General features: G+C 68.7%; 51 protein-coding genes (2 of these 51 cut by a window edge). 31 read left to right on the forward strand and 20 right to left on the reverse strand.

Features of this window, described 5'->3' with window-relative positions; all coding sequences use genetic code 11:
• Positions 1-430, forward strand: partial view of a class II histone deacetylase gene (locus tag ACYJSS_RS19710; protein WP_236209822.1) — the final stretch only. It extends 680 nt beyond the left edge of the window; the window shows 430 of its 1,110 coding nt (coding positions 681-1,110); its start codon lies beyond the left edge, outside the window; its stop codon occupies positions 428-430.
• A 15-nt stretch (positions 431-445) separates the two neighbouring features.
• Here the strand turns inward: ACYJSS_RS19710 and feaR are convergent, their stop codons facing one another.
• The gene (feaR, locus tag ACYJSS_RS19715; protein WP_111264299.1) at positions 446-1,399 is read right to left on the reverse strand and encodes a transcriptional regulator FeaR; all 954 of its coding nucleotides are present in this window, start codon (positions 1,397-1,399) and stop codon (positions 446-448) included.
• Positions 1,400-1,838: 439 nt separating this feature from the next.
• The gene (locus ACYJSS_RS19720) at positions 1,839-2,012 is read right to left on the reverse strand and encodes a hypothetical protein (protein WP_158545635.1); all 174 of its coding nucleotides are present in this window, start codon (positions 2,010-2,012) and stop codon (positions 1,839-1,841) included.
• Positions 2,013-2,146: 134 nt separating this feature from the next.
• Here ACYJSS_RS19720 and ACYJSS_RS19725 point away from each other — a divergent pair, with 134 nt between their 5' ends.
• Positions 2,147-3,115: an ATPase gene (locus tag ACYJSS_RS19725; protein WP_236205596.1), complete on the forward strand. Its 969-nt coding sequence runs from the start codon at positions 2,147-2,149 to the stop codon at positions 3,113-3,115.
• A 6-nt stretch (positions 3,116-3,121) separates the two neighbouring features.
• Here the strand turns inward: ACYJSS_RS19725 and ACYJSS_RS19730 are convergent, their stop codons facing one another.
• Both ACYJSS_RS19730 and ACYJSS_RS19735 read right to left on the reverse strand, forming a co-directional pair.
• Complete coding sequence (locus ACYJSS_RS19730) at positions 3,122-3,703, reverse strand: DUF3156 family protein (protein WP_236205595.1); 582 nt, start codon at positions 3,701-3,703, stop codon at positions 3,122-3,124.
• Complete coding sequence (locus ACYJSS_RS19735) at positions 3,684-5,183, reverse strand: APC family permease (RefSeq protein WP_236205594.1); 1,500 nt, start codon at positions 5,181-5,183, stop codon at positions 3,684-3,686. Before ACYJSS_RS19735 ends, ACYJSS_RS19730 begins: the two co-directional genes overlap by 20 nt.
• Before the next feature lie 966 nt (positions 5,184-6,149).
• Between ACYJSS_RS19735 and ACYJSS_RS19740 the strand changes: the two genes are divergently transcribed.
• Positions 6,150-7,646, forward strand: a complete 1,497-nt coding sequence (locus tag ACYJSS_RS19740; protein WP_236205593.1) for an aldehyde dehydrogenase family protein — start codon at positions 6,150-6,152, stop codon at positions 7,644-7,646.
• Positions 7,647-7,695: 49 nt separating this feature from the next.
• Here the strand turns inward: ACYJSS_RS19740 and ACYJSS_RS19745 are convergent, their stop codons facing one another.
• From ACYJSS_RS19745 to ACYJSS_RS19765, 5 genes are all read right to left on the reverse strand, one after another.
• Entirely contained in the window at positions 7,696-9,381 is a 1,686-nt protein-coding gene (locus ACYJSS_RS19745; RefSeq protein WP_236205592.1) for an SEL1-like repeat protein, read from the reverse strand.
• A 182-nt stretch (positions 9,382-9,563) separates the two neighbouring features.
• Positions 9,564-10,256, reverse strand: a complete 693-nt coding sequence (locus ACYJSS_RS19750) for a hypothetical protein (protein ID WP_111264304.1) — start codon at positions 10,254-10,256, stop codon at positions 9,564-9,566.
• Positions 10,253-11,167: a hypothetical protein gene (locus tag ACYJSS_RS19755; RefSeq protein WP_111264305.1), complete on the reverse strand. Its 915-nt coding sequence runs from the start codon at positions 11,165-11,167 to the stop codon at positions 10,253-10,255. Before ACYJSS_RS19755 ends, ACYJSS_RS19750 begins: the two co-directional genes overlap by 4 nt.
• A 93-nt stretch (positions 11,168-11,260) precedes the next feature.
• A complete protein-coding gene (locus ACYJSS_RS19760) occupies positions 11,261-12,265 on the reverse strand; it encodes a TerC family protein (protein ID WP_111264306.1) in 1,005 nt (334 codons plus the stop codon).
• 591 nt (positions 12,266-12,856) lie between these two features.
• Entirely contained in the window at positions 12,857-13,759 is a 903-nt protein-coding gene (locus tag ACYJSS_RS19765) for a hydrogen peroxide-inducible genes activator (RefSeq protein WP_111264307.1), read from the reverse strand.
• 203 nt (positions 13,760-13,962) lie between these two features.
• On the opposite strand from ACYJSS_RS19765, the gene katB reads away from it, so the two are divergent.
• The 12 genes from katB (at position 13,963) to ACYJSS_RS19825 (ending at position 29,795) form a co-directional block, all read left to right on the forward strand.
• The gene (katB, locus tag ACYJSS_RS19770) at positions 13,963-15,489 is read left to right on the forward strand and encodes a catalase KatB (protein WP_111264308.1); all 1,527 of its coding nucleotides are present in this window, start codon (positions 13,963-13,965) and stop codon (positions 15,487-15,489) included.
• 48 nt (positions 15,490-15,537) lie between these two features.
• Positions 15,538-16,068, forward strand: a complete 531-nt coding sequence (locus ACYJSS_RS19775; RefSeq protein ID WP_111264309.1) for an ankyrin repeat domain-containing protein — start codon at positions 15,538-15,540, stop codon at positions 16,066-16,068.
• Between the two features lie 653 nt (positions 16,069-16,721).
• On the forward strand, positions 16,722-18,815 hold the full coding sequence (locus ACYJSS_RS19780; protein ID WP_178083028.1) for a zinc metalloprotease: 2,094 nt from the start codon (positions 16,722-16,724) through the stop codon (positions 18,813-18,815).
• A 67-nt stretch (positions 18,816-18,882) separates the two neighbouring features.
• Positions 18,883-19,182, forward strand: a complete 300-nt coding sequence (locus ACYJSS_RS19785) for a hypothetical protein (protein WP_111264310.1) — start codon at positions 18,883-18,885, stop codon at positions 19,180-19,182.
• A 166-nt stretch (positions 19,183-19,348) separates the two neighbouring features.
• The gene (locus ACYJSS_RS19790) at positions 19,349-20,842 is read left to right on the forward strand and encodes a flavin-containing monooxygenase (RefSeq protein WP_309296187.1); all 1,494 of its coding nucleotides are present in this window, start codon (positions 19,349-19,351) and stop codon (positions 20,840-20,842) included.
• A 102-nt stretch (positions 20,843-20,944) separates the two neighbouring features.
• Positions 20,945-21,775, forward strand: a complete 831-nt coding sequence (locus ACYJSS_RS19795) for a PA3715 family protein (RefSeq protein WP_236205590.1) — start codon at positions 20,945-20,947, stop codon at positions 21,773-21,775.
• A 150-nt stretch (positions 21,776-21,925) separates the two neighbouring features.
• Positions 21,926-22,600 (forward strand): nitroreductase, encoded by a 675-nt coding sequence (locus ACYJSS_RS19800; protein ID WP_111263207.1) that lies wholly within the window; start codon positions 21,926-21,928, stop codon positions 22,598-22,600.
• Positions 22,601-22,719: 119 nt separating this feature from the next.
• Positions 22,720-24,288, forward strand: coding sequence for a sensor domain-containing diguanylate cyclase (locus ACYJSS_RS19805; protein ID WP_111263208.1), 1,569 nt, complete (start codon positions 22,720-22,722; stop codon positions 24,286-24,288).
• Between the two features lie 57 nt (positions 24,289-24,345).
• The gene (locus tag ACYJSS_RS19810; protein WP_111263209.1) at positions 24,346-25,068 is read left to right on the forward strand and encodes a response regulator transcription factor; all 723 of its coding nucleotides are present in this window, start codon (positions 24,346-24,348) and stop codon (positions 25,066-25,068) included.
• Positions 25,068-26,405 carry a HAMP domain-containing sensor histidine kinase gene (locus ACYJSS_RS19815; protein WP_236205589.1) on the forward strand — a complete coding sequence of 446 codons (1,338 nt, stop codon included), beginning with the start codon at positions 25,068-25,070 and terminating at the stop codon, positions 26,403-26,405. Before ACYJSS_RS19810 ends, ACYJSS_RS19815 begins: the two co-directional genes overlap by 1 nt.
• Before the next feature lie 206 nt (positions 26,406-26,611).
• A complete protein-coding gene (locus ACYJSS_RS19820; protein ID WP_236205588.1) occupies positions 26,612-28,864 on the forward strand; it encodes a TonB-dependent siderophore receptor in 2,253 nt (750 codons plus the stop codon).
• Positions 28,865-28,880: 16 nt separating this feature from the next.
• Entirely contained in the window at positions 28,881-29,795 is a 915-nt protein-coding gene (locus ACYJSS_RS19825) for an alpha/beta hydrolase (RefSeq protein ID WP_236205587.1), read from the forward strand.
• Between the two features lie 78 nt (positions 29,796-29,873).
• On the opposite strand, the gene ACYJSS_RS19830 is transcribed toward ACYJSS_RS19825, so the two are convergent.
• Together ACYJSS_RS19830 and ACYJSS_RS19835 are read right to left on the reverse strand one after the other, a co-directional pair.
• Positions 29,874-30,098: a DUF2188 domain-containing protein gene (locus tag ACYJSS_RS19830; RefSeq protein WP_111263213.1), complete on the reverse strand. Its 225-nt coding sequence runs from the start codon at positions 30,096-30,098 to the stop codon at positions 29,874-29,876.
• A gap of 10 nt (positions 30,099-30,108) precedes the next feature.
• On the reverse strand, positions 30,109-30,450 hold the full coding sequence (locus tag ACYJSS_RS19835) for a hypothetical protein (protein ID WP_236205586.1): 342 nt from the start codon (positions 30,448-30,450) through the stop codon (positions 30,109-30,111).
• Positions 30,451-30,852: 402 nt separating this feature from the next.
• On the opposite strand from ACYJSS_RS19835, the gene ACYJSS_RS19840 reads away from it, so the two are divergent.
• Positions 30,853-32,886, forward strand: coding sequence for a TonB-dependent receptor (locus ACYJSS_RS19840; protein WP_236205585.1), 2,034 nt, complete (start codon positions 30,853-30,855; stop codon positions 32,884-32,886).
• A 49-nt stretch (positions 32,887-32,935) separates the two neighbouring features.
• On the opposite strand, the gene ACYJSS_RS19845 is transcribed toward ACYJSS_RS19840, so the two are convergent.
• On the reverse strand, positions 32,936-33,862 hold the full coding sequence (locus tag ACYJSS_RS19845; protein ID WP_111263216.1) for a LysR family transcriptional regulator: 927 nt from the start codon (positions 33,860-33,862) through the stop codon (positions 32,936-32,938).
• Positions 33,863-34,007: 145 nt separating this feature from the next.
• On the opposite strand from ACYJSS_RS19845, the gene ACYJSS_RS19850 reads away from it, so the two are divergent.
• Entirely contained in the window at positions 34,008-34,400 is a 393-nt protein-coding gene (locus tag ACYJSS_RS19850; RefSeq protein WP_236205584.1) for a RidA family protein, read from the forward strand.
• A gap of 10 nt (positions 34,401-34,410) precedes the next feature.
• Here the strand turns inward: ACYJSS_RS19850 and ACYJSS_RS19855 are convergent, their stop codons facing one another.
• Together ACYJSS_RS19855 and ACYJSS_RS19860 are read right to left on the reverse strand one after the other, a co-directional pair.
• Positions 34,411-35,985 carry a mechanosensitive ion channel family protein gene (locus ACYJSS_RS19855; RefSeq protein ID WP_111263218.1) on the reverse strand — a complete coding sequence of 525 codons (1,575 nt, stop codon included), beginning with the start codon at positions 35,983-35,985 and terminating at the stop codon, positions 34,411-34,413.
• A 170-nt stretch (positions 35,986-36,155) separates the two neighbouring features.
• Positions 36,156-37,133 carry a DMT family transporter gene (locus ACYJSS_RS19860; protein ID WP_236205583.1) on the reverse strand — a complete coding sequence of 326 codons (978 nt, stop codon included), beginning with the start codon at positions 37,131-37,133 and terminating at the stop codon, positions 36,156-36,158.
• Positions 37,134-37,233: 100 nt separating this feature from the next.
• On the opposite strand from ACYJSS_RS19860, the gene ACYJSS_RS19865 reads away from it, so the two are divergent.
• The gene (locus ACYJSS_RS19865; protein WP_236205582.1) at positions 37,234-38,118 is read left to right on the forward strand and encodes a LysR family transcriptional regulator; all 885 of its coding nucleotides are present in this window, start codon (positions 37,234-37,236) and stop codon (positions 38,116-38,118) included.
• A gap of 24 nt (positions 38,119-38,142) precedes the next feature.
• Here the strand turns inward: ACYJSS_RS19865 and ACYJSS_RS19870 are convergent, their stop codons facing one another.
• Positions 38,143-39,996, reverse strand: a complete 1,854-nt coding sequence (locus ACYJSS_RS19870) for a diguanylate cyclase (RefSeq protein ID WP_236205581.1) — start codon at positions 39,994-39,996, stop codon at positions 38,143-38,145.
• 304 nt (positions 39,997-40,300) lie between these two features.
• On the opposite strand from ACYJSS_RS19870, the gene ACYJSS_RS19875 reads away from it, so the two are divergent.
• The 7 genes from ACYJSS_RS19875 to ACYJSS_RS19905 all read left to right on the forward strand — a co-directional run bounded on the left by ACYJSS_RS19875 (position 40,301) and on the right by ACYJSS_RS19905 (position 47,799).
• The gene (locus ACYJSS_RS19875; protein ID WP_111263222.1) at positions 40,301-41,221 is read left to right on the forward strand and encodes an ABC transporter substrate-binding protein; all 921 of its coding nucleotides are present in this window, start codon (positions 40,301-40,303) and stop codon (positions 41,219-41,221) included.
• Positions 41,218-42,369 (forward strand): phosphotransferase enzyme family protein, encoded by a 1,152-nt coding sequence (locus ACYJSS_RS19880; protein WP_236205580.1) that lies wholly within the window; start codon positions 41,218-41,220, stop codon positions 42,367-42,369. The genes ACYJSS_RS19875 and ACYJSS_RS19880 overlap by 4 nt, the downstream gene beginning before the upstream one ends.
• A gap of 9 nt (positions 42,370-42,378) precedes the next feature.
• Entirely contained in the window at positions 42,379-43,260 is an 882-nt protein-coding gene (locus tag ACYJSS_RS19885; protein WP_236205579.1) for a sulfurtransferase, read from the forward strand.
• Between the two features lie 109 nt (positions 43,261-43,369).
• Positions 43,370-45,538 (forward strand): TonB-dependent siderophore receptor, encoded by a 2,169-nt coding sequence (locus ACYJSS_RS19890; RefSeq protein ID WP_236205578.1) that lies wholly within the window; start codon positions 43,370-43,372, stop codon positions 45,536-45,538.
• A gap of 10 nt (positions 45,539-45,548) precedes the next feature.
• On the forward strand, positions 45,549-46,391 hold the full coding sequence (locus tag ACYJSS_RS19895; protein WP_236205577.1) for a 5'-nucleotidase, lipoprotein e(P4) family: 843 nt from the start codon (positions 45,549-45,551) through the stop codon (positions 46,389-46,391).
• Between the two features lie 11 nt (positions 46,392-46,402).
• On the forward strand, positions 46,403-46,999 hold the full coding sequence (pnuC, locus tag ACYJSS_RS19900; protein ID WP_236205576.1) for a nicotinamide riboside transporter PnuC: 597 nt from the start codon (positions 46,403-46,405) through the stop codon (positions 46,997-46,999).
• Between the two features lie 74 nt (positions 47,000-47,073).
• Entirely contained in the window at positions 47,074-47,799 is a 726-nt protein-coding gene (locus ACYJSS_RS19905; RefSeq protein WP_236205606.1) for a UTRA domain-containing protein, read from the forward strand.
• Between the two features lie 45 nt (positions 47,800-47,844).
• Here the strand turns inward: ACYJSS_RS19905 and mnmH are convergent, their stop codons facing one another.
• Together mnmH and selD are read right to left on the reverse strand one after the other, a co-directional pair.
• Positions 47,845-48,945 (reverse strand): tRNA 2-selenouridine(34) synthase MnmH, encoded by a 1,101-nt coding sequence (gene mnmH, locus ACYJSS_RS19910; protein ID WP_236205575.1) that lies wholly within the window; start codon positions 48,943-48,945, stop codon positions 47,845-47,847.
• A complete protein-coding gene (selD, locus tag ACYJSS_RS19915) occupies positions 48,945-49,979 on the reverse strand; it encodes a selenide, water dikinase SelD (RefSeq protein ID WP_236205574.1) in 1,035 nt (344 codons plus the stop codon). The genes mnmH and selD overlap by 1 nt, the downstream gene beginning before the upstream one ends.
• A 151-nt stretch (positions 49,980-50,130) precedes the next feature.
• On the opposite strand from selD, the gene ACYJSS_RS19920 reads away from it, so the two are divergent.
• From ACYJSS_RS19920 to phnE, 4 genes are read left to right on the forward strand one after another with little or no spacing between them, the layout of a single operon-like run.
• On the forward strand, positions 50,131-50,982 hold the full coding sequence (locus ACYJSS_RS19920) for a putative selenate ABC transporter substrate-binding protein (protein ID WP_236205573.1): 852 nt from the start codon (positions 50,131-50,133) through the stop codon (positions 50,980-50,982).
• Entirely contained in the window at positions 50,979-51,776 is a 798-nt protein-coding gene (locus ACYJSS_RS19925) for a phosphonate ABC transporter ATP-binding protein (RefSeq protein ID WP_111263231.1), read from the forward strand. The genes ACYJSS_RS19920 and ACYJSS_RS19925 overlap by 4 nt, the downstream gene beginning before the upstream one ends.
• Positions 51,770-52,597 carry a PhnE/PtxC family ABC transporter permease gene (locus tag ACYJSS_RS19930; RefSeq protein ID WP_236205572.1) on the forward strand — a complete coding sequence of 276 codons (828 nt, stop codon included), beginning with the start codon at positions 51,770-51,772 and terminating at the stop codon, positions 52,595-52,597. Before ACYJSS_RS19925 ends, ACYJSS_RS19930 begins: the two co-directional genes overlap by 7 nt.
• Positions 52,594-53,361 (forward strand): phosphonate ABC transporter, permease protein PhnE, encoded by a 768-nt coding sequence (gene phnE, locus ACYJSS_RS19935; protein ID WP_213630029.1) that lies wholly within the window; start codon positions 52,594-52,596, stop codon positions 53,359-53,361. The genes ACYJSS_RS19930 and phnE overlap by 4 nt, the downstream gene beginning before the upstream one ends.
• Positions 53,362-53,394: 33 nt before the next feature.
• Here phnE and ACYJSS_RS19940 read toward each other — a convergent pair whose 3' ends face one another.
• The 3 genes from ACYJSS_RS19940 to ACYJSS_RS19950 form a co-directional block, all read right to left on the reverse strand.
• Positions 53,395-53,628: a hypothetical protein gene (locus tag ACYJSS_RS19940; RefSeq protein WP_146603051.1), complete on the reverse strand. Its 234-nt coding sequence runs from the start codon at positions 53,626-53,628 to the stop codon at positions 53,395-53,397.
• 37 nt (positions 53,629-53,665) lie between these two features.
• On the reverse strand, positions 53,666-54,187 hold the full coding sequence (locus ACYJSS_RS19945; protein ID WP_236205571.1) for a hypothetical protein: 522 nt from the start codon (positions 54,185-54,187) through the stop codon (positions 53,666-53,668).
• A gap of 116 nt (positions 54,188-54,303) precedes the next feature.
• A complete protein-coding gene (locus ACYJSS_RS19950; RefSeq protein ID WP_111263235.1) occupies positions 54,304-54,789 on the reverse strand; it encodes a winged helix-turn-helix transcriptional regulator in 486 nt (161 codons plus the stop codon).
• Between the two features lie 134 nt (positions 54,790-54,923).
• Here ACYJSS_RS19950 and ACYJSS_RS19955 point away from each other — a divergent pair, with 134 nt between their 5' ends.
• On the forward strand, positions 54,924-55,217 hold the full coding sequence (locus tag ACYJSS_RS19955) for a hypothetical protein (protein WP_236205570.1): 294 nt from the start codon (positions 54,924-54,926) through the stop codon (positions 55,215-55,217).
• Positions 55,204-56,252 carry the 5' portion of a DUF1329 domain-containing protein gene (locus ACYJSS_RS19960; protein WP_371921721.1) on the forward strand. 292 nt of this gene lie beyond the right edge of the window, so only the first 1,049 of its 1,341 coding nucleotides appear in the window; the start codon lies at positions 55,204-55,206; the stop codon falls past the right edge of the window. Before ACYJSS_RS19955 ends, ACYJSS_RS19960 begins: the two co-directional genes overlap by 14 nt.

Raw genomic sequence — 56,252 nt, forward strand, 5'->3', positions numbered from 1 at the left:
CAACATCAACATCCCCCTGCCGGCCGGCAGCGGGCATGACGCCTACCTGCAGGCCATGCGCCGCATCGTGCTGCCGGCGCTGCAGCGCTTCCGCCCGGAGCTGATCGTGGTGGCCTGCGGCTACGACGCCAATGCCGTGGACCCGCTGGCGCGCATGCTGCTGCACAGCGACTCGTTCCGGGGGATGACGGCGCTGCTGCGCGAGGCGGCGGATGCGCTCTGCGGTGGGCGCCTGGTACTGGTGCACGAGGGCGGCTACGCGGAAGCCTACGTGCCCTTCTGCGGCCTGGCGGTGATGGAGGAACTGGCGGGGGTGCGCACGGCGGTGGAGGACCCGATGCTGGCCTTCATCCAGCTGCAGCAACCGGGCGAGGCCTTCGCCGGCTTCCTGCGTGACCGGGTGGAGCACCTGGCCACGCAGCTGGGCTAGCCGATGGGGCGGCCGTCAGAACCCGGCGGCCGCCTGCATCAACGCACCGGCGCGGTAGTCCTTGGGCGAGCGGTCGAAGTGTTTCTTGAACGAGCGGCTGAAGTGCGCCGAGTCGGTGAAGCCCCATTTGTAGGCGATCGAGGTGATGGACTCGCCCCTGAGGATGGGGTTGGCCAGGTCGTCGGCGCTGCGCTTCAGGCGTGAGCGCTGGATGTAGCGGCAGACGCTGTCGCCCTCCTCCTCGAACAGCCGGTACAGGTGGCGCACCGAGATGTCCAGGCGATTGGCCAGGGCCAGGGGCGTGAGGTTGGGCTGGGACAGCGACTCGTCGATGATCTTCTGCACATAGCTGCGCAGGTTGGCGCCCTGCAACGAGTCGCTCGATGCGGCTTGCGCGCAGTCCTGGCCCAGCGCCGGCTCCAGCAGGGAGATGAAGGCACTCTCCAGGGCCTCGCTTTCGGCGTCATCCGAGGCGGCCTGCTCGCGGCACAGCTGGTCCATCAGCAGGTGGAGCATCTTGCCGCTGGCGCGGCTGGAGGAGATCTTGCCGAACTTGGCCTGCTTGGACTTGAACGCCCGCTCCACCGCCACCCGGGGCAGGTGCAGGGAAGCGTGGTCGATGAGGCCGAAGGGGGTGATCTCGCAGGCGCCCACCGAATCCATCAGCAGCAGTTCGCCAGGCGCCAGGTCGATGCTCACCCCGCCCTGCATCACGCGGGAGAAACCGCTGCGCTGGCTGATCAGGAAGCAGTGGCGATCGTCATCGCGGTCGGCCTTGAGGGAAGCGCGGGAAATTAGCCCGGCATTGGTGCGCAGGTGCGCCATGGTGAGGCCGGAATGGCACTGCGAGGAGATCTCGCCGATGAACAGCGAACGGCTGGTCGCCAGCCGGGTCTCGAACCTGCCACAGATGGACTGCAGCGCCGCCTGCCAGTCTTCCAGACCGCCACGAGCTTCTTGAGCACGCATACGAACCTCCGGAGTTGTCTTGTTTTTGTTGCGAGATTGTTAACATGTTATCTATGCGAGCGCAACAAGGACTCGATGGCCTCTGAAGATGCAGTTTCGGTGCCAGCAGAGCAGTACGCCGGCCGCTCCTCGCCAATGGGCAGCATGCCCGGCTCAAGCGTGGGGCATGCCATACGCATCGCCTCGGCCACGGGGCGTGAAGAGGTGCATTGTTCGGTTCCCGGCTGAGCACGCAGCGCCCCTACGGGGAGCCAACTCAGCGTGCACGTGGCGGCACCTTCGTAGGATGGCGTAGAGCGAAGCGAAACCCATCAGCGATGGTGCAGGGAATTCATGGGCATCCGGCAAGCACCGCGAACCACGACAGCCAACGCGGACATAGCCAAAACAAAAGCCCCGGCACACTGGCTGGGGCTTTCGTTGGTGAACCTGTCGCGCCTTAGCGGGCCAGCACCGCCAGCACGATGACCAGCAGGACGATGCCGCCGGCGATCACCAGGGCCTGGGTGCCCGAGCGCTCCTTGCGGGCGCCCCGGCTCTTCTTCGGGTGGGCGGTGCCCATGCCCGGCTTGAAGCCGGCGGTCCTGGGGCCCTTCATCTTGTGCGATGCCATGAATCACTCCTTGTTGAATGACGACACGCCGAGAACCTAACACCCGCCCGCCGCCCACTCCAAGCCCCCGTTTGCCGCCATCGCGCCAACCTGCATAATCGCGCTTAAGACCCCAGCCAGGGAAACGTTCCCGGATGCCCAGCAAAGCCCCGATCACCCGTGCCTACTGCGTCCAGCTGGACGAGGTGCTGTCCATCGCCGAAGCCCGGCGGGCATTCTTCTCCCAGCCCGAGCCGCGCAGCCGCTTCGACTTCCTGTGCTCCAGCGAGGCCTGCCGCGCACTGGGCACCAAGGTCACCGCCGCCAACTACGACAAGCAGCCGAACGAGACCTACAAGGCCGCGCACTTTCGCGAGAACCCGCACTCGGCCCATGCGCCCGATTGCCAATGGATGAGCGGCGAGGAAGACGAGGACGCCCAGGGCAAGCTGCCCGGCGAGACCGAGAGCGACACCCGGCAGCGCCACGCCAGGCGCAAGCTGCACGACTACATCGATGTCTTCGAGCCCCCGCTCGAGCGGGCCAGGCCGGCCACCGAGGCACCCGCCGCCCTCTCTGCGCCCGATGAGAAGAAGCCCGGCCACCCGCCTCGGGAAGCCCCTGCGCCACGCACCGAGAAGAAGTCGATCAACCAGCGCACCAACAGCCTGGAGCGCCTGGTGGAGTGCTACCGGCAGGCACGGCTGGAGCTTAGCGACGAGGAGTTCAAGGCCATGCGCCTGCGCGTGGTGGGCGAAGGCGAGATGCCGCTCGGGGCGTACTTCAAGGCGATCAAGTACGCCAGGCCGGGCAACGCCAACCGGGTGCTGCAGGGCGGCGCGCTGCTGATGGACCGCTACGGCAGCGGCTTCAAGCTGAAGTTCTACGACCGCATCGACAACAAGCCGGTGTTCCTCTACATCGCCAAGGAGCAGATGGACGCCTACCGCTTCAAGGGCTACCTGGACGGCTTGCTGAGGGAGGAAGTCGACTACTTCCGCGTCTACGCCATCGGCGAACTGGCGCTGTCCCCCAGCGGCAAGAGCCTGGACCTCAAGGTCGCCGACCTGCGCCAGCTGGTGCTGATCCCGGGCATGAAGAAGGCCCCCGCGACGGGGGCCTGACGCCACTCAGAACCCCGCCAGCACCCGGGCCAGTATTGGCAGCACATTCAGCAGGTGAGCCCGTTGCGCCTCGTCCAGGCGAATGTAGCGACGGAACGCCGGCATGCGGTTGACCACTTCGCTGGCGCCCATGTGCTCCAGCAGCACCTGCCAGTGACCGCCGTCGCGCTCGATGCGCAGGCGTTTGAAGTCCAGCGGCATCAGTGCGGCCCGCAAGGCCTCGTCGCCCTCCAGCGCAGCGATCACGCCAACCAGCCCGGCCGCTTCCCCGGCGCGCCGGGTGCAGGCCAGGCCCTGGCGGCGGATGGCGCCGGTGTGGCGCAGCTCCAGCTTCGCCACGCCCTGCCCGCTGGAAGGCACCCGCAGTTCGAATTCGGTGAGCACCAGGTGCATCAGCAGCTCCGACTGGGTGCGCTCGCGGGCCTCGACGCTCAGCCCGCCCTCCAGGGTGAAGCGCCCCCGGCCTGGCTCCAGCGCCTCGAAAGCGAGGCCGCCGAGGTTGCGCCGCACGAGGGCCAGGGTCGCCCCCGGCCGGTAGCCGGAGGGCGCGCGGCCGTTGCCGAAGAACTCACGCAGCGCGAGAAGCATGGCCATAGCTCTCGCTGGCGTGGATGCCCGGCTCGGCGGCGAATTCCTTCTCCAGCACCTCCTCCACCGGTACCGGGCGGAACGGATTGACCTTCTGCACCACCACCGTCCAGAACAGCGCGTAGGCCGCGGTCAGGCCGAGCATCACGGCGAAGGGGCCGTAGATGTCCCTGGGGTTCATGCCCGGCGGGGTGATGAACCACATGCCCAGCAGGATGCCGGCGCTGGAGATGATCTGCGGCAGCGGGAAGAACGGCGACTTGTAGGCACGCGGCAGGTCCGGGCGGCGGATGCGCAGGATCACCACCGAGAGGGTCACCAGCAGGTACGCCGTGCTCCAGGCGCAGACGGCGGCCAGCACCAGGTTGAAGATGTTGTCGGTGTTGCCACCCAGCCATGCGGCGTGCAGGCACGGGATCAGCACCGCCACGGCGATGCACAGCAGCGGCGTCTTGTAGCGCGGGTGCAGGTAGGCGAAGACCTTAGGCAGCGCGCCGTCCATGGCCATGCCGTACATGATGCGCGGCACGCCGGCCATCAGGGTGTTGATGGTGGCGGCGCCGGCGAAGAGGAAGCCGATACCGAGCCAGATCGGGCCGATGTCGCCCATCACCTGCTGGGCGAACTGCGGGATGGCCATGGGCGTATCCAGCAGGTGCACGCCGGTGGCCTCGTCGAGCAGCACGTTCTCCACCTGGCGCTTCATCGCCGCGCCGTAGATGAACATGCAGGAGGCCACGCCGAACAGGCCCAGGGCCATGGCGCGCGGCATGGTGCGCGCGGAGTTGCGCAGGTCCGGCGCCAGCGGGGTGACGAACTCGCAGCCGACGAACATGAACATCGCCATGCCCACCAGGGAGAGGATGGTCACCAGGTCCGTGCCGATCAGCGAGGTGCCGAACCAGCCGTCCAGCTGCACGGCGGGCGCGGCGATGAGGCCGGCGATGCCGAACACCATCAGCGTCGTCCACATGCCGAAGGTGAGGATCACCTCGGCCTTGCCGAACACGCTGACGCCGAAGCCGTTGAGGATGCCGAAGACGATGACGAAGCCCACGCCCAGCAGCCAGGAGCCGCCGGCCGATTCGGCCAGGGTGTTGAGGTGCTCGAAGTTAACCAGTGCCATGACGCCGGCGAGGATGGTTTCCGCCGTGCCGGCGAACACATGGACGATCAGGTACGCCGCGATGGTCCCGGTGATGGCGAAGAAGCGCCCCATGCCGCAGGCGATGTAGTCGTAGACCGAGCCGGTGGTCGGGAGGATCGAGGCCGCCTCGGCGAAGGTGGTGGATTGCGCGAGCATCATCACCATGGCGATCAGCATGGCCACGGCGAAGGCGCTGCCGCCGATGCCGAAGCCCATGGTGGCGGTGAGGATCACCGGGCTGGCCATGATCAGGCCGATGGTGCTGGCCAGCGCGGTGGGGAAACCGACCGTACCTCGATTCAAATGTGCGGTGAGCTTGGCGTCGATCGACATCGTCAGGGCCCTCGAATGCATTGTTCTTGTTTATCGTTATCCGGCCATCACGGCCGGTGCGGTCGAAGCCGCAGGTTCCCGAACACTCTGCGCCCGCCCTCCCCGGGCGTCTTGCCCCTGCCTGCCGCTGCTCTTGTAGCAGCCTGACATGCCCGCACGCCCCGCAGGATGGCGTAGAGCGCAGCGAAACCCATCGATCCGAGGCCCCACCACACACCGTGATTGCCGGCCGCTCCGGCAGCATGGGTTTCGTACCTCTACCCATCCTACGAACTCGCACGCCCGCAGGATGGCGTAGAGCGCAGCGAAACCCATCGATCCGAAGCCCCATCACACACCGTGATCATCGCCGCTCCGGCAGCATGGGTTTCGTACCTCTACCCATCCTATGAACTCGCACGCCCGTAGGATGGCGTAGAGCGCAGCGAAACCCATCGATCCGAGCCCCCATCACACACCGTGATCATCGGCCGCTCCGGCAGGATGGGTTTCGTACCTCTACCCATCCTACGAACTCGCACGCCCGTAGGATGGCGTAGAGCGCAGCGAAACCCATCGATCCGAAGCCCCATCACACACCGTGATCATCGGCCGCTCCGGCAGCATGGGTTGCGTACCTCTACCCGTGCGACGAACTACGCCCTGTGCCCCAACCTCGTCCGCCTTCCCGCCAAAAAGCGGGCAAAAAAAAGCCGCCGATGACCAGGGCGGCGGCAAAGCGTGGTGACACGGAGCAAGCAACAATGGCGTCGCCCTCGCAGACGACACTCCGACTATCCCACCTGCACCACGGCGCCGCTTGCTCCCCGCTGCCAGGTCGTTGCGCCTGCCTGACACGCCGCATCCGCTGCACGCTGGGTCATGTCCGCGTGGCAGGCAGAGTCAAGCCCGGCAGCGGCTCACTCCCTAAGCTGGGGCACGCCCCATGCGGGCGACCCATCCCGCTGCCCGAACCAGGAGCCGATCGTGTCCAATGCCCTGATCAACACCCTCCCCAGCGTCGACGCCTTCGTCGACCGTACCCACGCCTCGTTCATCGACGGCCAACAGCACCAGGGCGCACAAGGCACCCCGCGCGAGGTGCACAACCCCGCCACCGGCGCGGTGCTCTCGCGCACCCTGCAGGCCGACGCCCCGCAGGTGGACGCCGTGGTCGCCTCGGCCCACCGCACCTTCCGCTCCGGCGTCTGGAGCCGCCTGGCCCCCGCCGAGCGCGAGCGCGTGCTGCTGCGCTTCGCCGACCTGGTGGAGACCCACGGCGAGGAACTGGCGCAGCTGGAGACCCTCAACCAGGGCAAGTCCATCCACCTCGCCCGCGCGGTGGAAGTCGGCGCCTCGGTCAACTACATGCGCTACATGGCCGGCTGGGCCACCAAGATCGAAGGGCAGACGCTGGACGTGTCCATCCCCGTGCCGGCCCAGGCGCGCTTCAACGCCTACACCCGCCGCGAGCCGGCCGGCGTGGTCGCCGGCATCGTGCCGTGGAACTTCCCGATGATGATCGCCCTGTGGAAGGTGATGCCGGCACTGGCCTGTGGCTGCACCATCATCATCAAGCCGGCGGACGAAACCCCGCTCACCGCCCTGCGCCTGGCCGAGCTGGCGATCCAGGCCGGTATCCCGGCGGGCGCCTTCAACGTGCTGGTGGGTGGTGCCGACGCCGGTGCGGCGCTGGTGGCCCACCCGCTGGTGAACAAGGTGTCCTTCACCGGCTCCACCGCAGTGGGCAAGCAGGTCGGCCGTACCGCGCTGGACAACATGACCCGCTTCACCCTGGAGCTGGGCGGCAAGAACCCCATGCTGGTACTGGCCGATGCCGATATCGAGCAGGCCGTGGCCGGCGCCATCGGCGGCGGGCTGCTCAACCAGGGCCAGGTCTGCGCCGCTGCTTCGCGCCTCTACGTGCACGCCAGCCGCTACCAGGATTTCGTCGAGGCGCTGACCAGCCAGGTGGCGCAACTCAAGGTCGGCGCCGGCATGGACCCGCAAGCGCAGGTCAACGCCCTGGTCTCCCGTCGCCAGCAGGCCAGCGTGCTGCGCTACCTGGCCATCGCCCGCGAGGAAGGCGCGCAGTTCTGCACCGGCGGCGGCCAGCCCGACCTGCCCGGCTACTTCGTGCAGCCCACGGTGCTGGGCAAGGTCACCCAGGGGATGACCTCGGTGCGCGAGGAAATCTTCGGCCCGGTGCTCTCGGTACTGCCCTTCAACGATGTCGACCAGGCCGTGGACATGCTCAACGACAGCCGCTACGGGCTGACCGCGAGCATCTGGAGCAACGACCTGGGCCGGGTCATGGACCTGATCCCGCGCATCGAAGCCGGCACCGTCTGGGTCAACAACCACGTGCCGGTGGACCCCAACCTGCCCTTCGGCGGCTACAAGCAGTCGGGCATGGGCCGCGAGTTCGGCAAGGCCGCCATCGAAGGCTTCACCGAGCTGAAGTCGGTGTGCATCACCTACTGATGCAACGCGCCATCGCCCGGCCCGCCATGGGTCGGGCGATGCGTCCACCCTACCGCCGCATCAGCCAGAACAGCGCGAACACCCAGCGCTGCCAGCCGGCGTCGGCCGACTTCAGCACGCCAGTCGCCGCGCCGTAGCGCCAGGCCCAGTGCAGCGCCCGGCGCAGGTCGCGCAGCGGGCTGTGACGGTTGCGGTAGACATCGACCGCCAACAGGCCCATGGCCTCGGCATGCCCTGCCTCGGCCGCGCGCAGCAGGTGCGCCTCGGCCTCCGCCCAGTCGACGGGGTCGCTGCGCAACGCCAGCTCACCGCAGAAGCCGTGCATGAAGGCGATCACCTGGAGATCGTCACGATCGGCGAAACACTCCAGGTATACCTCGGCGTGGTTCAGCGCCTCCAGCCACAGCCGCTCGGCCGCTTCGGCGTCCTCCTCGACTTCGGCCTGGGCCGCCAGCAGTTCCACCAGCGCCCGGGTCGCCAGGCCGTGGCCATCGGCCGCTGCCGAGCGCCACAGCACCCGCGCCGCCTCGGCATCTGCCGGGCAGCCCAGCCCATCACGGCAGCAGAGGCCAAGCAGATGCAGCCCCTCGGTGTGCTCGGCCTGGTTGCGCCCGCTCAGCAGCAACAAGCGCTCCAGCGCGGCGAAGGCCCGGGCACCGTCCACCGGCCCGGCCTCGGCATCCAGCCAGAGGCGCGCCTGCAGCAACAGCAGTGCATGGACCTCGTCCAGTTGATGATCCAGCGCCTGCGCCCGCTCCACCCAGCCGCGCGCCTGCTGCAATTCATCCAGGCTGCCGGAGCGTTCGAACGCCAGCTGCGCCAACCGCAACCAGGCCGCCGCCGTGGCCTCGGCCTCGCCCTCCAGGCCGCAGGCACGTCGCGCCCAGCGCATGGCCTGGGCCGGTTCATCGGCAAGGTGGGACAAGGCCAGCGCCGCAGACGGGTCGCCCGCCCGATAGCGGCGCTCCCATTCTTCAGGGGAAACGGGCCGTGGAGCGGGCGCCTCCCGTTCCAGTTCAAGCTCCGCCTCAGGCTCGGGGGTTTCGTCGGGCGCGTGCTCGATGTCGCCCTCATCGAACTCACCCGGCAACGGCTCGGCACCGACGGGCTCCGCACGCTCACCGAAGGGCGAATGCAGCCCGCTGAAATCCTCGATATGGCTCAAGGCCCGGAACCAGGGGTGGTCCAGTGTCTCCAGGCCGAACGCCCGCACCCATTCGTCGAGATCCTCGTAATCCAGCACCAGGGTGACGTCGTGCAAATCGACGGTGCCGTCCTGCAAGGCTTGCAGGCGGGTGTCCGCATTCCATTTCCAGAAGCCGATTCGCGAATCGGTGTTGGCATCGAAGGGCCCTGAAACCGCATCCAGGTCGCCCTGCAGCCACAACGACTCGGCCGGCGCCCCGGTGTGCGCCACGGCGCGATCGAGGAACGCGGCCACCGCATCCAGGCACAGCCCGAGGGTGGGCACGCGATGGTGCTGGGGGTGCCGGCGGACATAGGCATCGAACTGCGCCCAGTTACCCTGCGCCTCGGTCAACGGCAAACGCAGGCCATGCCTGGGCGTCTGCACGTCCACCTGCGCCGGGGTGATCGCCGGCACCACCTCCGCGCCCGCCAGCAGCAGGCACCAGAGCGGTGTCACATCCTGGTCCCGGGCCAGGCAGCAGGGTTCGACCCCCTCGCCACCGAGGTAGAGCCAGGCGGCCGAAGCCAGTTCCGATTCCATGGGCATCGCGGTTTCCCTGCACAGCGGGCCTGGCCGGTCCAGGGCCCGCAAAAAAGCGCCAATCATGGCGTGAAGGGAGGGCGCCCACCAGCCGTGGGCCAGGGGGGATTCCCAGGTTGTGAAGCACCGCTCCGTTCGACACCGACCGCATCCGCGCCGAGTTCGCCTGAACCCGGCGCGGGTCCGGTTCAGCGCAAGGGTTCGAACTGCCCCGTGCGCTCGTCCCAGGCAAAAGCCACGCCCGCGCAGCGCTGGCGCTTGCCCACCCGCAACTGGGTGACGCCCTGCTCGACTGCCAGTTGCACGGTTTCCAGCCCCTCGTTGCGGCAGCCGGGCAGGCTCAGGGTCTGCACGCGCTTGCCGGTCTTCTTCGCGTACACCTCGATGGCCGTGGCCGCCGCACCGTCCCGGGCCAGCGGCACCTGGAAGTAGAAGCGCTCGGTGGAGGCCGCCTGCGGCACCTCCACACTCGCGCCGGGCCAGGCCTCGTCAGACCCCAATCGGGCCACGTGCTTCATCTGGATCGGCAGGCTCTTGCCGGTGCGGTAGTCGGTCCAGGTGCCGCTCAGGGTGGCGTCCTGCTTGAAATAGCCCGAGGTGGTGAAACGGATGCGCGCCGCCGGCAGGCCGGCGGTGTCCAGTTCATCCATGGCGGTGCCATGGGGCTCGTTGCTGCTGAACACCGGTTTCAGGCGGATCGGCGTGCGGTAGCGGTCGTAGAAATACAGGCCACGGATGATGCGGTTCTGGTAGTCCGTCACCAGGGTGATCGACTGCTTGCCGAGGGTGCCCCGGTAGATGTCCAGGGCGGAGGCGACGCCCGGGCCGCAGAGGGTCACGAACAAGGCCAGGCGCAGGAAAATGCTGAGGAAGCGACTCATTGCGCACCCTCCCCAGCCGGCAGCATCACCACGCGCTGCCCTTCGGCCAGGCGGTAGAAGCCCCCGCGGAAGTTGCCGGGCCGGTAGCCATCGCCCCCTTCCAGGCGGTACTCGAAGCGCCCGCGCCGGTACGTGTCGAAGTACAGCGAACCGCTGCCGGCCATCTCGGTCAGCACCGGGTGCAGCGCATAGCGGCCGGTTGCCGGGTCGTACAGGTAGTACTGCACCGTGCCGTTGGCCAGGGCCTGGTCGCTCTCGCGGATGCGCCGTGGCACGAAGGAGAAGTCCAGGTAGGCGTCATCGTCCAGGTAGGCCAGCCGCAGCGTGTCGGTGCCGAAGAAGTAGGCGTCCAGCCCCTCGATCACCTGCAGCGTCGCGCCGCTCGCCTTGTCGCCGACGGTGATGCGATCGAACAGCGGCACCTGCTCGCCAGCGGGCTTGCGCGCATGCACCCGGAAACTCATGCCCTGGCTGGTGCCCTTCTGCAACAGGTCGGCCTCGTAGGCCACCCGGGAGTCCTCGCTGAACACCTGCTCGCGTTGCAGCTGCAGCGGGCGCTCCTCGCGGGTACGCAGGTCGATCCAGCGCCCCAGCAGCACCTTCTGGTCGATGGCGAAGCTTTGGAACTCGATCGCCGCAGGGGGCATCGGCGTGTTGTCACGCAGGTTGATCAGCAGCGGCTCGCCGGCCTCGAAGGGGGTCTTTTCCAGGCTCAGGTGGTCGGCGGCGGCCGAGGTTTCGACGAACCCCGCCATGCCATCCCAGGCGCTGTCGAACTGGAGGACGACCTCCAGCTGCATGTCCCCCGCCGTGCCCCGGTAGACCGTGCTGGGCAGGGTGTGGGCGCTCGCCGTGCCGGCGATGCATAGGGACGCCCAGGCGGGCAGGTGCTTCCATGCTGAGAGGGCCACGCGGTGCTCCTTGCGAGAAAAGGAGCGCAGCCTAACAAAAAGCCCCCTCGCCACGTCAGTGCGCGAGGGGGCTTACGTGATGCCGCAGGCGTATCAGCGGCTGCTGTTCTCCTCGATGGCCTGCGCCGCCTGGCCCCGGGTCTTGTACAGCGACAGCAGTACGCCGCCGACCAGCAGGCCCAGGGTCACGCTGAGGGAGATCACCGCCGGGATCTTGCCGATGATGCCGACCAGGAAGATCTTCGCGCCGATGAACACCAGCACCAGGGCCAGGGCGTACTTCAGGTAGGCGAAGCGGTGGATCAGCGCCGCCAGGGCGAAGTACAGCGCGCGCAGGCCGAGGATGGCGAAGATGTTCGAGGTGTAGACGATGAACGGGTCCTGGGTGATGGCGAAGATCGCCGGCACGCTGTCGATGGCGAACACCAGGTCGGCGCACTCGATCAGCACCAGGGCCAGGAACAGCGGCGTCGCCCAGAGCACGGTCCTGCCGCTGGCATCCGCCTGGCGCACGAAGAAGCGCTGCCCGTGCAGGCTGTCGGTGACGCGCATGTGCCGGCGCAGGAACTTCACCAGTGCGTTGTTCTCCAGGTCCGGGTGGTCATCGACCCTGGAGAACAGCATCTTCACGCCGGTGATGGCCAGGAACGCGCCGAACACGTAGAGGATCCAGCTGAACTCGTGGATCAGCGCCGCGCCCAGGCCGATCATCACCGCACGCAGCACGATCACGCCCATGATTCCCCAGAACAGCACCTTGTGCTGGTACTGCCGCGGGATGGCCAGGAAGCTGAAGATCATCGCCATGAGGAACACGTTGTCCATCGACAGCGATTTTTCGATGAGGAAGCCCGTGAGGTAATCCATGCTGGCGTCGCCGCCCTTCTGGAAGAACACCCAGAGGCCGAACAGCAGGCCGGCGGTGATGTAGCCGGCGGAGAGCAGCAGGCTCTCCTTGACGCCGATCTCGCGGTTATCGCGATGCAGCACGCCCAGGTCGAAGGCCAGCAGGGAGAACACCACGGCGAGGAAGACCAGCCACAGCCAGGTGGCGGTGCCGAGGAAGTCGGAAAACAGGAACGTATCTAGGGCAGTCATTGGAGCCCCTCCTTGCAGTCGAAGTTGTACAGACTGTGATTCCGACATCGCGGTATTGACCGCCAGAGGGGCCCGGCTTCACGGCAGCTAAATTACAGAATCCCGAGGGAGGCGCTCAACGAGCGGGCTTTTGCAAAGTGTTTCCTGCGCGTCATGCCGAAAGCCCCGCCCGCCACCCGCATGAGCCCGACTGCGCATGGCCCTGAATGAAGGCTGGAATTGGGCATGAGGGCGCCTCGCTGTCGTCGATTGAAAGCGCCCTGACGCGGGTTAGGCTCATCCGCCTCCGCCGTCGCATTCCCCTCAGCCGACAGGCCGGGAAGCCCGACGAACGCCCCCATGAACAAGGAAGTGTCATGAGCATCGAACGCCACGAGGTCAGCCAGTCCAGCGCCCTCCTACACCGGGAACGATGCCCGTGGCGTCTGCCTCGAAGCCTGCCGCCGCTGGGTCAGGGCCGTTCCGGCGCCGCTGCGCACGGCGGCGCAGAAGGCCCTGGCGCTGCGGGGCTGGCAGGAGTTCGAGGCGCACATGCCGGCGCTGGTGGAGGACTGCCGCGCGGCCCTGCAGAGGTGGCGGCCCTAGCGCCTCTCAAGCCTCCCCGTTCGGCCCACGGGAAACCGAGCAGAGCCTGACCGAGTCGGCCAGCACGTCGATCGCGCGCGGGCGCGGGAAGCTGGCGCGCCAGGCGATGGCCACCTGGCGGAACGGCACCGGCGCGCTGAAGTGGCGGATGGCCACGCTGCCCGGCGAATAGTGGTGGCCGGAGACCGCCGAGTGCGGCAGCACGGAGACGCCGAGGCCGGAGGCGACCATGTGGCGGATGGTCTCCAGGGAGCTCGATTCCACGCTGGCGCGCTGGGTGGCCGGGCACACCTCCAGCACGCGCTCGCGGAAGCAATGCCCCTCGCCGAGGATCAGCAGCTCGGCATCCTCCAGCGCCTCCGCCGACAGGCGCTGCTCCGCCGCCAGGGGGTGGTCGGCGGGCAGCAGCACGCACAGGGCTTCGTCGTAGAGCACCTTGGTCAGCACGTCGGGTTCGGTGAAGGGCAAGGCGACGATGATGGCGTCCAGCTCGCCCTCCCGCAGCCGCTCGCGCAGCACGTGGGTGAAGTTCTCCTCGATGTACAGCGGCATCTGCGGCGCCACGGTGTGCAACTGGGGGATCAGGTGCGGGAACAGATAGGGCCCGATGGTGTAGATGGCGCCGACCCGCAGCGGCGAGGACAGCTGGTTGCGCCCGGCGTGGGCCATCTCCAGCACCGCGTTGGCTTCGGCCAGCACCTTCTGCGCCTGCTCGATGATGCTCTCGCCGATGGGTGTGAGGTAGACGGCCCCCTTGCTGCGCTCGAAGAGCAGCACGCCCAGGTAGTCCTCCAGTCGCTTCATGCCCACCGAGAGGGTGGGCTGGCTGACATGGCAGCGCTCGGCGGCGCGGCCGAAGTGTTGTTCCTGGGCAAGGGCAACGGCGTAACGCAATTCGGTCAGGGTCATCGGTCATCCTGCGTGCGGGCCGCCATGGCGGCCTCCTGTGAATCCGGGGTGCGGCTTGTACCCGGGAACTCTAGGGAGGCGGCGCGCGTAGGACCTTTAATATTTCCTAATCGCCAGGCTGACCAAATCCTATTATCCGGGCCCCTCCGCGCTCCCTATGGTTCAGGCCGCAACACCCGAACCAGAGACATCAGGAGACGCAAATGTCCAGATTCCATCGCACCGCCCCCGGCCTGCTGGCGGCGGCATGCCTGTTCAATCTTTCCATGGCCGTGGGTGCACCGCTGACCCGTGACAACGGCGCCCCCGTCGGCGACAACCAGAACTCTCAGACAGCCGGGCCGAATGGTTCCGTGCTGCTGCAGGACGTGCAACTGATCCAGAAGCTGCAGCGCTTCGACCGCGAACGCATCCCCGAGCGGGTGGTGCATGCCCGGGGCACCGGCGCCCACGGCGAGTTCACCGCCTCGGCGGACATCGCCGACCTGACCGTCGCCAAGGTGTTCCGCAACGGCGAGCGCACCCCGGTGTTCGTGCGCTTCTCTTCGGTGGTGCACGGCAACCACTCGCCGGAAACCCTGCGTGACCCGCGCGGCTTCGCCACCAAGTTCTACACCGCCGACGGCAACTGGGACCTGGTGGGCAACAACTTCCCCACCTTCTTCATCCGCGACGCGATCAAGTTCCCGGACATGGTCCACGCCTTCAAGCCGGACCCGCGCACCAACCTGGACGACGACTCGCGCCGCTTCGACTTCTTCTCCCACGTGCCGGAGGCCATCCGCACCCTCACCCTGCTCTATTCCAACGAGGGCACCCCGGCCGGCTACCGCTTCATGGACGGCAACGGCGTGCACGCCTACAAGCTGGTCAACGCCAAGGGCGAGACGCACTACGTGAAGTTCCACTGGAAGAGCCTGCAGGGCATCCGCAACCTCGACCCGAAGGAAGTCGAGGCCGTCCAGGGCAAGGACTACAGCCACATGACCAACGACCTGGTGAACGCCATCGCCAAGGGTGACTACCCGAAGTGGGACCTGTACATCCAGGTGCTCGAGCCCAAGGACCTGGCGCGCTTCGAGTTCGACCCGCTGGACGCCACCAAGGTCTGGCCCGACGTGCCCGAGCGCAAGATCGGCCAGATGGTGCTCAACCGTAACGTCGACAACTTCTTCCAGGAGACCGAGCAGGTGGCCATGGCCCCGTCCAACCTGGTACCGGGCATCGAACCCTCCGAGGACCGCCTGTTGCAGGGCCGCGTGTTCGCCTACGCCGACACCCAGCTCTACCGGGTGGGTACCAACGGCCTGGCGCTGCCGGTGAACAAGCCCAAGGGCGCGGTGAACAACGGCAACCAGGACGGCAGCATGAACGCCGGTCACACCACCAGCGGCGTGAACTACGAGCCGAGCCGCCTGCAGCCCCGCGAAGCCACGGCCAGCGCCCGCTACGTCGAGACGCCGCTGCAGGGCAGCACCCAGCAGCGCGCCATCCAGCGCGAGCAGAACTTCAAGCAGGCCGGTGACCTGTACCGCTCCTACGGCAAGAAGGACCAGCAGGACCTGGTCAACAGCTTCGGCCAGTCCCTCGCCGGTACCGACAGCGAGAGCAAGCACCTGATGCTCGCCTACCTGTACAAGGCCGACACCGACTACGGCACCCGTGTCGCCAAGGTGGCCGGTGGCGACCTGGCCAAGGTGAAGGCCCTGGCCGCCAAACTCGCCGACTGACCCGCCCAGCGCCGGCCCGCACACGCGGGCCGGCTCCAGGAGCCCGAGATGAAACACGCACTCCTCGCCCTGCTGCTCTGCGCCGGCCTGGCACAGGCCGAACCGACGCCCGACCCGGTCGCCATCCAGGCCGAGCTGGCCCAACGCTATCTCGACGCCGCCCGTGAAGGCCGGCTGGAGGTGCTCCACGCCTTCATCGAGGCCGGTTACGACCTCGACACCCAGGATGCCAAGGGCTACAGCGCCCTGATCCTCGCCGCCTACCACGGCCACGCCGATGCGGTCGACGCGCTGCTCGCTGCCGGCGCCGATCCCTGCCTGCAGGATGGCCGCGGCAACACCGCCCTGATGGGCGCCATCTTCAAGGCCGAACTGGGCATCGCCCACCGCCTCATGAACACCCCCTGCCCCACCGACCAGCGCAACACCGCCGGGCAGACCGCCGCCATGTATGCCGCGCTGTTCCAGCGCACCCGGTTGCTGGACCGGCTGCGCGAGAAAGGCGCCGACATGGCGTTGAAGGACGCCCTCGGCAACGATGCCGAAAGCCTGGCGCGGGGGGAGATCCGTACCCGCTGACAGCGGTCCGGAGCGCGCGCCGTTAAGCAGGTAAACATCCACGCCCTGGTGCAACCAGACCTCGGGGCATACAGCCGCCACTCACTTCGGACGTAGGGTGTGCTGCGCGCACCTGGAGCTCGCCGGAAACACCGAGCGGCGGTGCGCACGGCACACCCTACGGCACGCGTTCATCCTGTCGAGCCCTCAATTCAAATCGTCACAGGCAGCACCGATGACTCATGACCACGCTCAAATGAATTCGCACCTGCAAAGGTGGGCTCGGCGCGGGCGGATGGGCGTAGGGTGGGCTTCAGCCCACCAATTCCCCGACGCACACAGCCGACCAAAACCCCTCGTCCCCTCCCCACGCAAACGCCTTTCCGGCATATCGACAAGCACGAAAAGTTCGGTTGCAGGGGGCGGTGTAGCGGCGCCCTTACAGGGCTTTCGGGTGCTCCGACAATCGGTCACGCCGCACGTCCTGCGGGCGATGGGCGGCGCTATGCAGGGCCCCGGGCAGTCGCATACTCACTGGGCCATGCGCACGCGGTACGCATGACACGACCCTAAAAAAGGAACCTTCCAGGGGTGTCGTACCGGCGTCATGCAATGGCTCGCGTGGTTGGGAGTACGGGCAGGGTGCGCCCCTTGTTGAATAGGAGTGTTCAACGATGTCCAGCCTCGACAAAATCCCCCCCATGCCCGATGTACTGCCGCCCGAGCAGGAAGACGCCCGAGCGGCCGCCGCCCTTCCCATAACCGAACTGCCCAAGCCCATCCCCGGCCCGATCATCGTGCCGCCACTGCGCAGCATCCGTCCCGGTTGCTGGCTGCTCAACTACAAGCCCACCGGGGCGCCGCTGGTGTCCTATGACGGCACCCTGCGCGTGGAATCCCACGCCGCCGGGCGAACCGCCAGCGGCGATCTCTACCAGCGCCCGACCATTTTCCTGCCGCTGCCCATCACCTCGCCGATCCCCCTGCTGGGCGGGCGCCCGGAAACCAGCCTGAAGCCGATTCTCCTGGCCGGGCCCAACCCGGCATCGGGCATCCCGATCCTCTCGCGCTCACGCTATCGCTACTACATCCGCGTCACCGCGCTGCCGGAGCACTTCTACCTGGGCAACAGCTTCAACCTCGGCTTCGAGCTGTGGCGCTTCACCGCGCCCAACAGCTGGGCGCTGGACTCCACCCTCACCACCCAGATGGTGCGCATGCCCGCGCCGGCGGGCTATCCCTCCTCCGGCGACTATGCCGAGGGCGATGTGAAGAACGCGGCCAACGCCGTGATCGGGCGCCTGACCATGGGCTGGCTGTCGAGCTACTACCGCCGCTGCACCGTGGAGATCGACACCGTCTCCGGCTCCGAGCAGCCGACCAACAGTGGCCTCGGCCATACCTGGCAGACGGTGATGGATGCGGTGGGCTGGCAGGTCGCCGTGCACCTCAGCGACACCAATGTCGCCGAAGCCAGCGGTGGGTCCTGGTCCGATGCCGAGATGCACGCGGCCATGCTGGCCCGGCGCGCGGTGGTCAACCTGGATACCGAGTGGCGCTACCACGTACTGGCGGTGAAGAACATCGACTCCACCCCGCGCGGGATCATGTACGACAACGGCGGCACCGACTCCAACAACGTGCCCCGGGAGGGCATCGGCATCGCCTCGCACTGGACCATCGCAGCGGGCTGGGGGACGGTCAGCGGCAAGCGCTTCGGCACGGCGGCGGCGCCCTACTTCCGCACCGCCGTGCACGAGGTCGGCCACGCCATGGGGCTCTACCACAACTCGGCGGACTTCGGCTTCATGTGCACCAGCGACGTGATCGCTGCCGCCGGCACCCCGGCCACGCCCTTCCCCAGCAACATCCAGTGGTCCTTCCACCCGGACAACCTCAAGCAGCTGCGCCACTACCCCGATCCCTTCGTGCGGCCCGGCTCGGTGGCATTCGGCGGTGCCTCCACGGCCGCCCCGAACATCACCCCGACGGACCTGGAGGCCGAAATCCTGGGGCTCGACGTGGACGTCACACCGCTGCTCGGCGAAGTGCCCCTGGGCGCACCGGTGCGGATCGGTATCGCCCTGGTCAACCGTGGCGACCAGCCGGTGCAGGTGCCGGCCAACCTCAGCCTGAAGAGCGAATTCGTCAGTGGCAGCGTCGGCGATCCATCCGGCACCGTGCGCAGCTTCCGTACCCTGGTGCATTGCGTCGAGGACCAGCCCTTCAAACTGCTGCAACCGGGCGAGCGGATCAGCGAATCCATGACCCTGATGCGCGGCGCCGAAGGGGCGCTGTTCGGCGTACCCGGCGTGCACGAGGTGAAGGTGGAGGTGCACTGGGAGATCGACGGCCTGGTCGCCCGCGCGGCCGGCAGTGCCACGGTGATGGTCACCGCAGCGGTCGAGGCGCGGCATGCCGAGGCCGCGCACCGCGTGCTCTCCACCCCCGACGCGCACCTGGTGCTGGCCATCGGCGGCGACCACCTCACCGAGGGCCTGGACGCCATCCAGGCGGCGTTGGACTCGGCGGTGCTCAAGCCGCACTTCGCCGCCATCGCGGCCAAGCGGCTGGCCAAGCGCTTCCATAAACGCAAGGCCGATCCGAAGGGCGCAAGCGCGCTGCTCGACTACGATACGGTGATGAGCGACACCGAGCGCAGCAAACTGACGACGCTGCTCGGCGATGCCGGTGGCGTGCTCAAGGAGCTTGGCAAGGCACCCAAGACACGGGCCAGGACCACAGGCCTGGCGGCCGGAGCCAAGTAGGGCGGAAACGGCTGGCACGGGGCGCCGTCATGCGGCGCCCCGCTGCCGGTGATGACCGGAGCCTCAGATGACCGACCTGGAGAACCAACTGCTGGGACAGTGGCGCAAGAGCACGTCCCCGGCCTGCGCGGCGAAGTACGCCAGCAGCCTGCGCTTCGACGCCAACGGCCTGTACAGCGGCACCCCCGAGGTGCCCGGCGGCTTCACCTGGTGGGACAGCGGCACCTGGCACATCGAGAGCCCCGGCCGCGTCACCCTCTCCACCGCCAACGATGCGCTGGTGAGCTATGGCTACAGCCTCGACGCCGACGGCCTCACCTTCACCGATCCCAGCGGCTGCCGCTTCAGCTACCGACGCGAGCATTGAGCGGCGCCGTATCTTCCTGCAGCCCGGGAACGGCACCCTGCAAACCCCGGGCTGAAGCCCCGGCCTCAACGCGCATGCGGAAAACCCGCCTAAGGGCCGGCGAGCAGCGGCGGCAAAGCCTGCTATGACTTGCACAACACAAGAACAACAAGAAGGAAGGCCGACCTTGAACGACCACCACGACGTGCTGATCATCGGCGCCGGGCTCTCGGGCATCGGCATGGGCTGCCACCTGGTGCGCGAAGCGCCGCAGATGGACTTCGCCATCATCGAGCGACGCCAGGCCGTGGGCGGCACCTGGGACCTGTTCCGCTACCCCGGCATCCGCTCGGATGCCGACATGTTCAGCTTCGGCTTCGCCTTCCGCCCCTGGGACCAACTCAAGACGCTGGCCGACGGCCACACCATCCGCCAGTACATCGAAGACACCGCCCGCGAGCATGGCGTCGACAGCAGGATCCGCTTCGGCCTGGCCTGCACCGAGGCCTCCTGGTCCAGCCACGAGAGGGTGTGGACCGTCAGGACCCGCGACGAGGCCAGCGGCGTGCAGCGGGTGTTCACCGGTCGCTTCCTGGTCTCCTGCGTCGGCTACTACGACTACGACCAGGGCTACCAGCCGGACTTCCCCGGCATGCAGCGCTTCCAGGGAAGGCTGATCCACCCGCAGCACTGGCCCGAAGACCTCGACTACGACGGCAAGCGCGTGGTGGTCATCGGCAGCGGCGCCACCGCCGTGACCCTGGTGCCGGCCATGGCCGGGCGCGCCGGCCACGTCACCATGCTGCAGCGCTCGCCCAGCTACATCATCAGCGTGCCCGGCAAGGACCCGGTCTCCGCCGCATTGCGCCACGTGCTGCCCGAGCGCTGGGTCTACGCCATGGCGCGGGCGCGCAACATCTGGTTGCAGCGGGTCATCTACAAGGCCGCGCGGCGCTGGCCGGAGCAGGTCCGCGCCTGGCTGCTGGGCAGCGTCAGGAAGCAGCTCGGCGGCAAGGTCGACATGCGCCACTTCACGCCCAGCTACATGCCCTGGGACGAACGCCTCTGCGCAGTGCCCGACGGCGATCTGTTCGCTGCCCTGCGCGAGGGCCGCGCCTCGGTGGTCACCGACCGCATCGCCACCTTCACCGAACGAGGCATCGCCCTGGAATCCGGCGCCGAGCTGCCGGCGGACATCATCGTCAGCGCCACCGGCCTGCAGCTGCGCGCGCTCGGCGGCATCGACCTGCTGGTGGACGGCCAGCGCAGGAGCCTGGCCGACCGCCTCACCTACAAGGGCGTGCTGGCCCAGGGCATTCCCAACATGGGCTCGGTGTTCGGCTACACCAACGCGCCCTGGACGCTCAAGGCCGATATCGCCTCCAGCTACCTGTGCCGGCTGTTCAACCACATGCGCAAGCACGACCTGGAGGTGTGCACGCCGCGCGCACCGGAGGGCGAGATGGAGGAAGGCAGCGTCATGGGCGCCCTGCAGTCGGGCTACGTCCAGCGTGGCTCCGACCTGCTGCCCCGCCAGGGTCGCCACCTGCCCTGGCGCGTGCTCAACCACTACGAGCGCGACCGCGAGATGCTCCTGCGCCAGCCCATAGCCGACCCTGCGCTGGAATTCGAGCCCGCCCGCGGGCAGGTCGGCTCGCCCCTGGCCACCGGAGCCGGCTAAGTCGCCGATGGCCAATCGGCGGAAATGCGAACCGGTCAGCCACCCCGCCACCCGTGGCGGCCGCTAGAATGTCGGCCTCTCCCCCCTCAAGGAACCGTCGACATGGAGCGTTACCGCCGCCTCGCCTCCCGGGCCCCCCACCTCGTGCTGCTCGCTTGTGCCGTACTCGCCACCCCCGCCCAGGCCCGCGACCCGCAACCCTGCCCCGCACCCTTGATCAAGGCCCTGGCCAAGCAACTGGGGCAAAGCGGCTGGACGGCGCCCGACAGCTACGGCGAAGGCCCGCTGGTAGCCGCCGCCTGCAAACCCTGGCCGGACGACAAGGCCCAGTCGGTGGTCGCCCTCGCCTATGAGCGGCCGGGTGATGAAGGCGTCGCCCAGGGTGAACGCAGCCTGGCGCTGCTGGTGGCCAAGGTGGACGGCAGGAGCGGCGCGCTGCTGGAGCGCTACGACTCGACCCTGGACGAGGACGCCGCCACCGAAGTGAGCGGCGACAGCCTGTGGCTGGACACCGCCCGCTACCACCTGGCGCCGGGCCTGCGCGCCTTCGGCCTGGTGTTCGACAGCACCGCCCGTGGCGCCAGTTGCCCCGACGGCGGCTCGGACGAGGAACTGACCCTGTTCGCCCCGCAAGGCAAGGCCCTGCGCCCGGTGCTCAAGGCCTACCTCGCCGAATGGACCACCATCAAGGGCACCCTCTGCGTCAACGACCCGGACTTCATGACCGAGAGCGCCAGGGTCACCCTCGACCTCGCCAAGACGAGCAGCAACGGCTTCGCCGACCTGGTCCTGGCCGCCAGGGTGACCGGCGACTCGGCCGCCGGGGAGAAATACCTGCGCACCGTGCGCAAGACCCTCAAGTACGACGGCACGCAATACCCGCACGAAACCTTCCCGCGTTTCTGGGAGCAGCCCGGCACCGCCGCGCAATGACCCCGCCCATCCCCCGCGCGACCGGCGAGAAGCGCGCGGGTGATGGTTCTTGGCAGTTCTGCCTGTGGCGTCAAGCACGGGCTTTTCGCTAAGTTCGGCCGGGCCCGTGCGCGGTCCAGGCCGCGCCATCACCTGCCGAGGAACGTCGCCATGTCCGTAGCCGAAATGCTGCAGCAACGCATCTCCGTCCGCGCCTACACCGATGAACCCGTCGACGCCGCCACCGTGCACGCCCTGCTCGACACCGCGCGCTGGTCACCCTCGGGGGGCAACCTGCAACCCTGGAAGGTGATCGCCGTGAGCGGCGCCGCCAAGGCCGAGGTCGAGCGCATCGCCCTGGAAACCCTGATGAAGAACCCCGCTGGCGAAGCCGGCGACCACCCCATCTACCCCGAGGGGCTGACCGAGCCCTACCGCACCCGCCGCTACGCCATCGGCGAGGCGCTCTACGCCAGGCTCGGCATCCCCCGTGAGGACAAGGCCGCCCGCCTGCGCGCCATGTCGCGCAACTTCCAGTTCTTCGGCGCGCCGGTCGGTCTGTTCTTCGTCATCGACCGTTCCATGGGCCACGGCCAATGGGCCCACCTGGGCATGTTCATGCAGTCCCTGGCGCTGGTGGCCGAGGAGCGCGGCCTGGCCACCTGCATGCAGGAAGCCTGGGGCATGGTGCGCCAGAGCCTGCACGCCCACTTCGGGCTGCCCGGGCACGAGCTGCTCTACTGCGCCATGGCGCTCGGCCACGCCGACCGCACCGCACCGATCAACCAGTTGCGCTCCGAACGCGCCCCGGTGGAGGAGTTCGCCGTGTTCAAGGGTTTCGACTGAGGGCCAGGGCCCAGGGGCGCGCGCCTGCGCCTTGGCTACACTGCTGACGCCGCCCCCGCTGCATGCCGTCGTTGGGCGCGCGGCCGGTCCCCCCACGCGTCGCAGGAGAGTCGTCGTCGATGAACCCCACCCCCTTCCCCGCGACACGGCTCCGCCACCTGATCCTGCTGCTCGTCCTGCTGGCCAGCATCGCCACGCTGGCCAACGGCCTGTACGCGGCCTACCGGGTGCAGAAGGCCTCGCTGCTGGACGGCGCGCTGAAGAACAACCACGCCTACGCCCAGAAGCTGGCCAGCAGCATCGGCGCCCAGTTGCAGGCGGCCCAGCAACAGCTGGCGTACAGCGCGGCGCTGCTGGGCAAGCACTTCGATGACCCGCAGCTGCTCGCCGAGGAGGCACGCCGGCTCGACCTGCAGGATGCCGGCTTCAACGCCATCGCCGTGGTCGCCGCCGATGGCCGCGTGCTGGCCGCCGTGCCTGAGGCGCCGCAGCTCGATGGAAGCGGCCGCTCCCCCGGCCTCGAGGAGGCGCTGCGTGCCCGCCGCCCGCTGATCAGTGAACCTTTCAACGCCGCCAGCGGGCGGCTGGTGGTCTTCGTCTCGCAGCCGGTACTCGATGCCGACGGCCGGTACCTGGGCCTGGTCGGCGGCTCGATCTACATGCGCAAGGACAACCTGCTGCACGGCCTGATCGGCCTGCACTTTCACCAGGACGCATACGTCTACCTGATCGACGCCAACCGCCGGCTGCTCTACCACCCGGACCCCGCGCGCATCGGCCAGCAGGTCGGTGCCAGCGCCGTCGACGATGCCGTGCTGGGCGGGCGCAGCGGCACCCTGGTGTATGTGAACTCCAAGGGCGTGGAGATGCTCTCCGGCTATGCCGGCATCCCGGGAACCGGCTGGGGCGTGGTTTCGCAGCAGCCACGCCAGGCCACCCTGGTGGCGCTGGAGGGGTTGGTCCGGCACGTGCTCGTCGCTGCCATGCCCCTGGCGCTGTTGGGGTTCGCGGTGCTCTGGTGGACGACACGGCTGATCGCCGACCCGCTGCGCCAGCTGGCCGCCGGCGCCCGCCAGATGGGCGAGCCGGGCAGCTCGGAACGCCTGGCCACGGTGCGCGCCTGGTACTTCGAGGCCGCGCACATCAAGCAGGCCCTGATCACCGGCATCGCCCTGATGCAGGAGAAGCTCGGCCGCCTCAATCACGAGGCGCAGACCGACCCGCTGACGGGCCTGCTGAACCGCCGCGCGATGGAGGAAGCCCTGGTGGCCATCCGGGGCGGCGAGCGCGACCTGGCGGTGGTGGCCCTGGACATCGATCACTTCAAGAAGGTCAACGACCGCTTCGGCCACGACGCCGGCGACCGCACGCTCAAGGTGATCGCCACGGTGATGCAGGCCTGCTCGCGGGACCGCGACCTGGCCTGCCGCGTGGGCGGCGAGGAGTTCCTCCTGCTGCTGCCCGGCACCACGCTGGCGGAAGCCTCGGAAGTCGCCGAACGCCTGCGCCACTCGGTGGAGGAGGCGCGTACCGAAGGCGTCGGCCAGGTGACCATCTCCCTCGGCGTGGCCGAATGGACACCCGGCGGACGGAGCCTGGAAGCCACCCTCAAGCAGGCCGACGAAATGATGTACCGGGCCAAGCGCCAGGGCCGCAACCAGGTGGTGGTGGAGCCCGCCACGCGCTGACCCCTGCGAGCATCGCGCGATTGCCAGGAACCCCCTGGCAATGAGATATTTTCAAATGTGAAACATTCTCATATCGAACGACCCGCCCCCTCCCCGCGCCTGCTGCTGGTCGAAGACGACCCCCGGCTGCGCGAAGACCTGGACCTGCACTTCCGCCAGCGCGGCTTCGCCGTCACCACCTGCGCCACCGGCACCCTGGGCCTGGCCGCTGCCGAACGCGACCCCTTCGACCTGGTACTGCTGGACATCATGCTGCCCGGCCTCGACGGCCTGCAGCTGCTCGAAGCCCTGCGCCGGCGGCAGGACACCCCGGTGATGCTGATGTCCGCGCTGGGAGCCGAGCAGGACCGCATCACGGGTTTCACCCGGGGAGCCGACGACTACCTGCCCAAGCCCTTCAGCCTCGCCGAGCTGGACGCCCGGACCGATGCCCTGCTGCGCCGCGTGCGCCTCGACCGGCGCCAGGCGGCGCAACGCCCGGGTCCATCGCTGCACCTCGACGAGCAGGCCCAGGACGTGACCCACTCAGGCCGCGCGGCCGGGCTCACGCCGTCGGAATACCGCCTGCTGGCCACCCTGCAGGCCCACCCCGGCGAGGCGCTGAGCAAGCCCTTCCTCTACCGGTGCGTGCTGCACCGTGCCTACACGCGGCTGGACCGCGGGCTCGACGTGCACGTCTGCAACCTGCGCCGCAAACTGGCCGAGATCGGCATCCACCATCTGCAGATCCAGGCCGTGCGCGGCCAGGGCTACCTGCTGGTCGAGACGGAACGCTCCTGATGCGCCGCCATCCCCTGCTGTGGAAGCTGGCGCTTCTGCAGGTCGGCTTCTGCCTGCTGCTCACCTGGCTCATCTATACCTGGGGCCTGGCGGTGGAGCGCAGCACCTACTTCCTCGCCCCGGCCGACCGCGACTACCTGGCGCAATACGCGCAGCAGGCCGAACAGGCCTGGGAGAACGAAGGCGCGGCCGGCGTCGCGCGCTTCCGGCAGGACCTGGCCAGCCGCGAAGACACCTGGGTGGCGGTGCTCGGCCCGCGCCTGGAAAGCCTCGACGGCACGCTGCTGAACGCCGAGGAATCCAGCCACCTGACCTTCATGCGCAAGCTCGACTGGCCCATGAGCCGGCGCCTGCAAGACGAGCTGCCCTACGTCAGCATCGAGTTCCCCGAGCACCCGGAGAACGGCCGCCTGGTGCTGCAACTGCCCGAGCGCCTGCTGCCCGGCGGCCTGACGCCCTGGACCCACCTCTTCACCCACGGCGTGGTGCCGACGCTGCTGGCGGCCCTGCTCGGCCTGCTGATCTACCGCCATCTCGTGGTGCCGCTGAACCGCCTGCGCGACCGCGCCGATGCCCTGCGCGCCGACGAACTGGACACCGCGCCCCTGGGCACGCCCCTGGCCGACCGCCGCGACGAACTGGGCGAGCTGGCCGAAGCCCTGGAGCACATGGCCGAGCGCCTGCGCCTGAGCCTGGGCCAGCAGCGCCTGCTGCTGCGCACCCTGTCCCACGAGATGCGCACCCCGCTGGCCCGGTTGCGCATCGCCCACGACAGCGAGCTACCGCCCGAACAGCTGCGCCAACGGCTGGACCGCGAGATCACCGACATGCAGCGCCTGCTGGAAGACACCCTCGACCTCGCCTGGATGGACACCGAACGCCCGCAACTGCCCACCGAGCCGGTGCAGGTGCTGTCGGTGTGGGAAGCCCTGCGCGAGGACGCCTGCTTCGAAAGCGGCTGGGATGCCGCGAGGCTGCCCTGCTCCCTGGATGCCGACTGCCGCGTGCAGGTCCATCTCGACAGCCTGGCCCAGGCCCTGGAGAACCTGCTGCGCAACGCCATCCGCCACTCCCCTGAAGGGGGCACGGTGCGCCTCGACGGCGAGCGCGACGGCGACTGCTGGCACCTGCGCCTGCACGACCAGGGCCCGGGCGTCGCCGAGGCGGACCTGGAACGCATCTTCCTGCCCTACCAGCGCCTGGACGGCGGCACCGGCGCAGGCTTCGGCCTGGGCCTGGCCATCGCCCGCCGCGCCATCGAACTGCAGGGCGGCCGGCTCTGGGCCAGCAACGCCCACCCGGGCCTGTGCCTGCACCTGCGGCTGCCGGCAGCGTGATGTTCCCTCCTGTAGCCCAGGCTACGGAGCTGCCGGCCGCATCACGCAATGGCCCGGCACCCCGCTGTAGGAGCGAGCTCTGCTCGCGAATCCCCCCAACACGGACCCTCACGAAGTGTTTAGAAAGTTAATGCGCTTTACTCTCAAATAACAATTAATATCATTCGTGATCTTCGCGCATCCCAAGGCATTACCGGAGATCGTCCATGTCGCCTCGCCCGTCTTCCACCGCCATCCCCTTCCTGCTGCTGTCCAGCTGCCTGCTGTCGTTCGCCGTGCACGCGGCCAGCGCCGAAACCGCCGACACCGGCCTCGTGCTGGACGCCCAGAACGTCATCGCCACCGCCGAGGAAGAGACCAAGCAGGCGCCAGGGGTTTCGGTGATCACCGCCGAAGACATCAGGAAGCGCCCGCCGGCCAACGACCTGTCGCAGATCATCCGCACCATGCCGGGCGTGAACCTCACCGGTAACTCCACCAGCGGCCAGCGCGGCAACAACCGCCAGATCGACATCCGTGGCATGGGCCCGGAGAACACCCTGATCCTGGTGGACGGCAAGCCGGTGAGCAGCCGCAACGCCGTGCGCTACGGCTGGCGTGGCGAGCGTGACAGCCGTGGCGACACCAACTGGGTGCCGGCCGACCAGGTCGAGCGCATCGAGGTCATCCGGGGCCCGGCGGCCGCGCGCTACGGCAACGGCGCGGCAGGCGGCGTGGTCAACATCATCACCAAGAAGGCCAGCGCCACGACCCACGGCAACGCCACCCTCTACACCTCCTTCCCCACCCACAAGGACGAAGGCGCCAGCCAGCGCCTGAGCTTCGGCCTCAACGGCCCGCTCACCGACAGCCTCAGCTACCGCGTCTACGGCAACGTCGCCAAGACCGAGTCGGACGACTGGGACATCAACTCAGGCCACGAATCCGCCCGCACCGGCAACCAGGCCGGCACCCTGCCCGCCGGCCGCGAAGGCGTGCGCAACAAGGACGTCAACGGCCTGCTCAGCTGGAACCTGACCCCAGAGCAGACCCTGGAGCTGGAAACCGGCTTCAGCCGCCAGGGCAACCTCTACACCGGCGACACGCAGAACACCAACAGCAACGCCACCGTGAAGAAGATGCTCGGCCACGAGACCAACCGCACCTTCCGCGAGACCTACGCCCTGACCCACCGAGGCGACTGGGACTTCGGCAGCTCGCTCGCCTACCTGCAGTACGAGAAGACCCGCAACAACCGCATCAACGAAGGCCTGGCTGGCGGCACCGAAGGCATCTTCGCCAACAGCGGCTACTACACCGCCGTGCTGCGCGACCTCACCGCCCACGGCGAGCTCAACCTGCCGCTGGATGCCGGCCTGCCGCAAACCCTGACCCTGGGCAGCGAATGGACCCGCCAGCAGCTGGACGACCCGAGCTCCAACACCCAGACCACCACCGAGGGCGGCGCCATCGGCGGCCTCACCAGCAGCGGCCGCGACACCACCTCCGAGGCGCAGATCTTCTCGCTGTTCGCCGAAGACAACATCGAACTGGCCCCCGGCACCATGCTCACCCCGGGCCTGCGCTTCGACCACCACGACATCGTCGGCAACAACTGGAGCCCGTCGCTCAACCTGTCCCACGCACTCACCGACACCCTCACCCTGAAGGCCGGCATCGCCCGCGCCTACAAGGCGCCGAACCTGTACCAGCTCAACCCCGACTACCTGCTCTACAGCCGTGGCCAGGGCTGCTACGGCCAGACCACCAGTTGCTACCTGCGCGGCAACGAGAACCTCGACGCCGAAACCAGCGTCAACAAGGAGCTGGGCATCGAGTACAAGAAGGACGGCCTGGTCGCCGGCCTGACCTGGTTCCGCAACGACTACAGGAACAAGATCGAGTCCGGCATGGCCGCCATCGGCAGCGCCACCGGCGGCCAGGTGGTCGGCGGCGTGAACTACGCCAATGCCCGCATCTTCCAGTGGGAGAACGTGCCCAAGGCGCTGGTGGAAGGCCTGGAAGGCAACCTCACCCTGCCGCTCACCGAGCAGCTGACCTGGACCAACAACCTCACCTGGATGCTGCAGTCGAAGAACAAGGAAACCGGTGACACCCTCTCCGTCACCCCGGCCTACACCCTCAACTCCATGCTCGACTGGCAGGTGCGCGACGACCTGTCCTTGCAGGCCAGCGTCGCCTGGTACGGCAAGCAGAAGCCGAAGAAATACGGCTACCAGGGCAACCGCGTCACCGGCAACGCCAACAACCAGCTCTCGCCCTACGCGCTGCTGGGCCTGAGCGGCACCTACGACCTGAACGAGAACCTCAGCTTCACCGCGGGCGTCGACAACCTGCTGGACAAGCGCCTCTACCGCGAAGGCAACGCCCAGGGCGTGAACAACATCGACGGTGCCGGCGCCGCCACCTACAACGAGCCCGGCCGCACCCTCTACACCAGCATTACCGCCTCGTTCTGACCGTCGAGACCGCCTGATGAGACTGCCCCGCTTCACTTCTGCCCTGGCCTTCACCCTGGCAGTGGCACTTCCCGGAGTCGCGCCCCTGGCGCGACCCGACCCCAACGCCCTGATGGACACGCGCCTGCTGCAGCGCCAGGACCTGCCCTACGCCTTCAGCAGCCTGAAACTCGACTCCGAGGACGGCCAGCGCCACTACCAACTGTGGATCGCCAAGCCCAAAAGCCCGGCCCCGGCCGGCGGCTACCCGGTGGTGTGGATGCTCGACGGCAATGCCGCCTTCGGCGTGCTCGACGCGCCCCTGCTGCAGGACCTGGCCAAGGGCGATGCGCCGCTGCTGGTCGCCATCGGCTACCAGACCCCGCAACGCATCGAGCGCAACGCCCGCACCCTGGACTACACGCCCCCGCAGCCCGACAAACCCGGCCAGCGCGACCCGCTCACCGGCCAGCCCAGCGGCGGAGCCGACGCCTTCCTCGACCTGCTGCAGGTGAAGATGCGCCCGGCCGTGGCCGCACACGCGCCTTTCGATGCCACCCGGCAGACACTCTGGGGGCACTCCTATGGTGGCCTGCTGGTCTTGCATGCGCTGTTCACCCGGCCCCAGCAGTTCAGCCAGTTCGCCGCCGCCAGCCCGTCGCTCTGGTGGGGGGATGGCGTCATCCTCGGTGAACGCCCGGGGCTGGAGCAGCGCATCGCCGGCCACGCGGCGCGCCTGCTGCTGATGCGCGGCAGCGCGGAACCGGCCAACCCGCGCGGCACCGCCGAGCCCTACCCGGAACGCGCCGCCACCGCACTGGTGGACGACCTCGCGCAGGTGCCCGGCCTCGACGCCCGCTTCCAGTCCTTCGAAGGCCTCGGCCACGGCGAAGCCCTGGGTGAATCCCTGCGCTACCTGCTGCGCGAGCGCTTCATCGACCACGCCCCGTAGGTCGGCGCCGAGCGCAGCGAGGCCCAACGCTGCCCGGTGCTACCGGGTGATCAGGCGTTGGGCCTCGCTTATCGCGCGTCAGAGATACCGCAGCGGATCGCCACTGAGCAGCGGGTAGATCCGCTCCTCTTCCAGCGAACCGTCCTCGCCGTGGATCTTCACCGACGATTGCAGGTGCCCGACCTGGGCGGCGGCCATGCAGATGACGTCCGCCTTGCTGGCCGAACTGAACAGGTTCTCCAGGCTGCCGAACCGGCGACACGCCCATTCCTGGTGGTCCTTGACGATGAGAAAGTGCTCCATGGCGTTGCCCTCAGCAGGTCGCGCGCCCGGGGCGCGGCTCGCCCGCCCGGGCGCTGGACGCGCGGTCAGCGATGAAGGGAGGAACAGCGGCGGTCGGCAGCCCCCGGGCCAGCCAGCGGGCACCCTGCCCCGGCTGGCGATTGTCGGCACCGGCACGCACGTCCTCCACCAACTGGTCGATCAGGCTGCCGACCTGGGCCCGCGACAACACGGCATCGCAGTCGATGACCCGGTGGAAGGCCGGCTGGGCCGCACCCACGATGGTCAGCGACAGGCGACCGTCCGCGCGGGTGGTGAGGGTCACTTCCCGGTCGGGAAAGGCTTCGATGATCTCTCTGACACAGACATTCATGGGCGTCTTCCTGCTTGTAGTGCTTGTAGTGGAGGAGAGAGCACGCAACATGCCAGTTCGGCGAAACCCCATAAGTCCTTGCAGAACAATGGGTTGGCTTGCGACGCCGCGGCACGGTGAATTGCAAACTGCAAGATCGCCCAAGCGGCACGCGGCATTTTGCATTGGCGAGTACGCCGCCACCCGAGCCACCGGCCAGCACCGCGTTCCAGCCTGGGCGGCGCAGAGCATCAGGTCGTCAGCTGGCTTGCGCGAGCGCGCGTCCTGCACAAGCGCACCGGTTCGTTCCGGCATCGCCACACCCCGGCCCCTGCGGGGCGCTCTAGGACGGGCATGCAAAGTACTGGCGCCAATATTGTTATGTTGTAACATTGCAATTCCAACTGTCAGGAATTGCTTCCGATGTCCGCTCGACTCCTCCTCCGCACGCCCCTCGCCGCCGCCCTGCTGGTGGCGCAACAGGCATTCGCCGCGCAGCCCATCGTCCTCGACCAGCAGGTGATCACCGCCAATCCGCTGAAAAGCGAAACCCTCGCCTCGCCCACCAGCGTGGTGGAAGGCGACGAGCTGAGCCTGCGCAGCGCAGCGCAACTGGGCGAAACCCTCAACGGCCTGCCCGGCGTGTCATCCACCTACTTCGGCCCGGCCGCCAGCCGCCCGGTGATCCGTGGCTTCGACGGCGACCGCATCCGTATCCTGCGCAATGGCGTCGGCGCGCTGGACGCCTCCTCGCTCTCCTACGACCACGCCGTGCCCTATGACGCGGCCAACGCCGAGCGCATCGAAGTGGTGCGCGGCCCGGCGGCGCTGCTGTACGGCGGCAGCGCCGTGGGCGGCGTGGTCAACACCTTCGACAACCGCATCCCCACCGAGCCGGTGGACGGCCTGCACGGCGGCGGCGAGCTGCGCTACGGCGGCGCCGACACCACCCGCAGCGCGGCCGGCAAGCTGGAGGCCGGCGACGGCAACTTCGCCCTGCACCTGGACGCCAACTCGCGGCAGTTCAACGACACGCGCATCCCCGGCCATGCCCGCTCCCGCGACCAGCGCGCCCAGGACGGCGACGACAGCAAGCACCGCGTCAACAACAGCGACGGCCGCCAGGACGGTGGCGCGGTGGGTGGCGCCTACCACTGGGACCATGGCTACGTCGGCCTCTCCTACGACGAGTACGACAGCAACTACGGCTCGCCCGCCGAAGACGCCGTGCGCATCGACATGGAGCAGCGCCACTACGCCCTGGCCTCTGAGATCCGCGACCTGGAAGGCCCCTTCAGCTCGCTGAAGCTGGACGTCGGCCACACCACGTACGAGCACCGGGAGATCGAGGACGGCGAAGTCGGCACCACCTTCAAGAACGACGGCTACGAAGCCCGCCTCGAAGCCCGCCACGCGCCCATCGGCCCGCTGGAAGGCGTGGTCGGCGTGCAGGTGGCCCAGAGCCGCTTCGAGGCCCTGGGCGAGGAAGCCTTCGTGCCCCAGACCGACACCGACAGCGGCGCCCTCTTCGCCCTGGAGAGCTGGCAGGCCACCGAGCGCCTGGAACTCAGCCTCGGCGGGCGCCTGGAACACACCCGCCTGCGCCCGGACGCCGCCGGCAACGAACGCTTCGAAGGCGCCGACGACAGCCACAGCTTCACCGCCGGCAGCCTGTCGTTCGGCTCCATCTACCGCCTGACCGACATCTGGTCCCTGGCCGGCACCCTCAGCTACACCGAGCGTGCGCCGACCTTCTACGAGCTCTACGCCAACGGCCCCCACGCCGCCACCGGCACCTACGAGGTGGGCGACGCCGATGCGGAGAAGGAGAAGTCCTGGTCCACCGACCTGGCCCTGCGCTTCGACGACGGCACCCACAAGGGCAGCGTCGGTGTGTTCTACAGCCGCTTCTCCAACTACATCGGCCTGCTGGGCAGCGGCCGCTACCTGGACGAGGACGGCCAGGAAGTCGCCCCGAGCGATGCCGATGCGCTGCCGGAGTACCTCTACAGCGGCGTGAAGGCCGACTTCTGGGGCGTCGAGGCACAGGACCACTGGCGCCTGGCGCAGACCGCCTACGGCGACTTCGCCCTGCAGAGCTCCGCCGACTACACCCGCGCCAAGAACAAGGAGACCGGCGAGCCCCTGCCACGCATCTCGCCCCTGCGCCTGAACAGCGCCCTGCTGTGGAACTACCAGAGCTGGCAGGCCAGCGTCGGCGTCGAGCACGCCAGCGCCCAGCGCCGGGTCCCGGACGAGGAGCGCGGCACCGACGGCTACACCACCCTCAACGCCAGCCTCGGCTACCGCTTCGACCTGGCGGAAAGCGAGTGGCTGGTGTTCCTCAAGGGCGACAACCTCAACGACCAGACCGTGCGCTACGCCAGTTCGATCCTGCGGGACGAGGTGCCGGCGGCCGGTCGCAGCGTCGAGGCCGGGGTCCGGGTCGCGTTCTGACCCGAAGGCGACGGGGCCGTTGCGGCCCCGTCGTCATTCCTTCACGGCGTCACGCGCCCGGGCGGGTCATCACCGGCGCGTGGCGCGCCATCAGCTCGGCCACCCAGTCGATGAACACCCGCAGCTTGGCGCTGATGTGCCGGTTCGGCGGGAACGCCAGGTAGATCGGCATCGGGTCCAGCGTCCAGTCCTCCATCAGCGGCACCAGCGCACCGTTCGCCCAACTGGGCCGGGCCATGTACTCCGGCAGCCAGAGCACGCCCAGCCCCGCCAGGCCGGCGGCGAGGTAGGCGTTGCCGTCGTCCACCGCCAGCACGTAGCGCCCGTTCACGCGGATTTCCTCGTCCCCCTTGCGCATGGCATAGGGCACCGGCTTGCCGGTGCGCGCCCAGAGGAAGCCGATGATGCGATGGGGCGAATCCTCCAGCTCGCGCGGGTGCGTCGGCGTACCCAGGCGCCGCAGGTAGTCCGGCGCCGCGTAGACGCCCAGGCGCAGGTCGCCGACCCGCCGCGCCACCAGCGACTGGTCGCTCAGCTCCCCGCCGCGCACCACGCAATCGACGTTCTCGCCGATCACGTCGACGATGCGGTCGCTGACGCCCATGTCGATCTGGATGTCCGGGTGGCGTGCATGGAACTCGGGCAGCGCCGGCACCAGGATCATGCTCGCCAGCGGGCTCGGCACATCCACCCGCAGGCGCCCACGGGGCGAGGCGGAGGCGCTGGAGAGGCTGGTCTCGGCATCGTCCAGGTCGGCCAGCAGGCGCACCACCCGCTCATAGTAGGCGGCGCCGTCGGCGGTGAGCGCGACACGTCGCGTGGTGCGGTTGAGCAGCTTCACGCGCAGGCGCGCTTCCAGCTGCTGCACCAGCTGGGTGACGCTGGTCCTGCTCATGTGCAGGGTGTCGGCGGCGCGGGTGAAGCTGCCCGCCTCCACCACCCGGGCGAAGGCCTGCATCGCATCGAAACGGTCCATGGACGCTCCAGATATCCGGCGGATTGTTTGGGATCGGCAAACAGTGATGGACAAGCTTGCGCGTTTATCGCCCCTGCGCAAGGGCCTAGAGTCGCCTCCATCGTTGACCCCGGGTCGCATCGACCCACCACTGGAGTACCTCCCCATGACCCAACGCGACGTCGTTTTCCCGCCCGGCCGCCAGGCGCTCTACGAGCGCAACCGCTACTCGCCGGCCATCCGCTCCAATGGCTTCCTGTTCGTCTCCGGGCAGGTGGGCAGCAACCCCGACGGCTCGCCGGAGCCGGACCTCAAGGCCCAGGTGCGCCAGGCCTTCACCAACCTCAATGCGATTCTCGGCGAGGCCGGCTGCAGCTTCGACGACGTGGTCGACGTCACCGTGTTCATGGTCGACCCGCAATCGAAATTCGAAGCCATCTGGCAGGTGGTGCCGGAGTTCTGGGGCGCGGCTCCGCACCCGACGCTGACCGCCGTCGGCGTCACCTGGCTCTATGGCTTCGATTTCGAGATCAAGGTGATCGCCCGGCTGCCAGGCTGACCGCCACCTCTCAGGGTTCGTCCCGCTCCCGCGCCGGGGCGGCGAACCATTTCTCCCGCGGCACCCATTTCTCCTGCTGAGGGTCGCCCAGGTAGTGCGGCGACATGATCTGCACGCCGTATTCGTTGAATACATCCTGGACATTGGCGTGCAGCTCGCTCAGCAGCTCCGCGCGGGGACGCGGCTCGCTGGGGATGGCCTGAGCCACCAGGCGGTATTCGGGGTAGAAGTCCGACAGCGCCGTCTGGAACACCTGCGGGGCCGGCTGCTCGAGAATGCCCGCCGTACGCCGCGCCGCCTCCAGCAGCATCGCCTCCACCTGGCGCCAGGGCGTGTCGTAGCCGATCGTCACCGTGGTGTCGACCACGTAGCCCTGGCCCTGCACGGCGCGCGAGTAGTTCTTGGTCACGCTGCTGGTGATCATCGAATTGGGGATGGTCAGCACCTCGCCCAGCCCGGTGCGCACCCGCGTGGTGAACATGCCCAGCTCGGTGACCGTGCCCTCGTGCTCGCCGATACGCACGAACTCCCCCACCCGAAGCGTGCGCGTATAGGTCAGGATCAGGCCCGCCGCCGCCTGGCCCACCACGCTGGAGGCGCCGAGGGAGATCATCAGCCCCACCAGCACCGAAAGCCCCTTGAACGCCTCGGTGCCCGCCCCCGGCAGGTAGGGGTAGGCCATGGCCAGGGCGAACAGCCAGATCGCCAGCGAAGTCAGGCGCGTTGTGGTTGGCAGCGTTTCCAGGTTCAGCCAGCTCAGGGTTCCCGGCATCGCCATGCGTCGCAGTACCCGCTGGCTGAACGCCGTGACACCCCGGGCGATGAAGAAGATGGAGACGGCCAGGACCAGCCCCGGAACCGCGCCGATGATGCCCTGCAACAGGTGGCCGGCCACCTCCAGCAGGTAGGAGTTGAGGCTTTCACCCCAGGGACGCGTATAGGGGAATCGCGACAGCACGAAGCTCAGCCACTCGTAGCACAGCAGCAGGATCAGCGCCCAACGGAACGCCCAGAATACCCGTCCCACCACGGGGTACAGGTAGCGCACCTCGAGCACGGGCGTCTGCCCCACGCGCAGGGCCGGCGCGTGACGCGTCATCAGGTCGGGCAGGCGCGCCAGCGATCGGAGGCGAATGAACTGGATGGCCTTGAGCGCGGCGAAGAACAGCAAGGTCGCCAGCGCGGAATACCCCGCCGCCTCGACGATGAAACGTACGCTGCGTGCCTGCTGCGTCTCGGTCACCACCAGGCGCAATCTCTCGGCGGCGCCCTGGGCAGCTTCGCGCACGGAGGCCGCAGCCAGCGGGTCGACATCGCCCGGGGCGACGATGAAGGCACGGCGGTCGCCGAGCAGCAGCAGATAGTCCTCGCCCACGGCCTCGATGCGCACCTCGAGCCGCTCGGTGCCTTCCAGCGCCTCGCCGATCACCGCCCGGGCGCGCCTCACCCGCTGCCCGGGGGTCTCACCGAGCACCACGGTGCGAAACACCTGGATACTGCGGTTCATCACCCTGAGTTCGGCGGCCTCGCGGGCGTCCCCCTCCGCTACCGGCTCGGCCCCCAGTGCCAGGGCCGACGTCAGCATGCACAGGCATAACGCCAGCCAGCCCCACACCCCGTCGTGCCTTGCCCTCGGTCCCGCTGATCTGTGGCTGCTTCCCATCTGCCCTACCCCGCGATCTATGGCTCGCCGATGGGAGAGTAGAACAGCTTGGCAAGCGTGTCGGCGGCGGCTTGCGCGACCGCCTTCACACCTCAGTCGGGGGTGTGGCGCCCCGCACCCGCCACGCGGGTCACGACGACAGGCGCGGCAGTGGCTGGCGCCGGCCTGAGCCGCGACACCCCGAACAGCACCAGCGCCAGCCCGACCAGCTGGTAGGCCGAGATGGCCTCGTTCAGCAACGCCCACGACGCCAGGATGGTCAGCACCGGCCCCAGGTTGCCCAAGGCGGCGGTGTGGGTGGTGCCCATGCGCTGGATCGCCAGCGCCATCCAGTAGATCGGCAGCACGGTGGAGAACAGCGCCATCAGCGTGGCGTACAGCCACACCGACGCCGGCAGCGCCGCCAGTTGGGTGAAGTCGGCCACCACACCGTAGTGCGCCAGCACCATCAGCGCCGAAGCCCCCCCGGCCAGGCCGGCCAGGCGCATGGAGCCGATACGCTTCACCACCACGCCGGTGCCCAGGTAATAGAGCGCGTAGGTCACCGCGCTGGCGAACACCCAGGCGGCGCCGATCATCACCTGCGTGCCCATGTCGGTGCTGCCGATATCGTGCATCAGCGCGATCCCGAGCCCCAGGTAGCACAGGCCCATGGCGAGCAAGGTGCGCCGGCTCGGCCGCTCGCGGAAGATCAGCGCCTGGAACACCAGCACCAGCGTCGGGTAGGTGAACAGGATCAGCCGCTCCAGGCCGGCGCTGATGAACGCCAGCCCATAGAAGTCGAAGAGGCTGGACAGGTAGTAGCCGAACATCCCCAGCAGCAGCACGCGCACCCCGTCGCGGCCCGACAACGCCACCTGCCCGGTGCCACGGCTCAGCCACAGCAACCAGGCGAACAGGGGTAACGCCAGGCCCATGCGCATCGCCAGGATGGTCAGCGCATCCACGGGCGCGGCTGCGTAGGACAGCTTGACGAAGATCGCCTTGAGGCTGAATCCGACGGCCGAGAGCACCGCATAAAGGGCACCGTTGCGGGCGCCACGCTGGTAGAGGGAGAGCAAGACGTTCATCGGGCTTCGGCCAGCAGTGAGGGAGCCTTATTCTGAAGCGAAGACGATACGGCTAGAATCGCTTTTTACCGAAAAGACCCTTCGCCAAAAGAGAACGCCCATGCATTTCGACCTGGCCGACCTGCGCCTGCTCACCGCCATCGCCGCCACCGGCAGCCTGAGCAAGGCGGCTGCCACCTTCCCGGTCGCGGTTTCGGCGGCGAGCACGCGGTTGCGCCAGTTCGAGGAGCGTTGCGGGCTGGCCCTGTTCGTGCGCAAGGCCGATGGCATGGCGCTGACACCGGCAGGACGCCTGGTGCTGGAATCCTGTCACGGCGTGCTGCACGAGGCGCAGAAGCTCAAGGACACCCTGCAGGAGCTCGCCGGGCAGCGCCGCATCACCCTGCGCCTGGCGGCGAGCACCGTCGCCAACAGCACCTTTCTCCCCGCCACGCTCGGGCCCTTCCTCGCCGACTACCCGGAAGTGGACCTGCAACTCACCGAGCTGAACAGCCGCGACGTGCTGCGCGGCGTGCAGGCGGGCGAGTTCGATATCGGCGTCTACGACGGCAACCTGCCCACCGGCGGGCTGGTCTCGATGCCTTTTCGCGATGACCGCCTGGTGCTGCTGGTGCCTCGGGACCACCCCCTGGCCGGGCGCCGCCAGGCGCACATGCGCGAGGCACTGGGCTTCGCCTTCGTCTGCCTGCCGCCGGAGCGCGCCATGCAACGCTTCATCGAGGAGATGGCGGTGAACTACGCCTTGCCGCTGAAGGTGCGGGTGCGCGCGCCGAGCTTCGACGCCATCGCCCAGCTGGTGGCCCAGCACGCCGGCATCGCCATGCTCCCGGAAGCGGCGGCCACGCGCCTGGCGCAGGAGATGCCGGTGGCCATCGTCGGCCTGGAGAACACCTGGGCGACGCGGGAACTGCGGCTGTGCATCAAGGGCGGGGATGCGCTGTCCTCCCACGCGCGGCAGTTGCTGACCCACCTCTCCGCCCCCTGACAGCGGGCTCGCGCAGCACGCGAGCTACATGAAGCGCCCGACGCGGTTGCGCCCGGCTTTCTTCGCCTCGTACAACGCCTCGTCGGCACGCTGCAGCAGGGTCTCGGGGGCCTCGTCCGGCCCGGGGGTCATGTCGGCTACGCCGATGCTCAGGGTGACGCGGCCGAAGGTCGAGAGCGCGTGCGGCAGGTCCAGCGCCTCGACGGCCTGCACCAGTCGCTGGGCGATACCCTGGGCCCCGTCCGCATCGGTCAGCGGCATCAGGGCAACGAATTCCTCGCCGCCGTAGCGGGCCACCAGGTCGCTGGAGCGACCGAGGGTACTCGCCAGCACCTGGGCGATACGCTGCAGGCAGGCGTCGCCGGCCGGGTGGCCGTAGTGGTCGTTGTAGCGCTTGAACCAGTCGACATCGAGGATCGCCAGTGCCAGCGGCTCGCCGGTGCGCTGGGCACGGTGCCATTCCTGCTGCAGCACCTCGTCGAAGTGGCGGCGGTTGGCGATGCCGGTCAGCGCGTCGGTCAGGCTCAGGGTTTCCAGCTTGCTGTTGAGTTCCTGCAGTTCATCGGTGCGTTGTGCCACGCGCAGCTCCAGCTCCCGCTCGGACCCCTGCAGCGTCTCCACCAGCATCTGCTGCGCCTGCAGCAACGCCTCCTGCACCCGCGCCTTCTCGCGGCGCATGACGTTGAAGCGATCCGCCAGGGCGAAGGCCAGCACGATCATCTCCATCGCCGAACCCAGCTGGATGCCGTCCACCGTGAACATGTTGGTGGGCATCAGGCCCATGGCGCGCAGCGTGGTCATGGCACCGCCGAACATCAGCAGTGCGAAGGCCGCGAGGAAGAACCAGGCGGCGCGCTGGCGCCTGAACACCCCCACCAGCGCCACGCCCAGCACCACCACCGCAGTGGCGAGGTTGAAGTAGACCGCCAGGCGCGAGAACAGCGGCAGCGCGAAGGCATAGAGCAGCGGCGTGACCAGGTACAGGGCGACCATCGCCAGCAGCAGGCGGTCGACCCTCGGCATCACCTGGTCGGTGCGCAGCATGCGCCGGGTGAACAGCAACATCGCGCTCAGGGCCAGGGAAACGCCGGAGTAGTAGGCGACGTTGGAGTTCAGCGGCAGCCCGGCGATGGTCCCGTCCGGGGCCAGGCCGTTCTTGATCGCCAGGGTGAAGGCGGTGGAGGCCACGAAGGCCACGTACAGCAGGTAGACAGGGTCGCGCAGGGCGACGAACAGCATCAGGTTGAACAGCACCATCGCGGTGGCGATGCCGAAGTACCAGACCTTGCTCACATAGTCGTCGCGCTCGTAGGCGTGGAACGCCTCCACCGGCCACAGCTGCAGCGGCACCAGCAGCCCCACGCTCGACTCCACGCGCAGGTACAGCACCTGCTCCGAATGTGCGCCCAGGTGCAGGGGGAAGACGAAGTTGCGGTTGGGATAGGCCTTGCTCGAGGGCGGGACGTCGCAGCCGGTGGCGGTCGCATGGTAGACGCCCTGCGCATCGGGGATATGCGCCTCGACATGGGAGATGCGCGGGTTCTCCACCACCAGCATGCGCCGCAACGGGGTATCGCCCGGGTTGCGCAACACCAGGCGCAGCCAGTAGGCGGAGCGGGTAAAGCCCAGCGCCAGCGCGTTGCCGGGCGGCAGGTCACCCCGGAAGCGCGCCGCCCGCTCAGGTGCCTGCACGTCCGCCAGGGTCAGGGAACGGTCCGGGTCCTCGAGCAGCGAGACGAAGGGCGTCAGCGACAGCGCAGCCTGGTCCACGGCCGCGGCGTCGACCACCCGCTCGCCCGCCCCTGCCAAAAACGGCAACAGAAGCAGCACCAGCAGGGGCCAGGAAAACGGCTGTCGATTCAGGCGAACGGCGTGCATGCGGTGGCGTACCAGCAGGGCCCAGGGGAGCCAGGGAGGCACCCGGATCGAACCCGACCGACGCCCCCTGACGGTGCCGAAGTCTACAAGACAACCCCGGGGCGCCGACAGCTACGCAGCGACGCGGAGCCTGCACCGTCGGCGGTCGCGCCGGCACGCCGCCGCTTAATCCTCGATTGAATTAGCAGCACGTCATTTATTCCATGAAGGGATATCAATAGCGCTGAAGGGTATTGGTATATACCAGGGCCCCTCCCTTTAAATCCGCCCCGACGAGCCCACTGGGCAATGCGGAGCAAGATGGATGATCGCTGTACGGGTAATGCTGGAATATTTTCATCCCTGGCCGAATTCGGCCGGTTTCTACGTGGCGCGGGAACGCGGCTGGTACCGCGACGCCGGGCTGGATGTGCAGCTCCAGGTGCCGGACCCCTTCCGGGGCGACACGCTCGAACACGTGCTGCAGGGGGCGGCCGATCTTGGCGTATTCCCCAGCAACCGCCTGCTGGTCCGGCGCAGCCTCGGCCAACCCCTGCTGGGCGTGGCCGCCATCAACCATGGCGGGCTGGAGTCCATCCAGACCCTGACCGGCCTCGGCATCCAGCGACCCCGCGACCTGGCCGGCAAGCGCCTGGCGCTCAACCCCACGCCGCGCGGCCTGGCCATGGTGCGCCACCTGGTGGCTGCCGACGGTGGCGATCCGGATGCCGTGATCATCGTCGACAGCAAGGTGCGCGAGCTGCGCCCGGAACAACTGGCCGCCGGGGTCGCCGACGCCAGCTTCGGTGGCTACTGGGCCTGGGAAGCGCTGATGGACAGCCCCATCCCGGCCGAACGCCGCGTGGTCTGGCCGGTGGACGAGATCGGCGCACCGCGCTACCACAGCTACCTGCTGGGCGGCCGCGAGGACTGGCTCGACGACAACGCCGAAGCCGCACGCGCCTTCCTCGCCGCCACCGAGCGCGGCTTCCGCGCCGTGGCGGCCGACCCGCAAAGCGCTCTGCCCGCCTATGAGGCGGCCATCCCCTACTTCCCCACCGAGCTGCTCAGCCAGTCGCTGCAGCGCATCGCCACCACCTGGTTGCACGAGCAGCGCTGGGGCCGGCAGCGTGAAGAACTGCTCGCACCCTATGCGCATTGGCTGCACGCGCACGGTGTGCTCGCCGACGCGGACGCCTGGCGCCACGCCACCCACAACGGCTACCTGGCGGAGCCGCGGCCATGAGCGAGCCCGGACGCATCGCCCACGGCATGGGCTCGCAACCGGTGGAAGCCGACTGGCCCGCCCTGCAGCAACGGGACGTCGAGCAGGTGCTGCAGCGCTTCCCGCAGCTGGGCGCCGGGGTGCAGCTCGGCTGGCACAGCCCGCGCCCCTTCTCCGCCGCCGCCCAGGTGCAGACGGAGCGGGGCGAGCTGTTCGTCAAGCGTCATCACCACAGCGTGCGCCAGCCGGCGTGGCTGGAAGAGGAACACCGCTTCATCCGCCACCTGGCGAGCCGAGGCGCCCCGGTGGTCAGCCCCCTGACCGACACGCACGGCAACAGCGCGCTGGCCCTCGGCGACTGGACCTACGAAGTGCTGCCCCGCGCCGCCGGGGACGATCTCTACCGCGACGCGCTGTCCTGGACGCCCTTCCTCGACCTGCACCACGCCTACTCGGCCGGTGCCACCCTCGCCCGCCTGCACCGCGCCGCCGAAGGCTTCACCGCGCGTGCCCGCCAGGCTCCGGTGCTGGTGTCCAACCTGCGCGTCTTCAGCCAGCGCGACCCGCTGCAGGCCATCGAGCTGGCCCTGCCCCGGCGGCCCGCCCTGGCCCGCTACCTGGCCGGGCAGGACTGGCGCCGGACCCTGGCGGAACTGCACCTGCCGTGGCACCGCGAGCTGCTGCCGCTGCTCGCCGGCCAACCAGCGCTCTGGACCCACAACGACTGGCATGCCTCCAACCTGCTGTGGCGCGCCGAAGGTGGCTCGGCCGAGGTCGAGAGCGTCCTCGACTTCGGCCTCAGCGACCTCACCTTCGCCCTGTTCGACCTCGCCACCGCGCTGGAACGCAATTGCGTTCCCTGGCTGGAACTGGATGATGGCGGCCGCGCCCCGGCCGACCTCGACGCCGTCGATGCGCTGCTGGCCGGCTACACGAGCCAGCGGCCCCTCGACCGCAACGACCTGTTCACCCTCAAGGCACTGCTGCCGCTGGTGCACGCCGACTTCGCCCTCGCCGAGGTGGATTACTTCGAAGGCATCGTCGGCTCCCGGTCCAGTGCGGATATCGCCTACCACGCCTTCCTGGTCGGCCATGCCCGCTGGTTCGGCGACAACGAGGGCACCCGCCTGCTCGACCACCTCGACCGGCACGCCCGCACACGCAACTAGGAAACCGCCATGCCCACGCACCAAGCCGCCATCCTCATCGCCCCGCAGGCCCTGCACCGGGCCCTGGCCGAACCCGGCCTGCTGCTGCTCGATGCCAGCGTCGAACTGGCCGCCGCCGCATTCGACGGCGACTACCGGGTGGCAAGCGGCGAGGCGGCCTGGCGCCAGGAGCACATCCCCGGTGCCCGCCATGCGGACCTGCTGCACGAGCTGGCCGATGGCGCGGCGGGCTTCAGCTTCGCCCTGCCGTCCCCGGCCGCCCTGCAGCGCCCCCTGGCCCGCCTGGGCATCGGCGGCGCACGGCGCATCGTCATCTACGACCGCCACGACGGTTTCTGGGCCGCGCGCCTGTGGTGGATGCTGCGCAGCCTCGGCATCACCGCCGCCGTGCTCGATGGCGGCCTCAAGGCCTGGCGCCACGCCGGCCTGCCCCTGGCACAGGGCGAGGAGCCCGGTGGCGGCGCGCCGTTGCCGCAGCTGGCCCCCCAGGCGGGTTTCTGGGCCGATCGCCAGGACGTGCTCGCCGTGGTCGGAGGCAACGCGCCCGGCACGCTGGTCTGCGCGCTGTCCGCCGCGCTCTTCGACGGCAGTGCCGTGACCCGCTATGCCCGGCGCGGCCATATTCCCGGCAGCCTCAGCCACCCGGCACGCGGCCTGTTCGACGCGAGCGGCCGCTACCTGCCGGCACCGCAGCTGGCCCGGGCCCTGGGCCCGCTGCTGGAGGGCGAGCAGCCCCTGATCCTCTATTGCGGCGGCGGCATTTCCGCCGCCGCCACGGCCCTCGCCCTGACCCTCCTGGGCCGGCAGCGGGTCTCGATCTACGACGGCTCGCTGCAGGAATGGGCGGCCGATCCAGCCTTGCCAATGTCCACCGGAGCAGCTCCGGCCTGAGGTTCTTCCACCTTCTTCCGTCTTTCAGCAGTAGGCACGCCAGCGCGGCCAGCCGGGCAACCCGCCGCCCGGCCCCGCTTCATGCCGGCGTCCATCGAGGAGTTCGTCCATGGCTTCATCCCTGTTCCTGCAGCACCGCCACGGTTTCGCCCTGGCGCTCCTGGCCCTGTCACTGAGCCCGTCCCTGGTCCGGGCGCAAGGCGCCATCACCCTGGACACCGTCACCGTGCACGGCGACGAGGGCGACGGCTACCAGGCCCGAAGCGCCTCGGTGGGCGGCTTCGACGAGGCGCCGCTGCTGGATACCCCCGCCTCCGTCTCGGTGTTCACCGAGGCGCTGATCAAGGATCGCCAGGCCAGGCTGCTCAGCGAGGTGCTGCGCAACGACGCCTCGGTCGGCGACAGCTACGCGCCCATCGGCTACTACGAGAACTTCGTGATCCGCGGCTTCTCCCTCAACGCCGCCAGCAGCTACAAGATCAACGGCCGTACCATCACCGGCGAGCAGAACGTGGCCCTGGAGAACAAGCAGCGGGTCGAGGTGCTCAAGGGCCTTTCCGGCCTGCAGAGCGGCGTCTCCGAGCCCGGCGGGCTGGTCAACTACGTCACCAAGCGCCCGGAGGCCGTGCGCTCGGTGACCCTGGCCACCAACGAGCAGGGCGAGCGCTACATCGCCACCGACATCGGCGCCTGGCTCGACGACGAGCAGCGCTTCGGCCTGCGCGCCAACGTCGCCCACGAGGACATCCGCTCCTACGTCGACAACTCCGACGGCACGCGCGACTTCCTCTCCCTGGCCAGCGACTGGAACATCAGCGACGCCGCCCTGCTGCAGCTGGACGCCGAGTACCAGACCCGCGAGCAGCGCTCGGTGCCCGGCTACCAGCTGCTGGGCGGCAGCGTGGTGCCCAGCGGCATCGACCCGAGCGACCGCCTCGGCGACCAGAGCTGGTCCAAGCCCGTGAAAATCGACTCGCTGAACCTCAACGGCCGCTTCGAATACCGTTTCGACGACGACTGGACCGGCAGCCTCAGCGCCGCCCGCAGCCGCGTGGTGATCGACGACTACAGCGCCTTCGCCTGGGGCTGCTACGGCTCGGCCAGTTGCGCCGGCTCCGCCGTGCCGAACTTCTTCAGCCCCGAAGGCGACTACGACATCTACGACTTCCGCAACCCGGGCGACACGCGCCGCAACGACGAGCTGCAAGCCGCCCTCGCCGGCCGCTTCGACAGCGGCCCGCTCAGCCACGAGCTGACCATCGGCAGCAGCGCCTTCCGCCGCCTGCTGGACCGGCGCAAGTCGACCAACGAGTGGGTGGGCACCGCCAACATCCACCAGCCCACGCCCGACTTCCCGCCCACCGACGTGCCCCTCGGCCACACCTATCGCCGCCTGGACAGCCGCCAGTACGGCCTGTTCGCCAGCGACCGCGTGAGCTACGGCGAACACTGGCAGGCGGTGATCGGCGGGCGCCAGGTGCGCCTGGACGAAGAGGCCTTCGACAAGGACGGCAACACCACCCGCCACACCCGGCGTTCGGCGTTCCTGCCCAGCGTCGCGCTGATCTACAAGCCGCGCGCGGACATCTCCCTCTATGGCAGCTACAGCAAGGGCCTGTCCCTGGGCGGCGAAGCGCCCTGGTTCACCACCAACGCCGACGAAATCCTGCCGCCGACGGTCTCGCGCCAGCTGGAGCTGGGCATCAAGCGCGACTGGCAGCGCCTGAGCCTGAGCGCCGCGCTGTTCCAGATCACCAAGGCCTACCAGTACGCGCGGCCCAACGGCGACACCACCTTCACCTACGTGCAGCAGGGCGAGCAGAAGAACATCGGCCTGGAGCTTTCCGCCACCGGCCGGGTCACCGACCGCCTGCAGGTTTCGGCCAGTGCCGCGGCCATCCGCGCGCGGGTCGCCGGCAGCGGCACCGCCGCCTACGAAGGCCACCAGGCGATCAACGTGCCCGAGCTGCGCGCCAGCCTGCATGCCGACTACGCCATCCCCGGCATCCAGGGCCTGGCCCTGCTCGGCGGCGTGCAGTACAGCGGCAGCAAGTACGCCAGCCAGGCCGGCAACGTGAAGGTGGACGACTACGCGGTGTTCGACCTCGGCGGCCGCTACAGCCTGGATATCGACGGCTACGAGACGGTGCTGCGCCTGACCGTCGACAACCTCTTCGACGCCCGCTACTGGCGCGACGCCGGCGAGTACATGGGCGACGGCTACCTGTTCCAGGGCGCCCCGCGTACCGCGCGCCTCTCCGCCACCCTGAACTTCTGAGGAACCTGCCGTGCGCATCGCCACACCGCTCGTCACCGCCCTGCTCGCCTCGCTCCTGGCCGGCTGCCAGCAGCACCCGCCCGCCAACGACCAGCTGGACGCGGTGCTCTGGACCCAGACCTCCATCGAGCACGACCTGCTGTTCCGCCAGGTCTACGCCAACGCCACGCGGCAACTGGACAGGGCCCTGGCCGACCCCGGCTGGGACGCCCTGGCCGAAGCGCCTCGCGAACTGGCCGGGCTGCCGCCGGCGGTGATCGTCGACATCGACGAGACCCTGCTCGACAACGTGCCGCTGAACGCCCGCACCGTCCTCGAGGACCGCCCCTACGACCACAGGCAATGGAACCAATGGGTGGAGCGTGCCGAGGCCAGGGCGCTACCGGGCGCGGTGGCCTTCCTGCAGGCGGCGGCGCAGCGCGGCATCACCCCGTACTACCTGACCAACCGCGAGCCCGGCCAGGAACAGGCGACCCTGGTCAACCTGCGCCGCGCCGGCTTCCCCATCGACGACGCCACGCAGATCCTCACGGCGGGCACGGCCATCGGCGGCTGTGCGGACGCGGGCTCGGACAAGACCTGCCGACGCCACTGGGTGGGGAGCCGCGCCCGCGTGCTGATGCTGGTGGGCGACAGCTTCGGGGACTTCATCGCCGGCAAGGGCAGCCTGGCCGATCAGCAACGGGTGGCCGCGCCCTACCTCGGCTGGCTGGGCGAGCGCTGGTTCCTGTTGCCCAACCCAACCTACGGCCACTGGTACAGCGCCCCCTACCAGGGCCGCGAGGACCTGCCGGCCACCGAGAAGCGCGCGCTCAAGCAACGGGCGCTGCAACCGCAGTACCCCACCGACTGAGGGCCCCATCGATGTCATCACTGGAAATCGTCGCCGTCATCGTCAACATCCTCGGCGTCTGGCTCACCGCCCGGCGCATCCGCTGGTGCTGGCCGGTCAGCGTGGTCGCGGTGCTGCTCTATGCCTGGATCTTCTTCGGCGTGAAGCTCTACTCCGACATGCTCCTGCAACTGGTCTTCGCCGTGCTGCAAGGCTACGGCTGGTGGCGCTGGAGCAGCGGCCAGAGCGTCGGCGGCAAGGTCCGCGTCGAGCGCCTGCCCCCGCGCGAGGCCGTTCTCAGCCTGCTCGCCGGCCTGCTCGGCGCCGTGCTGCTGGGCAGCCTGATGCACCTTTTCACCGATGCCGCCGTGCCCTGGGTCGACGCCCTGCTCACCGCCTTCAGCCTGGTGGCCAGCTTCTGGGCGGCGCGCAAGTACCTGGCGAGCTGGGGGCTGTGGATCATCCTCGACATCGCCTACGTCGGCCTCTTCCTCTACAAGGACCTGCAACTCACCGCCGCGCTCTACGCCGGCTTCGTGGTGCTCGCCGGCTATGGCCTGCACGCCTGGCGCAAGGACCTGCGGCACCAGGAGCAGCCGCTGGCAGCGGCTGCCGGGGCAACGGCGTGAACGGCGCGCTGCTGAACCCGTCGCGCCCCTCGTTCGTCACCGAGTCCTTGCCCCAGGGCGGTTGGCGAGCCTCACTGCCCCACTACCTGCGCATCCGCGACCAGTTGGTGACGGACCTGGCCGAAGGCGTCCTCCCCAGTGACAGCAAGCTGCCGGCGGAGCGTGAGCTGGCCGAGCGCTTCTGCTGCACCCGGGTGACCCTGCGCCAAGCCTTGCAGCTGCTGGAGACGGACGGCCTGATCTACCGCCAGAACCGAAGGGGCTGGTATGTGAGCCCGCCGCGCATCCGCTACGACCCCACCGGCATCATCGGCTTCATGGAATACGTGGCGGCCCAGGGGCGCGTGCCGCGCACCGAATGCCTGCACGCCGAACGCCGCCCCGCCGGCGCCTGGCTGGCCAAGCGCATGGGCCTGGAGCACCCCGAGGAGCCGGTCTTCTACCTGCAACGGCGCCGCTGGGTCGACCAGCGCCCGGTGCTGCTGGAATGCAACGTGCTGCTGGTGGACTGGTGCCCCGACCTGCTCCGCACCGACCTCAACACCTCGCTCACCCGCCTGCTGCGCGAGCGCTTCGGCCGCGTGCAGTCACGCAGCGAACTGCTCATGCATCCGGAAACGATGAACGATGTCCAGGCCGAGCTGCTGCAGGTCTCGCCGGGGTCCGGCAGCTTCTACCTGGAGCGCCTGAGCTACGGCGAACACGGCCAACCCGTGGAGTTCGACCAGGAATTCTGGCGCCCGGACTCCCTCGCCGTGGTCCTCGGCACCCGGCATCCGGAATCGATCCGGCCCCCATGAGTCAGTGCGACGTACAACGGCGGGGCCGCCCCTGGTCGACAGCCCCTAACGCCGCGCCCGGCGCTGCGCCAGGTAGTCGAGGATGGCCGGCGCGTCACCGGCGAACTCGATGCGCGTGCCCTTGTTCTCGCGCTGGTAGGCGTACATCGGGTCGTAGTACTCGCGCAGCAGCCCCTCGATCCAGCCACGGTGGAGATCCACCACACCACGGCGACGCTGCTCGTCCAGGGCCGCCTGCATGATCAGCCGCAGGCGCTGGTAACGTTCGCCGCCGAGGCGCTTCTGGATGTTGTCGAGGCTCTGCAGCAGGCGCTCGGCGAAACGCTCGAAACCCTGCTCATCGCCGTGCACGGCGCGGAATTCGCCGGCCAGGTCGATCACGTAGTCCTTGAGAATGCGTTCGATGCGCCCTTCGAGGCTGTCCTCCAGCCATACCAGCGGGAAATGCTGCATGCCCTGGTGCAACGACAGCGGCAGCGAGCACATGCCGATCATGCGGCTTTCGTCCTCCAGCACGAACTGCTGCTGGCCTCGCGCCCGGCGCTTGAGCAGGTCGATGGCCAGGCGGTTCTCGAAATCGATCTGCGAGGGTTGCAAGGTCGCACGCTTGCCGAAGCTGGAGCCACGGTGGTTGGCGTGGCCCTCCAGGTCGACGCTGTCGGCCAGGGCCTTGACCACCTCGGTCTTGCCGGTGCCGGTCATGCCGCCCACGACGACGAACTCGCACTCGGCCACGGCACGGTCCAGGGTCTCGATCAGGAAGGTCCGCATCGCCTTGTAGCCGCCGATCACGCGCGGGTACTCGATGCCGGCTTCCTTCAGCCACTGCTGCACGATCTGCGACCGCAGGCCGCCCCGGAAGCAATAGAGGTAGCCCTCGGGGTGGGCCTTGGCGAAGGCCGCCCAGGCCTCCACCCGTTGCGCCTTGACCTTGCCGGACACCAGCTGGTGGCCGAGCTCGATGGCGGCCTGCTGGCCCTTCTGCTTGTAGCAGGTGCCGACCTTCTGCCGCTCCAGGTCGGTCATCAGGGGGAGGCTGACGGTGCCGGGAAAGGCGCCCTTGGCGTATTCCACCGGGGCACGCATGTCCATCATCGGGACATCGTTGAGAAAGAGTTCGCGGTAGTCGGTGGTGTTGTCACGCATCACAGCACCTCGACCGCGTGTCGCTGTCGCTCGACCAGTTGGCCGATGGGCGAGAGGTCCAGCCGCAGCTCGGCGGCCACGGCGAGGAACTCGGCCTCGCCCTCGGGCGCCACCGCCACCAGCAGGCCACCGCTGGTCTGCGGGTCGCACAGCAGGTCCCGCTGCGCGTCGGAGATCGGCGCGATCCTGTCGCCATAGCTGTCGAAGTTGCGCTGCGTCCCGCCGGGCACGCAACCTTCCGCCAGGTAATGCTCGACGCCCGGCAGGCGCGGCACGCTGGCGTAATCCAGCCGAGCCGTGAGGCCGGCACCGTCGGCCATCTCCACCAGGTGGCCGAGCAGGCCGAAGCCGGTGACGTCGGTCATGGCACGGACGCCCGCCAGGCGGCCGAAGCGCGAACCGGGGGTATTGAGGGTGCACATCCAGTCCCGCGCCAGGCCGACGTCCTGCTCACGCAGCCGGGCCTTCTTCTCGGCGGTGGTGAGGATGCCGATACCCAGCGGCTTGGTCAGGTAGAGCCTGCAACCGACGGTTGCGGTGTCGTTGCGCTTCATGTGCGCCTTGTTCACCACGCCGGTCACGGCCAGGCCGAAGATCGGCTCCGGCGCGTCGATCGAGTGGCCGCCGGCCAGCGGGATGCCCGCCGCATCGCACACCGCGCGGCCTCCCCGGATCACCTCGCGAGCCACCTCCGGCGACAGCAGGTTCACCGGCCAGCCGAGGATGGCGATGGCCATCAAGGGGTCGCCGCCCATGGCGTAGATGTCGCTGATCGCGTTGGTCGCGGCGATGCGGCCGAAGTCGTAGGGGTCGTCGACGATGGGCATGAAGAAATCAGTGGTGGAGACCACCCCGCGCTCCTCGTCCAGGGCGTACACCGCAGCATCGTCGCGCGAGGCATTGCCGACCCACAGGCGCGGGTCGAGGTTCTGCGCGCCGCTGCCGGCCAGGATCACGTCCAGCACCTTGGGGGAAATCTTGCAGCCGCAACCGGCGCCATGGCTGTACTGGGTCAAACGGATCGGCTCGCTCATTGCACACCTCGTGATTCTGATGGCGGCGGATTTTAGCAAAGCTGGCGTTTCACACCTCCCTCCCTATAATCGCCGCCGATTCGGCTACCCTCTGCAAGCGCGCCCGGCGCGTGACTGCGAACCTTTTCCGCCATTGAACCGGAGAATCTTCATGCTCAAGCGCATCCTGGCCGCCACCGCCGGCCTCGCCCTGTCCCTGTCCACGCTGGCCACCCAGGCCGCCGACGTGCTGCGCGTCAGCGCCATCCCCGACGAAGCCCCCACCGAGCTGCTGCGCAAGTTCGAGCCGCTGGGCGCCTACCTGGAAAAAACGCTGGGCATGCAGGTCCAGTTCGTCCCGGTCGCCGACTACCCGGCCGTGGTCGAGGCCCTGGCCACCGACCGCCTGGACCTGGCCTGGCTGGGCGGCTTCACCTTCGTCCAGGTGCGCCTGAAGACCGGCAACGCCATCCCGCTGGTGCAGCGCGAGCAGGATGCGCAGTTCACCAGCAAGTTCATCACCGCCAACCCGGAGGTGAAGTCGCTGGCCGACCTCAAGGGCAAGACCTTCGCCTTCGGCTCCATCTCCTCGACCTCGGGCAGCCTGATGCCGCGCTACTTCATGCTCAAGGACGGCATCAAGCCCGAGCAGTACTTCAGCCGCATCGGCTATTCCGGCGCCCATGACGCCACCGCCGCCTGGGTCCAGGCCGGCAAGGTGGACGGCGGCGTGCTGAACGCCAGCGTGTGGGACAAGCTGGTCGCCGCCGGCAAGGTCGACACCGCCAAGGTCCGGGTGTTCGCCACCACACCGGCCTACTACGACTACAACTGGACCGTGCGCGGCACCCTCGACCCGGCCCTCGCCGAGAAGATCAGGAAGGCCTTCCTCGCCCTCGACCCGGCCAACCCGGAGCACAAGGCGATCCTCGACCTGCAGGCCGCCAGCCGCTTCATCGAGACCAACCCGGACAACTACAAGGGCATCGAGGAAGCCGCCCGCGCCGCCGACCTGCTGAAATGAGCCTGCGCCTCGAAGGCGCCTGCCTGCAGCACGGCAATGGGGTCCACGCCCTGCGCGGCGTCGACCTGGGCATCGCCAGCGGAGAACGGGTCGCCATCATCGGCCCCTCCGGCGCAGGCAAGTCCAGCCTGCTGAACCTGCTCGCCACCGCCCTGCAGCCGAGCGCGGGCCATGTGGAGGCGCTCGGGCAGAACCCCTGGCAGCTGTCGTCCCGTGCCCGGCAGCATCTGCGCTCACGCATCGCCCTGATCCACCAGTCGCCACCCCTGCCGCCACGGCAGCGGGTGGTCACCGCCGTGCTCGCCGGCAAGCTCGGCCAATGGGGGCTGGGTCGCAGCTTGCTCAACCTGCTGCATCCACTGGACATCCCCGGTGCGCGCGCCGCGCTGGCGCGCCTGGACCTGGCCGACAAGCTCTTCGCCCAGTGCCAGCAGTTGTCGGGCGGCCAGCTGCAACGCGTCGGCATCGCCCGGGCGCTGTACCAGGCGCCGGAACTCCTGCTCGCGGACGAGCCGGTTTCCGCGATGGACCCGGTGCTCGCGGACCACACGATGCGCGTGCTCTGCCAGCACGCCGAGGCCCATGGCATGACGCTGGTGGCCAGCCTGCATGCCGTCGAACTCGCCCTGTCGCACTTCCCGCGCATCGTCGGCGTGCGCGAGGGGCGCATCGCCTTCGATCGCCCGGCCGGCGAGGTCGACCAGGCGCTGCTCGACGCCCTCTACGCCAATGAGCAGTTGCAGTCTCCGCCGCCCCAGGCCGTGACCCTGCAGGTGCAGATACCCCGATGCTGAGGGCCGACCACCGCGACCCTGCCACCCTGCCCCGCCTGCTGCTGGCGCTGCTGGCGGTGGCGCTGCTGTGGCCCGGCATCCGCCTGGCCGAACTGGACCCCGGCGTGCTCCTGGCCGCGGACAGCCAGAGCGAGATGGGCCGCTTCCTCGCCGGCTTCTGGCCGCCTGCCCACGACCCGGCCTTCCTGAAGCTGCTGCTGGACGCCACCCTGCAGACCCTGGCCATCGCCACCGCCGGCATGGTCCTGGCGCTGCTGGTCGCGGTGCCCGCCGGCCTGCTCGCCAGCCGCGCCCTGTCGCTGTCGGCGGCCTCCCGGGGCGGCCATCCCGGCATGCTAGGCCGGGCAGTGCGCTGGCCGGTACGGGTGCTGCTCATCGTCCTGCGCAGCGTGCCGGAAGTCGTCTGGGCGCTGCTGTTCGTGCGGGCCGTGGGCCTCGGCCCGACCGCAGGCGTGCTGGCCATCGCCATCACCTATGCCGGCATGCTCGGCAAGGTCTACGCGGAAATCCTCGAGTCGGTCGACCAGCGCCCCATGCATGCCCTGCTGCAGGGCGGCGCCGGGCGCCTGGGCGCCTTCTTCTACGGCCTGCTGCCGAACGCCGCCGCCGAGCTGACCTCCTACACCGTGTACCGCTGGGAGTGCGCCATCCGCGCCTCGGTGGTGATGGGGTTCGTGGGTGCAGGCGGCCTGGGCCAGCAGATCGACCTGTCGCTGCGCATGTTCGCCGGCGGCGAGGTGGCGAGCATGCTGCTGACCTTCTTCCTGCTGGTGCTGCTGGCGGACCTGCTCAGCCGCGTGCTGCGTGGGAGGCTGGCATGAAGCGCCTGGTCGACACCGCCCTGCTGCTGGCGATCCTCGCCGCCGTCATCGCCTCCTTCCTCTACCTGGGCCTGGACCTGCCGGCCCTGGGTGAGGCGGGGAACCTCAAGCAGATGGGGGCGTACGTGATGCGTTTCCTGCAGCCCGACCTCAGCGACTCCCACCTGCTGGCCATCGCCCGGGGCGCGCTGGAGACCCTGGCCATGTCGGCCCTGGGCACGCTGCTCGCCGCGCTGCTGGGCCTGCTGCTGGCGCTGCCCGCCGCCGGGCGCTTCGGCACGCTGCCACAGGGCCTGACCCGCCTGCTGCTCAATGGCCTGCGGGCGATACCCGAGCTGGTCTGGGCGGCGCTGATGGTGCTCGCCGCCGGCCTCGGGCCCAACGCCGGCACCCTGGCCCTGGCCCTGCACACGGCGGGCGTGCTCGGCCGCCTGTTCGCCGAAGCGCTGGAGAACACGCCGAGCGCCCCGGCCGAGGCCATCCGCCTGCAAGGCGGCGGCCAGGTCGCCGCCTTCTGCTACGGCACCCTGCCCAACCTGTGGCCGCAGCTGCTGGCCTACTCGCTGTACCGCTGGGAAAACAACATCCGCATGGCCAGCGTGCTCGGCTTCGTCGGCGCCGGCGGCCTGGGGCAGATGCTCTATGTCAGCCTCAGCCTGTTCCAGGAAGCCCGCGCCAGCACCGTGATCCTGGCCATGCTGGTGCTGGTGCTCGCGGTCGACGCCCTGAGTGGCTGGACCCGCCAGCGCTGGGTGCGGGCCTAGCGCCTGCCGCGTCGGCGTCGCCTGCTGGCGCCATCAACCGAACGAGGGCATCGGCCCCAGCGAATGCAGGACCCAGGCGATCCCGCCCGCTGCGGCGAGGCCCAGTACCGCGATGCCGATGAACAGCCATTTCAGGACCTTCGGCAGCACGGACGGCCTGGGTCCGGGCCCCCGGGCCTGCAGCGCCCGCCGCGCATCCTCGGCGCATCGCGTGCACGGGCGGTGCACCTCGAAGACGAGGAACCCGCAGTGATCACAGACCTTCATGGCCGGCCATCGCGGCCGGGCGTGGACACGGGTGGGGTCACTTCAGCTCCAGCAGGCGGGTGGCCTGGGAGGCGTCGTCCACGGACAGGTGAATCACGCCGGGACGGGTCGGGAAGTTCGGCGAATCGTCATCGGTGTTCTCCATCACCGGGATGTCGATCAGGGTCTTGTCGCCTGCGGGGTCGCTGACCAGCCTGGCGTCGAGTTTCTCGATCGAGCGCCAGCTGTCGCCACCGATGCGCACCACGTCGATCAGGCTGTAGTGCGGCACGCCTTCTTCGTTCGCCTCCGGGGTGAAGGCCGCCAGGAACTGGGCGTAGTTGTTGCCCATGCCGAAGCCTTCGACGGTGAACACCGCCAGGGTGACCTGGCTTTCCTCGCCGGTATCCAGGGTCTGGGTCATGGTCGCCTCGGGGTAGCCGGTGGCGTAGCTGTCCCTGAGCAGCTCCACCAGGCGCCCGACCTGCTCCTCCAGCGCCTTGGGCACCGGTTCCGGGTCGGCGGCGAGGGTCAGGGAAGAGGCGAGAAGCAGGCTGAGAGGCAACAGGCGCAATTTCATCAGGTGGGGTCCGCAATGGCCGGAGGGGCGTTCTGGCGCGGATGTTAGCGTCCGTCGAGGAAATTACCGCCGACCAGTGCTCGCCCCGCTGCGATGGGCCTGCACCGCCGCGCCAGTCAGCGGGCTTTGCGCAGCCTGTCCAGGCGCTCCAGGGTCGTCGCGTCCGCACCGGGGCCGGGGCGAAGGCCCAGGTCCTTCAGGCCGAGCGGCACACCCTCACTGTCTACCAACTGCAAGGGCGCGAGGGGCGCCCCGGTCTTCCGGTTGATGGGGATCAGCGGGGGCCCCTCCGGCAGCGGATTCCATTCATCCCCCCACTGGAGCATGGCGATGATGATGACGTGCAGGGCCCGGCCCTTGTCGGTCAGGGTGTATTCGGTGCCGGTGCCGACCGGTGTCTTGATGATGATCGAGTGTTCCTGAAGCAGCTTGAGGCGCTTGGAGAGGATGCCCTTGGAAATCTCCAGGTTGCGCTGGAACTCGTCGAACTTCGTAGTTCCCCAGAGCAACTCGCGGATGATCAGCAGGTTCCACCAGTCGCCGAGCACGTCCGTGGAACGGGCGATGGAACAGTTTCGATCTTCGAACGTGACTCTTTCCACGGTGAAGTCTCCGTCGTGGGTGAGGTTGAGCGGTTATCGAGAAAGCGATTGACAGGTTTCATGATAGCACCTAGTTTTCCGCCCCATGGTTCTTTCATAGAACCTAATGGAAATCTTCCCTTCGAGGTCTATTCATGATCAAGCAACTCCTGGGTGCGACGACCTTCCTCGTCGTCGCGACCGCACAGGCCGCACCCCAAGACACCTGCATCACCAACGAACTGGACGAGAGCGTGATCACCGCAGAACTGGCGCTGGCGGTGGGCACTTGCCATATGGCCCGTGCCACCCAGGACGGCAGCGTAGCGGCACTGGAATACGCCCACAGCTGGTTCCAGCAGGCCCAGAAGCTCGGCGCAAGCGAGGCCCCCAAGCACCTGGCTGCGGTCGAACGGCAGCTGGAGCAAGCGGGGCATGCAAATGACTAAGCCACGCGTGCTCTGCGCCCTGATGGCCGCAATGGCACTGGCGGCCAGCTTCACCGCCGCCGCCGAAGCGCTCACACCACTGGGTGCCGAGGCGGCCGGTAACGCCGACGGGTCCATCCCCGCATGGACCGGCGGGTTCAGCCGCGGCATCACCTGGAGCGACATCCCGAAGCAGTTCGTCGACCCCTTCGCCGGCGATCCGGTGAAGTTCTCCATCGACGCCAGCAACTATGAAACCTACCGGGACAACCTGACGCCCGGGCAAATCGAGCAGTTGCGCCGCAACCCGGACGGCTACCGGCTGAACGTCTACGAAACCCGGCGTACCGCCCGGTATCCCGAGCATGTCTACGAGGCGGCGCGCAGGAACGCGCAGACAGCCAGGCTGGCACCCGGTGGCAACGGGGTACTCGACTACGAGGGCTACGTGCCTTTCAGCCACCCCAAGAGCGGCGTGGAAGTGCTGTGGAATCACTTCATGCGATACCGCGGCGGCAGTCTGTTCCGCGAACACACCCAGGTGATCACCCAGCCGAGCGGTGCGTTCAGTGAGGTCCGGCTCGAAGACCGCGCCGCCTGGCCGGAAAACCTGACCGGCTTCGACCCGGTGCGCGATGCCAACATCATGATTTTCTCGACCCAGAAAGTGACGGCCCCGGCGCGCCTGGCGGGCAACATCCTGCTGGTGCACGAAACCGTCGACCAGGTTGCGCAACCGCGCCTCGCCTGGCTCTACAACTCCGGGCAGCGGCGCGTCAGGCGCGCGCCGCAAGTCGCCTACGACGGCCCCGGCACCGCAGCGGACGGCCTGCGCACCTCCGACAACTACGACATGTACACGGGCTCGCCCGATCGCTACGAGTGGGTGCTCGAAGGCAAGCAGGAACTCTATATCCCCTACAACAACTACCGCCTGACCAGCCATGAGCTCACCTCGGCCAAGCTGATCGAAAAGGGCCACCTCGCACCGCAATACCTGCGCTATGAAAAACACCGGGTGTGGAAGGTGGTCGGCACGCTGAAGCCGGGGATGCG

It is taken from the genome of Pseudomonas sp. No.21 (assembly GCF_054558415.1).

Excerpts from the sequence above, each read along its gene's own strand:
- ACYJSS_RS19890 (WP_236205578.1), top strand. The coding sequence starts at position 43,370 with ATGGCTTCATCCCTGTTCCTGCAGCACCGCCACGGTTTCGCCCTGGCG.
- ACYJSS_RS19720 (WP_158545635.1), bottom strand. The coding sequence starts at position 2,012 with ATGGCATCGCACAAGATGAAGGGCCCCAGGACCGCCGGCTTCAAGCCG.
- selD (WP_236205574.1), bottom strand. The coding sequence starts at position 49,979 with ATGAGCGAGCCGATCCGTTTGACCCAGTACAGCCATGGCGCCGGTTGC.
- ACYJSS_RS19860 (WP_236205583.1), bottom strand. The coding sequence starts at position 37,133 with ATGAACGTCTTGCTCTCCCTCTACCAGCGTGGCGCCCGCAACGGTGCC.
- ACYJSS_RS19955 (WP_236205570.1), top strand. The coding sequence starts at position 54,924 with ATGATCAAGCAACTCCTGGGTGCGACGACCTTCCTCGTCGTCGCGACC.
- mnmH (WP_236205575.1), bottom strand. The coding sequence starts at position 48,945 with ATGCGTGACAACACCACCGACTACCGCGAACTCTTTCTCAACGATGTC.
- ACYJSS_RS19725 (WP_236205596.1), top strand. The coding sequence starts at position 2,147 with ATGCCCAGCAAAGCCCCGATCACCCGTGCCTACTGCGTCCAGCTGGAC.
- ACYJSS_RS19750 (WP_111264304.1), bottom strand. The coding sequence starts at position 10,256 with ATGAGTCGCTTCCTCAGCATTTTCCTGCGCCTGGCCTTGTTCGTGACC.
- ACYJSS_RS19945 (WP_236205571.1), bottom strand. The coding sequence starts at position 54,187 with ATGAAATTGCGCCTGTTGCCTCTCAGCCTGCTTCTCGCCTCTTCCCTG.
- ACYJSS_RS19845 (WP_111263216.1), bottom strand. The coding sequence starts at position 33,862 with ATGGACCGTTTCGATGCGATGCAGGCCTTCGCCCGGGTGGTGGAGGCG.
- ACYJSS_RS19940 (WP_146603051.1), bottom strand. The coding sequence starts at position 53,628 with ATGAAGGTCTGTGATCACTGCGGGTTCCTCGTCTTCGAGGTGCACCGC.
- ACYJSS_RS19875 (WP_111263222.1), top strand. The coding sequence starts at position 40,301 with ATGATCGCTGTACGGGTAATGCTGGAATATTTTCATCCCTGGCCGAAT.
- ACYJSS_RS19780 (WP_178083028.1), top strand. The coding sequence starts at position 16,722 with ATGTCCAGCCTCGACAAAATCCCCCCCATGCCCGATGTACTGCCGCCC.
- ACYJSS_RS19880 (WP_236205580.1), top strand. The coding sequence starts at position 41,218 with ATGAGCGAGCCCGGACGCATCGCCCACGGCATGGGCTCGCAACCGGTG.
- ACYJSS_RS19825 (WP_236205587.1), top strand. The coding sequence starts at position 28,881 with ATGAGACTGCCCCGCTTCACTTCTGCCCTGGCCTTCACCCTGGCAGTG.
- ACYJSS_RS19925 (WP_111263231.1), top strand. The coding sequence starts at position 50,979 with ATGAGCCTGCGCCTCGAAGGCGCCTGCCTGCAGCACGGCAATGGGGTC.
- ACYJSS_RS19815 (WP_236205589.1), top strand. The coding sequence starts at position 25,068 with ATGCGCCGCCATCCCCTGCTGTGGAAGCTGGCGCTTCTGCAGGTCGGC.
- ACYJSS_RS19730 (WP_236205595.1), bottom strand. The coding sequence starts at position 3,703 with ATGCTTCTCGCGCTGCGTGAGTTCTTCGGCAACGGCCGCGCGCCCTCC.
- ACYJSS_RS19735 (WP_236205594.1), bottom strand. The coding sequence starts at position 5,183 with ATGTCGATCGACGCCAAGCTCACCGCACATTTGAATCGAGGTACGGTC.
- ACYJSS_RS19775 (WP_111264309.1), top strand. The coding sequence starts at position 15,538 with ATGAAACACGCACTCCTCGCCCTGCTGCTCTGCGCCGGCCTGGCACAG.
- ACYJSS_RS19805 (WP_111263208.1), top strand. The coding sequence starts at position 22,720 with ATGAACCCCACCCCCTTCCCCGCGACACGGCTCCGCCACCTGATCCTG.
- ACYJSS_RS19830 (WP_111263213.1), bottom strand. The coding sequence starts at position 30,098 with ATGGAGCACTTTCTCATCGTCAAGGACCACCAGGAATGGGCGTGTCGC.
- pnuC (WP_236205576.1), top strand. The coding sequence starts at position 46,403 with ATGTCATCACTGGAAATCGTCGCCGTCATCGTCAACATCCTCGGCGTC.
- ACYJSS_RS19865 (WP_236205582.1), top strand. The coding sequence starts at position 37,234 with ATGCATTTCGACCTGGCCGACCTGCGCCTGCTCACCGCCATCGCCGCC.
- ACYJSS_RS19745 (WP_236205592.1), bottom strand. The coding sequence starts at position 9,381 with ATGCCCATGGAATCGGAACTGGCTTCGGCCGCCTGGCTCTACCTCGGT.
- ACYJSS_RS19765 (WP_111264307.1), bottom strand. The coding sequence starts at position 13,759 with ATGACCCTGACCGAATTGCGTTACGCCGTTGCCCTTGCCCAGGAACAA.
- phnE (WP_213630029.1), top strand. The coding sequence starts at position 52,594 with ATGAAGCGCCTGGTCGACACCGCCCTGCTGCTGGCGATCCTCGCCGCC.
- katB (WP_111264308.1), top strand. The coding sequence starts at position 13,963 with ATGTCCAGATTCCATCGCACCGCCCCCGGCCTGCTGGCGGCGGCATGC.
- ACYJSS_RS19840 (WP_236205585.1), top strand. The coding sequence starts at position 30,853 with ATGTCCGCTCGACTCCTCCTCCGCACGCCCCTCGCCGCCGCCCTGCTG.
- ACYJSS_RS19855 (WP_111263218.1), bottom strand. The coding sequence starts at position 35,985 with ATGCTGACGTCGGCCCTGGCACTGGGGGCCGAGCCGGTAGCGGAGGGG.
- ACYJSS_RS19870 (WP_236205581.1), bottom strand. The coding sequence starts at position 39,996 with ATGCACGCCGTTCGCCTGAATCGACAGCCGTTTTCCTGGCCCCTGCTG.
- feaR (WP_111264299.1), bottom strand. The coding sequence starts at position 1,399 with ATGCGTGCTCAAGAAGCTCGTGGCGGTCTGGAAGACTGGCAGGCGGCG.
- ACYJSS_RS19835 (WP_236205586.1), bottom strand. The coding sequence starts at position 30,450 with ATGAATGTCTGTGTCAGAGAGATCATCGAAGCCTTTCCCGACCGGGAA.
- ACYJSS_RS19795 (WP_236205590.1), top strand. The coding sequence starts at position 20,945 with ATGGAGCGTTACCGCCGCCTCGCCTCCCGGGCCCCCCACCTCGTGCTG.
- ACYJSS_RS19850 (WP_236205584.1), top strand. The coding sequence starts at position 34,008 with ATGACCCAACGCGACGTCGTTTTCCCGCCCGGCCGCCAGGCGCTCTAC.
- ACYJSS_RS19920 (WP_236205573.1), top strand. The coding sequence starts at position 50,131 with ATGCTCAAGCGCATCCTGGCCGCCACCGCCGGCCTCGCCCTGTCCCTG.
- ACYJSS_RS19800 (WP_111263207.1), top strand. The coding sequence starts at position 21,926 with ATGTCCGTAGCCGAAATGCTGCAGCAACGCATCTCCGTCCGCGCCTAC.
- ACYJSS_RS19930 (WP_236205572.1), top strand. The coding sequence starts at position 51,770 with ATGCTGAGGGCCGACCACCGCGACCCTGCCACCCTGCCCCGCCTGCTG.
- ACYJSS_RS19785 (WP_111264310.1), top strand. The coding sequence starts at position 18,883 with ATGACCGACCTGGAGAACCAACTGCTGGGACAGTGGCGCAAGAGCACG.
- ACYJSS_RS19885 (WP_236205579.1), top strand. The coding sequence starts at position 42,379 with ATGCCCACGCACCAAGCCGCCATCCTCATCGCCCCGCAGGCCCTGCAC.
- ACYJSS_RS19820 (WP_236205588.1), top strand. The coding sequence starts at position 26,612 with ATGTCGCCTCGCCCGTCTTCCACCGCCATCCCCTTCCTGCTGCTGTCC.
- ACYJSS_RS19760 (WP_111264306.1), bottom strand. The coding sequence starts at position 12,265 with ATGACTGCCCTAGATACGTTCCTGTTTTCCGACTTCCTCGGCACCGCC.